The 57,113-nt window shown below is 59.3% G+C and carries 49 protein-coding genes and 1 pseudogene (1 of these 50 cut by a window edge); 6 read left to right on the top strand and 44 right to left on the bottom strand.

The window, feature by feature from the left end:
- Positions 1-304 precede the first annotated feature (304 nt).
- From NQ492_RS05385 to NQ492_RS05355, 7 genes are all read right to left on the bottom strand, one after another.
- Entirely contained in the window at positions 305-1,777 is a 1,473-nt protein-coding gene (locus NQ492_RS05385) for an OmpA family protein (RefSeq protein ID WP_015546419.1), read from the bottom strand.
- A 53-nt stretch (positions 1,778-1,830) separates the two neighbouring features.
- Entirely contained in the window at positions 1,831-3,285 is a 1,455-nt protein-coding gene (gene mobV / locus NQ492_RS05380; protein ID WP_015546420.1) for a MobV family relaxase, read from the bottom strand.
- Between the two features lie 217 nt (positions 3,286-3,502).
- Positions 3,503-4,327 (bottom strand): hypothetical protein, encoded by an 825-nt coding sequence (locus NQ492_RS05375; protein ID WP_015546421.1) that lies wholly within the window; start codon positions 4,325-4,327, stop codon positions 3,503-3,505.
- 11 nt (positions 4,328-4,338) lie between these two features.
- Positions 4,339-4,905, bottom strand: coding sequence for a hypothetical protein (locus NQ492_RS05370; protein WP_015546422.1), 567 nt, complete (start codon positions 4,903-4,905; stop codon positions 4,339-4,341).
- Positions 4,905-5,300 carry a hypothetical protein gene (locus NQ492_RS05365; RefSeq protein WP_083810179.1) on the bottom strand — a complete coding sequence of 132 codons (396 nt, stop codon included), beginning with the start codon at positions 5,298-5,300 and terminating at the stop codon, positions 4,905-4,907. The genes NQ492_RS05370 and NQ492_RS05365 overlap by 1 nt, the downstream gene beginning before the upstream one ends.
- 11 nt (positions 5,301-5,311) lie before the next feature.
- Positions 5,312-5,764 carry a hypothetical protein gene (locus NQ492_RS05360; RefSeq protein ID WP_083810180.1) on the bottom strand — a complete coding sequence of 151 codons (453 nt, stop codon included), beginning with the start codon at positions 5,762-5,764 and terminating at the stop codon, positions 5,312-5,314.
- A gap of 12 nt (positions 5,765-5,776) precedes the next feature.
- Positions 5,777-6,826: a hypothetical protein gene (locus NQ492_RS05355; protein WP_044054079.1), complete on the bottom strand. Its 1,050-nt coding sequence runs from the start codon at positions 6,824-6,826 to the stop codon at positions 5,777-5,779.
- Between the two features lie 236 nt (positions 6,827-7,062).
- Here NQ492_RS05355 and NQ492_RS05350 point away from each other — a divergent pair, with 236 nt between their 5' ends.
- Complete coding sequence (locus NQ492_RS05350; RefSeq protein WP_015546425.1) at positions 7,063-7,692, top strand: recombinase family protein; 630 nt, start codon at positions 7,063-7,065, stop codon at positions 7,690-7,692.
- 289 nt (positions 7,693-7,981) lie between these two features.
- The gene (locus NQ492_RS05345; protein WP_015546426.1) at positions 7,982-8,272 is read left to right on the top strand and encodes an HU family DNA-binding protein; all 291 of its coding nucleotides are present in this window, start codon (positions 7,982-7,984) and stop codon (positions 8,270-8,272) included.
- A gap of 126 nt (positions 8,273-8,398) precedes the next feature.
- Here the strand turns inward: NQ492_RS05345 and NQ492_RS05340 are convergent, their stop codons facing one another.
- From NQ492_RS05340 to NQ492_RS05230, 23 genes and pseudogenes are all read right to left on the bottom strand, one after another.
- Positions 8,399-8,650 carry an LPD11 domain-containing protein gene (locus NQ492_RS05340; protein WP_044054714.1) on the bottom strand — a complete coding sequence of 84 codons (252 nt, stop codon included), beginning with the start codon at positions 8,648-8,650 and terminating at the stop codon, positions 8,399-8,401.
- A 435-nt stretch (positions 8,651-9,085) separates the two neighbouring features.
- On the bottom strand, positions 9,086-9,610 hold the full coding sequence (locus NQ492_RS05335; protein WP_015546428.1) for a hypothetical protein: 525 nt from the start codon (positions 9,608-9,610) through the stop codon (positions 9,086-9,088).
- A 364-nt stretch (positions 9,611-9,974) separates the two neighbouring features.
- Positions 9,975-10,355 carry a single-stranded DNA-binding protein gene (locus NQ492_RS05330; protein ID WP_015546429.1) on the bottom strand — a complete coding sequence of 127 codons (381 nt, stop codon included), beginning with the start codon at positions 10,353-10,355 and terminating at the stop codon, positions 9,975-9,977.
- An 809-nt stretch (positions 10,356-11,164) separates the two neighbouring features.
- A complete protein-coding gene (locus NQ492_RS05325; protein WP_015546430.1) occupies positions 11,165-11,422 on the bottom strand; it encodes a hypothetical protein in 258 nt (85 codons plus the stop codon).
- A gap of 2 nt (positions 11,423-11,424) precedes the next feature.
- Entirely contained in the window at positions 11,425-11,754 is a 330-nt protein-coding gene (locus NQ492_RS05320; protein WP_044054715.1) for a hypothetical protein, read from the bottom strand.
- 196 nt (positions 11,755-11,950) lie between these two features.
- Entirely contained in the window at positions 11,951-12,247 is a 297-nt protein-coding gene (locus tag NQ492_RS05315) for a hypothetical protein (protein WP_015546432.1), read from the bottom strand.
- Between the two features lie 678 nt (positions 12,248-12,925).
- Positions 12,926-13,372: a PIN domain-containing protein gene (locus tag NQ492_RS05310; protein ID WP_015546434.1), complete on the bottom strand. Its 447-nt coding sequence runs from the start codon at positions 13,370-13,372 to the stop codon at positions 12,926-12,928.
- A gap of 102 nt (positions 13,373-13,474) precedes the next feature.
- A complete protein-coding gene (gene recD2, locus NQ492_RS05305) occupies positions 13,475-15,646 on the bottom strand; it encodes an SF1B family DNA helicase RecD2 (RefSeq protein ID WP_015546435.1) in 2,172 nt (723 codons plus the stop codon).
- A gap of 88 nt (positions 15,647-15,734) precedes the next feature.
- Positions 15,735-16,019 (bottom strand): annotated as a pseudogene (locus NQ492_RS05300) (DUF4326 domain-containing protein); the annotation flags it as partial.
- A gap of 49 nt (positions 16,020-16,068) precedes the next feature.
- Positions 16,069-16,347 (bottom strand): hypothetical protein, encoded by a 279-nt coding sequence (locus tag NQ492_RS05295; RefSeq protein ID WP_147513220.1) that lies wholly within the window; start codon positions 16,345-16,347, stop codon positions 16,069-16,071.
- Positions 16,348-16,479: 132 nt separating this feature from the next.
- Positions 16,480-16,770, bottom strand: a complete 291-nt coding sequence (locus NQ492_RS05290) for a hypothetical protein (protein WP_259873874.1) — start codon at positions 16,768-16,770, stop codon at positions 16,480-16,482.
- A gap of 17 nt (positions 16,771-16,787) precedes the next feature.
- The gene (locus NQ492_RS05285; protein WP_118407002.1) at positions 16,788-17,000 is read right to left on the bottom strand and encodes a hypothetical protein; all 213 of its coding nucleotides are present in this window, start codon (positions 16,998-17,000) and stop codon (positions 16,788-16,790) included.
- Positions 17,001-17,126: 126 nt separating this feature from the next.
- A complete protein-coding gene (locus NQ492_RS05280; RefSeq protein WP_026318695.1) occupies positions 17,127-17,423 on the bottom strand; it encodes a hypothetical protein in 297 nt (98 codons plus the stop codon).
- A 52-nt stretch (positions 17,424-17,475) separates the two neighbouring features.
- Entirely contained in the window at positions 17,476-17,898 is a 423-nt protein-coding gene (locus tag NQ492_RS05275) for a hypothetical protein (protein ID WP_019151264.1), read from the bottom strand.
- A 17-nt stretch (positions 17,899-17,915) separates the two neighbouring features.
- Positions 17,916-18,131, bottom strand: coding sequence for a hypothetical protein (locus NQ492_RS05270; protein ID WP_009597164.1), 216 nt, complete (start codon positions 18,129-18,131; stop codon positions 17,916-17,918).
- A 12-nt stretch (positions 18,132-18,143) separates the two neighbouring features.
- On the bottom strand, positions 18,144-18,581 hold the full coding sequence (locus NQ492_RS05265) for a hypothetical protein (RefSeq protein ID WP_015546437.1): 438 nt from the start codon (positions 18,579-18,581) through the stop codon (positions 18,144-18,146).
- Between the two features lie 5 nt (positions 18,582-18,586).
- Positions 18,587-18,910, bottom strand: a complete 324-nt coding sequence (locus NQ492_RS05260; protein ID WP_015546438.1) for an LPD28 domain-containing protein — start codon at positions 18,908-18,910, stop codon at positions 18,587-18,589.
- 48 nt (positions 18,911-18,958) lie between these two features.
- On the bottom strand, positions 18,959-19,258 hold the full coding sequence (locus tag NQ492_RS05255; RefSeq protein ID WP_015546439.1) for a hypothetical protein: 300 nt from the start codon (positions 19,256-19,258) through the stop codon (positions 18,959-18,961).
- Between the two features lie 12 nt (positions 19,259-19,270).
- Complete coding sequence (locus tag NQ492_RS05250) at positions 19,271-19,483, bottom strand: hypothetical protein (RefSeq protein ID WP_014774803.1); 213 nt, start codon at positions 19,481-19,483, stop codon at positions 19,271-19,273.
- Positions 19,484-19,489: 6 nt separating this feature from the next.
- Entirely contained in the window at positions 19,490-20,143 is a 654-nt protein-coding gene (locus NQ492_RS05245) for a hypothetical protein (RefSeq protein WP_244075996.1), read from the bottom strand.
- Positions 20,140-20,340, bottom strand: coding sequence for a hypothetical protein (locus NQ492_RS05240; protein WP_014774805.1), 201 nt, complete (start codon positions 20,338-20,340; stop codon positions 20,140-20,142). Before NQ492_RS05240 ends, NQ492_RS05245 begins: the two co-directional genes overlap by 4 nt.
- A 290-nt stretch (positions 20,341-20,630) precedes the next feature.
- Positions 20,631-20,972, bottom strand: a complete 342-nt coding sequence (locus NQ492_RS05235; RefSeq protein WP_259873871.1) for a hypothetical protein — start codon at positions 20,970-20,972, stop codon at positions 20,631-20,633.
- A gap of 11 nt (positions 20,973-20,983) precedes the next feature.
- Positions 20,984-21,283 carry a helix-turn-helix domain-containing protein gene (locus NQ492_RS05230; protein ID WP_082426838.1) on the bottom strand — a complete coding sequence of 100 codons (300 nt, stop codon included), beginning with the start codon at positions 21,281-21,283 and terminating at the stop codon, positions 20,984-20,986.
- 205 nt (positions 21,284-21,488) lie between these two features.
- Between NQ492_RS05230 and NQ492_RS05225 the strand changes: the two genes are divergently transcribed.
- Entirely contained in the window at positions 21,489-22,652 is a 1,164-nt protein-coding gene (locus tag NQ492_RS05225; RefSeq protein WP_141405246.1) for an IS4 family transposase, read from the top strand.
- A gap of 70 nt (positions 22,653-22,722) precedes the next feature.
- On the opposite strand, the gene NQ492_RS05220 is transcribed toward NQ492_RS05225, so the two are convergent.
- Together NQ492_RS05220 and NQ492_RS05215 are read right to left on the bottom strand one after the other, a co-directional pair.
- On the bottom strand, positions 22,723-23,940 hold the full coding sequence (locus tag NQ492_RS05220; RefSeq protein WP_118407007.1) for a site-specific integrase: 1,218 nt from the start codon (positions 23,938-23,940) through the stop codon (positions 22,723-22,725).
- A gap of 306 nt (positions 23,941-24,246) precedes the next feature.
- Complete coding sequence (locus tag NQ492_RS05215; RefSeq protein WP_259873866.1) at positions 24,247-29,517, bottom strand: MG2 domain-containing protein; 5,271 nt, start codon at positions 29,515-29,517, stop codon at positions 24,247-24,249.
- Positions 29,518-29,599: 82 nt separating this feature from the next.
- Here NQ492_RS05215 and pbpC point away from each other — a divergent pair, with 82 nt between their 5' ends.
- Complete coding sequence (gene pbpC, locus NQ492_RS05210) at positions 29,600-31,903, top strand: penicillin-binding protein 1C (RefSeq protein WP_015545717.1); 2,304 nt, start codon at positions 29,600-29,602, stop codon at positions 31,901-31,903.
- Positions 31,904-32,038: 135 nt separating this feature from the next.
- On the opposite strand, the gene NQ492_RS05205 is transcribed toward pbpC, so the two are convergent.
- Genes NQ492_RS05205 through NQ492_RS05195 form a run of 3 tightly spaced genes read right to left on the bottom strand, consistent with a single transcriptional unit; the run spans position 32,039 to position 36,084 of the window.
- Positions 32,039-33,163: an aldose epimerase family protein gene (locus NQ492_RS05205; protein ID WP_022061811.1), complete on the bottom strand. Its 1,125-nt coding sequence runs from the start codon at positions 33,161-33,163 to the stop codon at positions 32,039-32,041.
- Between the two features lie 31 nt (positions 33,164-33,194).
- On the bottom strand, positions 33,195-34,670 hold the full coding sequence (locus NQ492_RS05200) for a sulfatase family protein (RefSeq protein WP_259873863.1): 1,476 nt from the start codon (positions 34,668-34,670) through the stop codon (positions 33,195-33,197).
- A 22-nt stretch (positions 34,671-34,692) separates the two neighbouring features.
- Positions 34,693-36,084, bottom strand: coding sequence for a sulfatase family protein (locus tag NQ492_RS05195; RefSeq protein ID WP_259873862.1), 1,392 nt, complete (start codon positions 36,082-36,084; stop codon positions 34,693-34,695).
- Positions 36,085-36,416: 332 nt separating this feature from the next.
- Between NQ492_RS05195 and NQ492_RS05190 the strand changes: the two genes are divergently transcribed.
- Positions 36,417-37,820 (top strand): arylsulfatase B, encoded by a 1,404-nt coding sequence (locus NQ492_RS05190; protein ID WP_015545718.1) that lies wholly within the window; start codon positions 36,417-36,419, stop codon positions 37,818-37,820.
- A gap of 68 nt (positions 37,821-37,888) precedes the next feature.
- Here NQ492_RS05190 and NQ492_RS05185 read toward each other — a convergent pair whose 3' ends face one another.
- The 9 genes from NQ492_RS05185 to NQ492_RS05145 all read right to left on the bottom strand — a co-directional run bounded on the left by NQ492_RS05185 (position 37,889) and on the right by NQ492_RS05145 (position 56,545).
- Positions 37,889-41,824 (bottom strand): hybrid sensor histidine kinase/response regulator transcription factor, encoded by a 3,936-nt coding sequence (locus NQ492_RS05185; RefSeq protein WP_015545719.1) that lies wholly within the window; start codon positions 41,822-41,824, stop codon positions 37,889-37,891.
- 75 nt (positions 41,825-41,899) lie between these two features.
- On the bottom strand, positions 41,900-43,609 hold the full coding sequence (locus NQ492_RS05180; RefSeq protein ID WP_044053897.1) for a hypothetical protein: 1,710 nt from the start codon (positions 43,607-43,609) through the stop codon (positions 41,900-41,902).
- 5 nt (positions 43,610-43,614) lie between these two features.
- Positions 43,615-45,660, bottom strand: coding sequence for a heparinase II/III domain-containing protein (locus NQ492_RS05175; RefSeq protein ID WP_015545720.1), 2,046 nt, complete (start codon positions 45,658-45,660; stop codon positions 43,615-43,617).
- Positions 45,661-45,670: 10 nt separating this feature from the next.
- Positions 45,671-47,608, bottom strand: coding sequence for a DUF4962 domain-containing protein (locus NQ492_RS05170; RefSeq protein ID WP_015545721.1), 1,938 nt, complete (start codon positions 47,606-47,608; stop codon positions 45,671-45,673).
- A 74-nt stretch (positions 47,609-47,682) separates the two neighbouring features.
- Positions 47,683-49,704: a hypothetical protein gene (locus tag NQ492_RS05165; protein ID WP_015545722.1), complete on the bottom strand. Its 2,022-nt coding sequence runs from the start codon at positions 49,702-49,704 to the stop codon at positions 47,683-47,685.
- A gap of 21 nt (positions 49,705-49,725) precedes the next feature.
- Positions 49,726-50,193: a hypothetical protein gene (locus NQ492_RS05160; RefSeq protein WP_044053898.1), complete on the bottom strand. Its 468-nt coding sequence runs from the start codon at positions 50,191-50,193 to the stop codon at positions 49,726-49,728.
- Between the two features lie 27 nt (positions 50,194-50,220).
- Positions 50,221-52,044, bottom strand: a complete 1,824-nt coding sequence (locus tag NQ492_RS05155; RefSeq protein ID WP_015545723.1) for a RagB/SusD family nutrient uptake outer membrane protein — start codon at positions 52,042-52,044, stop codon at positions 50,221-50,223.
- A 5-nt stretch (positions 52,045-52,049) separates the two neighbouring features.
- Positions 52,050-55,325: a SusC/RagA family TonB-linked outer membrane protein gene (locus tag NQ492_RS05150; protein ID WP_015545724.1), complete on the bottom strand. Its 3,276-nt coding sequence runs from the start codon at positions 55,323-55,325 to the stop codon at positions 52,050-52,052.
- A gap of 14 nt (positions 55,326-55,339) precedes the next feature.
- On the bottom strand, positions 55,340-56,545 hold the full coding sequence (locus tag NQ492_RS05145; protein WP_044053899.1) for a glycoside hydrolase family 88 protein: 1,206 nt from the start codon (positions 56,543-56,545) through the stop codon (positions 55,340-55,342).
- A gap of 230 nt (positions 56,546-56,775) precedes the next feature.
- On the opposite strand from NQ492_RS05145, the gene NQ492_RS05140 reads away from it, so the two are divergent.
- Positions 56,776-57,113: the 5' portion of a polysaccharide lyase family 8 super-sandwich domain-containing protein gene (locus NQ492_RS05140; RefSeq protein WP_015545726.1), read on the top strand. 1,708 nt of this gene lie beyond the right edge of the window; the window shows 338 of its 2,046 coding nt (coding positions 1-338); it begins with the start codon at positions 56,776-56,778; its stop codon lies off the right edge, out of view.

Here is a 57,113-nt window from a genome sequence, read left to right as displayed (position 1 = left end):
ATTCCGGAAGGACCGAGACTCTCGAGAAGAAACGCCTTGAATCCCTGCTCTGAAATAGGTTAAAATTCATTGCTTTATTCTTATACAATTTGATTTCAAGTTGACGGAAGAAGATAGAAAAGTAATCCACAGCCTGAATAGCGGCAAGTTGAAAGTGGTCCACAACACCCCTATACAGGCAAAATTCTTCTGGGATTACGACAAAAATCTCAAACCGGGCAACTGATATCCTGCTTAAAGAATCCGGAATACAACATCTACTAAAAAAGAGAGTATCGACATCGATACTCTCTTTTTTATCCGCTTACGGATGAATCTCCGTTTTTTCCAATTTGTCGAAGAACAGTTCTACCTTCGAGTGCCGGTTGGCTTCCGTAGGAACGTAATCGGAAATGCCGCCTTCACCGGTCTTGGTGATCCTGTCGGACGGTAATCCCCGCTTGTTCAGCTCCGAGGCTATATAGTCTGCTCTCGAAACACTCAGGGCGTCGTTGATACCGACTGTTCCGGTCGCACTGTCGGCCGCTCCCGTAACCTTCACCGTCAGACCGTATTTCGTTGCAACTCGTACCAGTTCGTCGAGATTGACCAACTGGGAGGGGTCTGTCAAACGGGCCGTATTGAGGCTGAAAAAGAAATAGACGGGAGCGCCGATACATTCGCCGCCGGCCGGCCGGAAAGCGACGGAATCCGCAGTAAGGGAGTCGCGGCGGGCATTACACCCGTACCGGGAATTCGCACTACCGGCCTCCACACGCACGGAAACCGACCCGCCGCCGGGCCGAACCTCCGTCGTATCGAGGGGCGACGTTCCGTCCCACTGCCGGTTCTTCAGCCGCGCACGCAGCGAGTTCAGCCCGCTGTAATTGTTCACAGGGTAATCTTTGCCGACCTCGCCGTCCTCTTGCAGGATATGCCCGTAAGCGTCGAGCAGGCCCTCGATCTCCAGTATCTTCTTCAGCTCGGCCAGCGTCCGCCGGTCGCAGTCGTGCCGGCCCGCATAGCGTCGGTTCTCCTCCGACAGGAAATCCACATACTCCGCAAGCCGTTCGCTGCGGCGGATATAGGGTGCAGCGTCCACGGCCCGCTTCCAGCCGGTCTTGCCGATATGGAACGTGAATCCGGCGGTCAGCGACAGCATGTGGTCGCCCAAACGATTGGCGCGGCCGTAGCCGTCGAAGTCCTGAAAGGTGGTCGTGCCGGAGAGTTCCGCGACGGCGCTTACCCTTCGGGAGATGCGGTACTGCCCCTGTACGCCGTAGGAGACCGCAAACGGGTTGTGCCCGTTCGTAGCATGATGCAGCAGGCCGATGCCCGCAAAGGGAACGAGCCCCCAGCGCACCTGCTCCTGCCGGGCATACCCGCGGCCGAGAACATTCCACAGCAGATCCGCATGGACATAGTGGTACCTCTGTGTGGACAACCGGGCGTCCTTGAAGCGCGATCCGCTGTAATTGATCCGTGCGCCGACCGAGGGCGTGAACCACTTGCCGACGGCGAGGCTGTACGATGTTTCGATGCGTCCGAACAGGTCCTCGCAGCCGAGCAGCGTACCGAGAAAGGCGGTCGAGCCTCCGGCGATACCGACAAACCAGTTGCCGCTTCCGCGCATCGGAAGAATCACGCCGTCGAGATGGGTGGGCTGCACCGGCTGGAGCAGCTCTGCGGCATCGGTGAAGGATGTGTACCGTACAGTGTCAGCCTGTGCGGGCCGGACACTCGCGCGGGCCTGCAACGAGCAGAGCGCCGCGAAGATAAAGATGATGCGTTTTGTCATTATCCAATCGTTTTACCTGTTATACTTTCATTCGTTGCGGGAGATGATGCCGTTTATCGCTTGGGCTTTTTGCCGATGGCCGGGCGCATCATGCGGCTGGCCATCCTCATGCAGCGGAGTGCCCATGCGCGGTTGTCCTCGTCTTCGTCGCGCCCCCACTTAAGGTCGCTTCCGCCACTTCCGCCGCCGTGCGTTTCGGCAAATGTAGTGGCATCGTCGACCATCCCGAGGAAGAGCATCGTCGCGCAGTGCATGACCTCCGCGCCCTGTTCCGCGATTGCCTGTACGAGCGTGTCGTCGAACAGTTGCCGCTGCGGAGCGTCCAGCCGTGCCGACAGGTTCCGGTATTCGCCGACCAGACCTTCCAGCAGGGCGTCTTTGAGCAGCGTGTCCACTTTGGAGTGGACATCTCGCGAGTACCGGTAGGCTTCCGCCCGGAGCTCCTCCGTGCGTTGCTGGACGGCATCCATGTTCTCTTTGAGGTCGGCGAGTTGCCGGTCGGCTGCCTGTAGTTTACCCTGCTTGTCGGCCAGTTGTCTGTCGATACCTTGCAGCTCCTTTTGCAACGACTCGATCAGCATCTCCAGCTCCGCCGCATCGTCGCTGTTGGCTGCCAGATCGCGTTCGGCTGCCGATAGCTGCGCCTGCTTTTCAGCCTTCGACTTTTCGAGGTTATCGACCATCGTGGTAAGTCCCTTGACCCGGCGCTCTGCCAGCCGGATGTCCGACTGGATGGAGAAAAGCACCTTTCGATGGCGATCGATATTCTCCTCAAAGGTCGTACACTCCTCCGAAAGCATACGGCGGTACTCCTCGGTCGTGAGATGCCGGGCGCCCGTTTCGGAAACGCTCCGTCCCCGCGACATCCCCCACTTCGTATTGACTTCGGTGAAAAAATCTGTATGAAGCTGTTTCATCCGCTGGCTGAACTCGTACTTGTCCTTTCCGGCGAATATCTCCTTGTATGCAAAGCGGCCGTCTTTGATCGGCAGCAGCGTACAGTGTACATGCGGGTTTATTTCATCGAGGTGTACAATGAAGGCGGCGATGTTCTGCTCGCCGTATCTGCCGCTGACAAACGCATAGACATCCTTCGCCCAGCGTTCGATGTCGCGCTTCCGCTCGACGTCGGAATTGTCCGCCCCCTTATCGAAATTTACCTTCTGCGAACCGAACGCCAGTTCGCGCATGCGGTCCCGGGAACCGCCGAAGATGATATTGACCACCGTGCGGTATTTCGGTTCGTCCAGCCCCTCGTTGGGGTCCTTGATCCCGCGCCGGTCCAATATTTCAGCCATCCGTTCAGGAATACTGCGGCTTTTGTCGACGGGACGGACCTTGCCGGACACGATCTCGAAGTTCAGATGTTCCCGGCTGGGGTCGTAATTGCCCTTTTCGAGCGCCTGTTCCCATCCCTTCTCCGTCCAACGGCGCTGATGTTCGTTGCTCTGCGATGTCGTGATGCCTTTCGATACCCGGACATCGAGTACCTGTTTTGCTTTTGCCATACTTTTTCGCGTTGATTCGGACAATCCGCCGTGTCCCAGCTTGCTGCTTGTCCGGACACCGCTCCCGCCGGCGTCAGCCGGTAGGGGTATTGAGCTACCCCACCCTTCGTTTGGTGGCAGGCGGGCAAGCCCGCGTGCCCGCTACAACCGGCAGAATGCCTGGCCGGAACAGGGGCGGATTGTCGGGGTTATACAAACTCCGTTTCCGGCCTTCGGGTCAATCCGCCTCCTCCAGTACGTGTGCCGCAAGCGCCAGAAAGGACTTGCGGAACGATTTGAGGCCCTCTTGCGTTGCGTCCGGCTCTGTGGTCGTCCCGTCCGCTTCGGCATCGAGAATGAGCCCCGCAAGCACCTTGGAGGTCTCGATGAGCGACGACCACTCCCCGCCGAGATCGAGACGGAAGAAATCCATGAACTCCAGACGATCGTCGAACCTCGACCGGCGCAGCACGCGCTGCATGGCAGCCAGGGCGATACACCCCATAGCCGTCGCATGGATTCCGACCGCCAGCGGATCGTCGTCTTTCGACGCCTTATCCGGATCGACGCGGACGCCGGATGCGGTCATCGCGCTACGGACGAGCTGTCCGCACGCCGAGCCGGTCGCGGAGGAGTCCGCATAGCCGACCACCCAATCGGACAGTACCTCCCGCAGTTGCGCGGCAAGGCCGGATACGGACTGTACATCGTCCGCCGGAGCAGGCTGTCCGGACTGCACGGCCATGGTAATGACCACGCTCTTGGGAAGACGGATGCGCGTCAGCAGACCAAACGACTCCAGCGTGTCCAGAAAGGAACGGACGGTAGCGCGGTGCCAGCGCCACTCCACAGCCAGGTCGGAAACGGTAACATGGCACTGGCAGGGCCGGAGTTCATAATCCTGGCGCCTCAAATACGAAGAGACGAATCCTGCCATCGCCTTGTCCAACAGGTCGCAGTAGGCTTCCGTTCTCGTCTTTCGTTCGCCGACTTTTTCCTTGAGGTAGTCGAAAACCTCCATTTGTGCCAGCACCGTGGCCGGCATTCTTTTCTTGTTTTCCATATTCGTCGATATTATTGATGATAATCGTGTGCGGATATGTCGGAGCTGCCGCCGTCCGCATCATGCGGCAACCCTGCGCGATGATCGTAGCGATGGGGCACGGCAGATGTTGCGGGAGGCTCCGCCCGTCCGGGCTCCACCTCCTTGCCGTCGCATTCGGACATGGCCCGAGCGGAGGGATAGAACAGAGCTGCCAAAAGGCAGTAGGCGGCAGTAACGGCCACGGGGTACAGACCGGGCACGAAGCCGATAGCCACGGCCGCGAGCGCGAGCTCGGCAAAGGCCCGCGGCCGGCCGGACAAACCGCGCAGCCACCGGTCCGTCCGCCGGGAGGAGAACAATGCGGCACACGCTCCGGTAGAGAGCAGGACGCCGAAGCCGCTGGGGTGTCCGTTCGTATAGGCATAGTGGTACAGGAGCAGCAGGACGAGCAAGAGCTGCGCGTAGAATTTACGGGCCTTGGCGTCGCGTGCCCGGGCGTCGCCCTCTCCTGCCGGAAAGCGGCGCTTCCTGCTATACAATGCCGCTGTAAGCACAAAAGGCAGTGCGGCAAAGGCGAGGTGTACGGCAATCCACATCATAGGTAGTAGGGTTTTTCACGCACGGGAACGGGCGGTATCACGAGTTCCAGGCGGACAATACCGTAGGTCGCCAAGCGGATAATGGCCTCGGCATCCGCGGGGGAAAGGTACATGGCCGCCTTCTTGATGCGCTGCCGGAACGAAGCGTCCTGCTTGCGGTGGGTGGCCAGCGCCCTGTCCAGTTCGTGTTCGGGGATCTCCCAGGTCGTACCCTCGGCGTACTGACCGTTCGCTTTGAACGCCCGGAGCACCAGCGTGCGGGAAACGACGTAATCGGTACGGTCGCTTCTTGAAATGATATGCTCCTTGTAGAGGTTATCGTCGGCAACCTTTATCCATGTTCGGTACATGTTGATCCAGTAGACCATCTGTCGGTACAACGTGTTTCGCATGGCTCGGTCGTTTACAGGAAATCCATCAGTACTTCCTCCTTGATCTTCTTGTACTTGAACGTGCCGCTGCGGGCATGGAGTTCGAGGTCGAGGCACAGATCGCCGTACATCAGCTCCAGCGAATCGTAAACGGTGGCGACGACGACATGCACCTTGCCGTCCTCTTCCGTCCGGGCGTTCATCTTGAACATCTGTCCGAAGGCGGGATTGGAATAGGCGCACGTACTATAGCCGAACTCGCCGACACGCATGGGGATATGGTGGTAGAGCGTGATGAGCTCCATGTCATCCTCGAACATATCCATGACCTCCTCCAGGTCGTAAGAGTCCCGGAGCGGGAAGGTAAGCAGCACGTAATCGCCGTAGAACTGCGGCTTTTCCATCGTCGTCACGTCGATCAACTGCGGCAGTTGCAGCGGAACGAGCGCCATGAAGTCGTTATAAAAGTGTCGTAGCATATTCATTGCGAATGAGGTTTACAGCGTGTGAATAAATGCCTCCATGAGCATTCCGGGCAATTCGTCTTGTCGGTCGCCCGTCGATTGCAGAATTGAGCCCAACGCCTCGAACGCGGCCGAGGTCTGCGCGGCGATCTCGTCGAGGCGCTCGCGCTCTTGCGGAGAGAGCAGCGCGAGGCAAAGGCCGTCCATGGAAGCATAGGGCTGGAGGAGCATCCAGATGTAGGCACACGCCTGCTGCGGCGTTTTGACCCGCCGGTTCCGGATGTCGTCGATGCAGGTATGGGCGTTCTGTATCAGCCGGCGGCCCGTGCGCATCGCCAGAAAGAGCATGGCATCCCGCCAGGCGATCTCGCCGCGCCCGGCGGCGAGGAAGACCTGCGAGCAGCAGCGTTCGGTATCGCATGCGATGTCGGCCACGTCCGAGCTTCCGAGCTCGTGCAGATGCGTGAGGAAGCCCCGAAAGACGGCATCTTCTCTTGCGATGTAGGCGGTCAGGTCATCGCGGCTGTGGATGCCGTCGCGGATGCTTTCGGCGAGCAGCGCCCGGTAGGTCGAAAGCACCTGTCGCCTGTCGTCACGACAGGCCGGATGGCCGTCCAGAGAGGCGAAAAACGGGCGAACCGTTTCGGCCGCGCGGCGCAGCTCCTCGTCCGCGGCGTAGGGCGAGAGCCGCTCCTTGAGCATGAGCAGCTCCCCGTAAGTGCGTGGCCCCGACAAGGCCAGACGGGAGAACTCGATGCGGAGCGAATCGTGTATCCCCTCGCACACCTTACAGGCATCGGAACCAGGCAGGCCGAGCGTGTCCCGTCGCAGGCGTGCAAAAACGGAATCCTTTACGGTCTGCCACCGTTTAAGGTGTCCCGCCAGTTTTTTGGCCGTCAGGTGGTCCAAGCGCCGTATTTCGGACAGGTACCCGCGGTAGGTGTCGGCAGGATCGTCCGAGCCCACGGACGACGGTTTGCCGTTTCCGCTCCCGCACGAAGAGAACAGGAACAAGACGGTCGAACAGACGGTCAATACGGCTAAAAGCGCCGGACATCTTGAATATGATTTTCTATTTTTCATATCCCAAATTCATATCATTAGCCGCAAATCTATATATTATTTTCAATAAGATAGCAAATAGGAATCATATTTTACATAAAAACAAATATCATATTCAACAATATGATTATCAATGAAAACAAGTGCAATAAAGAGTAATTTTAGAGTATGATTTCAGAGGATTTCAACTCTGAATATGATTTTATCGAATTAAAATCTTATCTTTGTGTCCGTTATCCTAAACAGTGTATAGAGATATGGCAAAGGTGGGTTACATATTCAAGGCTAATTCCTATGACGCGCTCGATGCGGACAAAGAATGGATGCGACAATACGGGTGTGTACAGGTGGTCGAGGAAGAGTGCGCCCACGAGGCGCTCCGGCCGCAGTGGAAACAACTCATGGCAAGCCTCGGCAGAGGCGACGAACTGGTAGTGGCCAAATTCAGCAACGCCGTGCGCGACTTGCGCGGGCTGGCCGCACTCGTCGAGCTGTGCCGGATCAAGGTGGTGCGCCTGGTATCCATCCACGACAAAATCGACACCCTGGGCGAACTGTTTCCCGATACAACGGCAGCCCAGGTACTGGAGATGTTCGGGGCCCTGCCCGAAGAGGTAGCCGTGTTACGCAAGTCGTCCAGCCATATCATGCAACTGCAACAAACCATCAAGCCACCGGTAACGAAGAAGGCCATGTCGAGGGCGGAACGGGAAAAAACCATCGTGGATATGTACAACAACGGCTATTCGATCGACGACATCTGGGAGGTGAGCGGCTTTAACAGCAAAAGCTCAATATGGCGCGTACTCAACAAATACGGCGTATATCTCAACCGCGGCAGAACCAGCGGCCCGCGTGTCAAAAAGCAACAGGACGAGACAAAATAACCGACCGGCGGCACACGGGGGAAAACAGAAGGGAACGCCACCCTGTATTGCTTTTTCGCCGATTTTGCATATCTTTATATGGGGTATAATCTTTAATTCGGAAGCTATGTTAGATATTATTATCGTATTGGCAGGATTCTATCTATTCTGCGGCATCGTGAGGGTTCTGCTCGGAGGATTCGGCAAAAGCGACTATCAGCGCGACCGTTAGACTGCGGAATCGCATGCCGCATCTCATGGAAAAGACAATATCGTTATCGCATAAAACTCACATAAAACAAGAACTGAAATGACAAAAGCCGAGTTAGTTGCCCTGATCACACATCAGACCGGGGTAGAAAAAACGGCAGCGGAGGCCGTTGTGGAAGCATTTATGAGAAACATAAAGGAGACGATGATCGCCGGAGAAGATGTGTTCTTGCGGGGGTTCGGCAGTTTCATCGTCAAAGAGAGGGCCGAAAAAGTGGCTCGCAACATCACGAAGAACACGACGATGGTTATTCCAGCCCATTCCATCCCCGCCTTCAAGCCATCCAAAGTATTTCTGGAGGCAGTAAAAGAGGGGAATAAAAAAGGATAAAACGCTGGTCCTGTCAGGGGTAGCATGGTATCATTCGGCCCCGTCGGACAATGAAAAACGCAACCGCCTGTCAACGGCGGTTGCGTTTTTTGGTAGACAGCCCTTACGCCGCCTCGCTCTTCGGGTTCATCGGTCCACAAGCATCCGGTTGGCATACTCCGCAATCTCCTCACGGGTCAGCCACCGGGGTTTTTCGTCTTCAGGAAAACCGTCGTAAAGTCGGGTCATCCACTCGATTTGCCGCGCTTCATCGCCGGCCCACAAGCGGCCGGTACTCCTGTTACCGAAACCGAGGTAATACTCGCAGTCCGATTGCAGCCGCGCCAGCAACATGTATCTGAATCTCTTGTCCCGGCGCATTACCTCCTCTACCGTCATTCCTTCTGTCTTGTTCATTCCGTTCATGTCTATAAAGATTTAAATTTCTCTTTTTCCCCTCCGGTAGTCCTGTACCGAAGGCCGATTGTTTTTCTGCCTGCGGGATTGACGGCCGGGCCAGGCAAGGAGGATGCGGAAAATACACTCGCCGTTTAGTCCGGGGAGGAAGATTTTCCGCCAGCCAGCCAAAAGCGGTCCTTGACAGGGCCGGCAGCCGGCAATCAATTTCGCAGAATAAACAAGCGGCTTGCGAACCGGGTACAAGGCGAAGCGGATAGAAAAGGGAAAGGCGTATGCGCAATGAATGGGTAGCCGGGCCGTCGGGACAGCGTAAGACAGACTGTTTGGTATAAGAGGATGGCCCCGATTTGAGTGCAAAATACCGCAACACATCCTTCGGACGGTTGCGGTATTTCAAGGTCACGTGTGCCACTTTCAAGCGTGCAACTTGCGGCGCCTGATCTTCCAGCCGTAAATATCGGCGACATACGGATAGAGGGAACGTGTTCTCTTGCGAAAACCGACTTCGTCGATTTCTCCGCTATAGATCTTGTCGGCGATGCGTTCCGCCTCGCTTCTATCTTTGGCGATGCGGTACAAAGCGTAATTCATGCCGTCATGATGTATCATGCGCCCCCGGATATTGTAGCTGTCTCCGTACCACTCCGCGTCGTCGCATTGGGAGTACAGGATGTCGGCAATGTTGCTGCCCAGAATTTGGTACCCTTGCCGCGGTCCTCTCCATGTGCCCACCGAGGCGAACGCGATGATAACGCCTTCGATTTTTTTATCCAGATTCAAGCGTTCATCGGTCAGGGAGCCGGACACCACGTCCGCCCACTCGGCGTCGCTGACCGTGTACGTGTCGTCTTCCTGCACCTCCCGTTGCAATTCCTGGTACTGCTCTCTTGCCTCGTCGTCCAGCATGTCCATGCTCGACCAAATCATCTGTTTTTTCATACTTCCTGAATTTTAATGTTCGTTTGGCTTGCTTTTTCATCCCTCTCTTCGGAGGTTTCCACCTCGTCCGACGGGGATTTAATTTCACGTGCAAAACTCCAAGCCGGAAAGAAGGGAACAAGGCAAGGAGGAAGCGGAAAGTCACAGACGATTGCATTTGGGTTGAACATGCCTGAGCGAGCCTGCGAGTCGATGGCCGTCAACCGCAAATGGAACGCGCCTTGCTGGTTCCCGCCCGGCTTAACTTCGCACAGGGAAATCAATGACGTCGGAGAAAGGGCAGAAATGAGTGATAGCAATACCGACACCGCAATGAGCAAAATAAAAGCGGCCCGAAGGCCGCTTTGTCGGGATAAGGCAGGATTTACTTCTTGCCCTTTTTCGTTGTCTTTGCCGGCTCCGCAGGTTCTTCCTCCTTTTCGACGGCCGGGTAGAACCTGACGGCGACCATCACGATGCGGTTGTGCAGCACGCCGTCCTTGTCGGCCCACTCTTCGGGCTTGAAGTAGCCTTCCACGGTAAGCAGCGTGCCTTTGGTCAGCACGTCGAACGAGTCGGCATTCTCGTTCTTACGCCACGCTTCCATGTTGACGAACGCCGACACGCGCTTGGTATCCTCGCCGTTCTTCTCCTGACGGGCTACCGACAGCGGGAAACGGGCTACGCTTGCGTTGGTGAACTGGCGGATTTCAGCGTCTTTTGCCACGAATCCGGTTACTGCGAAACTGTTCTCGATCTTTTTCATTGCGATTGTTTTTTAGAAGTTAATAAATCAGTTTTACGGTGCTTAAAAAGTAGGTGCAGCAGAGGGATGCACCAAGGATAGCGCATAAATACGCTTTATTTTGGGGCGCAGGCCCAAACCGCAGGCTCGATAAAGGAAGATTTGTGCCGCTACGCCATTGGTCAAGATCTGACAGGTCGTGCCCGTCGGCACCCTAACTTTGCAGCGAAAAACGATGGGGCGACTTCGACAGAAAACGGTCGCGGAAAAGGCGGGGAAAACAGGGAGCAGCGGCATTCGCGGATCTGAAAAGACCCGACCGCCCATCGGCAAGAGTGCAGCACGTTCCGGCGTGAACCCGGGAAGAACATCGAGGCGGGGTAAGCGAAGCGACCGCGGGTGGCATGGAAGCGGCAAAAGATGGTATGCCACCGGACTGACCTTGGCACTGCGTCCGCGGAAGGGCCGTCGAACGAAGGCCGGGTAAAAGGCGTGCGTGAAGCATCGGTGTCGGCCGCATCAGGTCCATCTGGGCAGAATAGCGAGGGAAAGGAGGGAAAAAAGGAGGCAAAGGAAAAACGGCGGGAGCCTACCCCTCCGGCAAAACGGGAAAGGCGCTCCCGAGCAAATGGACGGGTTCTAAAAAAGGGAACGGCGCAGCCGGAAGGAATTACAAACGGCGGTTCCGACAGAAGCGGCTGCGTGTCGCAGGCGTTATGCCTGAAGCGTGTAGCGATTCGGGATAAAAAAGTGGATCGTGCCAGCGTTTGCCGCTCGGACAAAGAAAAGCGGGCTGAAACGGGACCCATTTCAGTCCGCTTTTCTGGCAATCAGAACCGGGCAATCAGAATCCGGTGTTCGAAGATTTTGCTTTTATCGCTCGCCCGCCGCTGGCAGACCCAGAGGTGGTGCGCCCCGTAACCGTAGACGAAATACTCGTCGAGCAGCGTTTGGTTCTTCAGGTGTTCCATGCCCGCCCGAAGATCGTCTTCATGCGTGGAGAAGAGAATCGTGTTCACAATCCGAAAATAAAGCTCTATCGCTTCGTCGCAATAAGGGCAAAAACTGTGTTCTATCGTTACTTCCATAATTACGGCACTTCAACAATAACTTCAATTCTTCCGTACAGCATCGAACGCAAGGCTGTCTTGTCGATGGCGTAATACTCCGTTATGTGCCCGTACTGCTTGACAAAATACCGTTTCAGCACGTCCGAAAAATCGAAAAGGTAGCCGCCCAAGGCAATCCCCCGCCTGAAACGACAACACTCCCACACGTTTCGGGTAAGCCAGTTCTTCTCTTCACGGGTCAATTTGTCGCCGTTATTGAGGCGCTCTCGCAACCTGTAGACCTTGCTGTCTTTCAGGCCATCCAATTCGGGCACGTCCCATTGGACGAATTTCATCGCTATCTGTGTCATTGCTTCAATATAGATAATCACTTCATCACGGAACTCGACAATCTCTTTCCCGCTGGTCAGGCGGACGACTACGGTGTTACCATAATCGCCTACGATTGTACCTTCCGTATAACCTTTGTAAGGATTCATCAGCGAACAAGGCGAGCCGATAATATCGCTCTTTTCTTCGTATTCGTACATAGCCTGTGCATTGAGATTAAAACTTAATATTCCATGTGCCCTGCGAGAATGTCCGGAAACTCACGTACTCGTCTTTGAGTGCGTATGTCAGAATGCGGATGTAAATCTCGTCTTTGGCATCCAGCGATTCCACCAGCTTGTCTATTTCTTTTTCCGGGTAAACCCAAAGGGATGAGAATTGTGCATCGAGCATGTCTTCCGAACGCTCGATGAAGCAATCGGCAAAATTGTCGTCCAAAAAAGCCTCTACTTTGTCGAGGTCTCGTTCGTTCTCCGTACTTGCGAAGAAGAGATTCGTTGCGTAGTCTGCCATAATCTTAAATTTTGAGTTTCTTTTTTCCCTTATGTAGCATCAGCTACTTTCGGGCTTGATTGAAAATTATGTCGCCTCAAAAGGTGTTATGGCTGTTTTTGCAGGGTTTCACGATCAAATACTACCTCTGCGAAGCGGAGCGTGGAGATTTTATCGTGAACCGTCAGGCTCCGACCTTGCAGAAAAAAAGACATGACAGATACCTTTGCGACACAATTCTCATCAGACAGACCGAAAGTTGATGTGCAAGATGGAAATGTAGAAAGATACAACGGTAGGATCTAAAGCGGGGAGTTCGTTAAACAGGAACGACGTACAAAAGGCAGGTTGCTGGCCAAAAGAAAAAGAGATAAGCGTTCTTGTTGCCGATGTCCGTCATTTCGACGTTGTGAAAAAGGTTTAGTTTAGAACTTGAATAGATATACAACAAACCATACTAAACTCCTATAATCGACCTTTTGCGTGGATTACATAAATTTTTCATATCTTTGGGAAACGGAACCTCCGATATGGAATAAAAAGCGATTCTATATTTGCTCTTTTTTTCTTTTGGCCAGCAAAATTCCGTCCCCAGTTCGTCCCCCAGCATATTTTTAAGCGTTGTAATAAACTAAACATCAATAATATACCACAACATAACATTTTTTGCACCGGAACATTTAAACTCAATATACGGATTCAGGCATCCGGCTCTTTGAGTACCTTCAGGAACTCCTCTGTAGTGAGGGCTTGGCCGCCCTGTGCTGCAATTCTTTTTTTGAACCTATCGTCATTTGTGATCACGGTCAAAGCGTTCTTAATGGCTGTTTCCCCGATAAGGGCATCCTGGATATGAACCGGATTGCCTCCTTCCAACTTCCGAATCAAATCGCTGCCGTCGCTGATCCTCGCTTCACCAATTCTGGAAACCCCGATACAAAACGATTCCGTCGGAAGCGTATGAACCCCTATCGATGCCATGCACTGAAGTAGTTGAGTCCGTCTTTGCTCATTCCGGCATGCTGCCAGTTCATCTTTCTGTATGTGTGTAATATATATTTTCACACGCTTACGAATAAGAACCGAAACGTCGAGACGACCTGCGATGATATCGTCGAAAACATTCGAATCAAAGATTACTCTCATAGGTATTGCTGTTTAAGTATAAAAATCAGGGACGAAATATCACCGGGGTTAACATTCCGGGATGCATCCTGTCGCGGAAAGAGCGGCTCAAAGACATAAGAATCAGATGCCGGGGTTGTCGGCAGGAAGTGCCGCAGAGGGATTCAGACGTTCTTTAAGGCGCGTATTGCGCTTCAGCACGGATACGTTGCGGACGGCATAGGCCAGAGCTTTCGCAGCACCGAGCAGGACGCAGATCTTTTTGGCCCGGGTGATACCCGTATAGATCAGGTTGCGCTGGAGCATCACGAAGTGGGTCATCAGTACTGGCATGACGACGATCGGATATTCCGACCCTTGGGCCTTGTGGATCGTCGTGGCGTAGGCCAGCGTCAGTTCGTCGAGCTCCGTGACATCGTACTCGACCCATTTGCCGTCGAAATCGACTTTCAACGTCCTCTCCTCCGTATCCACCTCCCGGATATAACCCAGATCGCCGTTGAAGACATCCTTGTCGTAGTTGTTGCGCTGCTGCATCACACGATCGCCCTGACGATAGGTATAGCCGCCGCGATTGAGGCTCGGGCCCGAAGGATTCAGTGCCTGCTGCAACAGCAGGTTCAGGTTCGCAGCGCCCACGACGCCCCGCTGCATCGGCGTAAGTACTTGAATACGGTCCGGACTTTCCCGGTAGGCGCGGGGCAGGCGCTCCTTCACCAGCCGGACGATGGTTTCGGCGGCCCGTTCGGGGTCGTCCTCCCGCATGAAGAAAAAGTCGGTGTCGCGGCCGTTGCTCGTATCGGGGAAGCGTCCCTGGTTGATGGTGTGGGCGTTCATCACGATACGGCTCTTCTGCGCCTGCCGGAAGATGCGCACGAGCCGCACGACGGGGATACGCTGCGAGTCGATGATGTCGCGCAGGACGTTTCCCGCCCCGACGCTCGGCAGCTGGTCGATGTCGCCGACGAACACCAGCCGCATCCCCACGGGAACGGCTTTCAGCAGGTTGTTCATCAAAAGGATGTCGATCATAGAACACTCGTCCACGATCAGCGCGTCGCCTTCCAGCGGGTTCTCGTCGTTGCGCTTGTAGCCGTCCTGCGGGTTGTACTCCAACAGCCGGTGGATGGTCTTGGCCTCCATGCCCGTCGCCTCGCTCATACGCTTGGCAGCACGTCCCGTCGGTGCCGCCAGCAGCACGCGCAGGCCGGCTTTTTTCAAGGCCGCGATAATTCCCTGCGTCGTAGTCGTCTTACCCGTACCGGGGCCGCCGGTCAACACCATGACTTTGGACGTGACGGCCTGCCGGATAGCCGCAAGCTGAACCTCGTCGTATTCGATGCCGGTTTCCGCGGTGAGGGACGACGGATCGAAAAGCCCGTCGAACAACGAACGGCCCGTACTCTCTGCCAAATCTCTCAGGCGACGCGACGTACCGCACTCGGCATGGTAGAACGGAGGAAGGTAAATGGCATCCTTGTCGAGAATAAGGTCTTCGGCCTGAAGCATCCCTGCAAGGGTGTCACGGATAGCCGTTTCGCCCGCTTCAAGAAGCTGCCCCGCAGTCTTTACCAGCTGTTCCTCCCCGGCGTAGACATGTCCTTCGTCCGAAAGTTGTCCCAGCGTATAGAGGATGCCGCTCCGGCACCGTCGCGGGTCCTCTTTCTCATAGCCCATCTTTGCGGCGATGCCGTCGGCGGTCTTGAAGCCGATGCCCCAGATATCGTCGGCAAGGCGGTAGGGATTCTCCCGCACCTTGTCAATACTCTCCTTGCCGTATTCCCGGTAGATTTTGGCCGCATAGGCCGTGCTCACGCCGTAGCCCTGCAGAAAAAGCATGACATTTTTGATGTCTTTCTGCTTCTCCCAACTCTCGCGGATCTTCGCTACACGCTTACGTCCGATGTTCGGAACTTCGTAAAGCCGTTCGATCTCCGTCTCGATGATGTCGATGGTCTCCGTTCCGAATCGCTGGACGATAGCCCGGGCGAACCGGGGGCCGATGCCCTTGACCAATCCGCTGCCGAGGTATTTTTCGATCCCGTACACCGTGGCGGGCATCGTCTCCTCCCATGTCGCGGCGACGAACTGGCTGCCGTAGCGTTTGTCCACCTTCCATTCGCCGCGGCACAGAAGGACGCTGCCCACGGGAACCTCCAGCAGGTTACCCACGAGCGTGACAAGGTCGTTATAGCCCTTCACCTTGACCTTCAGCACCGAGTATCCGTTCTCGGGATTCTGATAGGTGATACGTTCCACGACACAGCGCAGAAGAGTTGCCGGGTGTTCGTTCATAAAACGGACGATACTGAATACCCAGTAAAATTACGGAAAAAATCCCGGAATAGCAATGCCGCCGGGCATACGACCTTTATTCATCGTCCAAGGTATTGAGATATTCTTTGATAATATCCCTATGACATGGATAAGGCTTACAGAAGCATCCCATGCGTTTGCCTTTCAAAGCATGGATACGCTGACGAAACTCAGGATCGGTACGCAGGCGTCCGTAAAAATAACTGCGGTAGCGGTCCAAAGTAGCACCGCGGCTCATGCCTGGCAGCAGCCGAAAAGGATTCCTGAAATAACCGTCTTCACCACGGCCGGCACGGCCGATGTAAACATCGCATGCTGCATAACGAATGTTTACCACTTCAGTTCGTTTCATGACATAAAATTTTAACATTGACGCGGGGTTCTCCCCGCGTCGGAATGCACTACGCCCGTTCCACTACGACGATCTCCGCACGGCAGGCAGTGCGTGCGAACGGCTCCTGCATGGGTGTCCGGTGGTGGATGATAAAGTGCCGCATCGTCTCCTGTACGGCTTTGGGACGCTGCTTGTCGATAAAGCCGTACGGCAGAAGCAGCACGGCACGATCGCCCGAGCGTTGCGTGCGGGAGAGCCATTGCAGGAAGTAGACACACTCCACAATCTCGAACGGCGGATTGGCAATGACGTTCTCGCAGCGGAAGTCGATCTCATGAAATTGCATCCGCAGCGCAGCAGTTTCGGGATAGAGGCGTTCGTATAGATCAACCAGCTCCGCATCGGCATCGAAGCCGAGGAGCGCCGACGGATGCACGCCCTCGAGGAGCAGGGCGCGCGTAAGTTGCCCCGTGCCGCATCAGGCGTCCACGATACGGCTGTCATTGTCGAAATATCGCACGGCCAGTGCCGCCATCTGGCAGGCCGTGCGGTCGGGTGTCAGGTATTGCGAAGCATAGACGCCCTTGCGGCGCTGCCGCTCGCACATTGCATCATACGGCCAGTTATCGCCGCCGTAGAGGAATGGCAGGTCATTGTGCTGCTGCCAATAATCGAGAATCTCCGGCAGCGTATCCGGCCAATAGAAATTGCGCCGCAGATAGTAATTCTGAAGCGCATAGCGTTTTGTGATTCTTTCAAAGATTTTCATTGGATCAGGTTTTAGGGTTACTCTTTTTTCTGCCGCGGCACCGCAATCCAGTCGGGATTCAGCGTCATACGCCAATCGGGATCGCCATTGCGGTAAGCGAGGAGCTGGGCGGCGTAATCGTGAGCTTCACGGGAATTTTGGGCCCGATAGTGAAACATCCATTTCTGACCGCACCGGGGACATTCCCAGACGACCATCGTACCGGCAGAGGTCTCGGCAAGGCCCAGCATGCAAGGTACTACGTATAGTGCGGCGGTTCGAAATCACATTCATAACAGGTATAAATACCGCGGTTATAGCGTCCCTGCGGTGGAACGCGCAGGGACAAAGGAATATCGATCATATAAGTATATGGTTTAGGTGTTCGTATCTTCAGGCGAAGCCGCGACTCCGTCCTCTTGGCAATAGTCGAATTTCATCAGCTTTGCGACACGGGCGTACTCCTTATCGTAATACGTATCGTATTCCTTTTGATATTCCTCCTTGTAATGGGTTCCACCGTCGGGATCGTCGGGGTCATCGGCTTCGACGAATGTTTCGAAAGGTGCACCGTGTGCGTTCAGCAGCCGTCCGACGGCCAGATCGCAGGCAATATCCATAATCGACGCGTTGATCGCGTCCTTATGGTTACGGTAATATTCGTGTAAATTCATGGTTTCGTTCATTAAAATGTTCTTGGTTTGAGTTATTGTATTTCTGCGGACATCAGGTCGGGGTCCGCAATGCAGATCGGGTTTGTTCCGGGTATTCATTGGGCAGACTCTTTCCGGATTCGGATTTGCTCCTCTGCGAATTGTCTGTTCCACCACGCCTCGCAGGCATCGACAAGCATTTGATACTTCTCTTCGGAAGGTTGTCCGTGATGCAGTTTCCGTCTGCGGCCGAGTAAATCATAACCGTAGGATCGCCATTATTGTTTTCTATATCCAGTGGATATTCCGTTCCGGGAATCTGATAAGCAGCATCTTCCTGATAGGTCGGATCATTTGACAGTTCATCGAGTTGACCGTCAGCACATAGATCCTTGATCTTCTGGACTGCCGTTTCGAGATTCTCGGCTTCAAAACTGAAATACCGGCAATCTATGACAGTAATTTTTTGATTCCGATAAAATTCATAGCGTTTCATTGCGCGATTATTTGAGGTTAATACTTCGACACTTCCAGTCCTTTTTTCGTCATGCTCATCGAGAAGCCCGCCTCATGGAGCTGTTTCAGTACCGAAGCGTTGCTCTCATGGATAAGAAGCGGATAGACTTGGGAGTAGTTGTCGGCGATCGGTGTGTTGAACGACACAGTGATTCTGTTGTTTCGGGTGATGATTTCCAGCGCACTCCGGAAATCGGATTCCTGCATGTTCATTTGAAGGTGTCTTTAATGATTATCGGATATGGGACGTAGTTCGCATGGATAGACTTCAGTTTCCGAGTCTGAGCAGCAGATCAGGATAAGATCCTTGTCGGAGGGTGTCTCCTTATCGTCATTACCCGAACAGACGACACAACAACCGGACATTTCATAGTCGGGATCGCTCCGGAAGACACGCTGCCCGGGGTGAAAGACCTGCACGCGCGGCAGCTTCTCCCCGTCAAGGGTCTCCGGAAGAGCGATTACTTCCCGGATTGCAAGCCGGGGATGTTTGTCGAAATGCCAGTCTACCTCGGATTCTTCGCCGAGAGTCGTTTGAATCGCACTCAGAACCGTTCCGCATTGTTCGGAAACAAGACGTGCGGCCTCCTTGCCGGAAGCCGCACGCAGGGTAAAACAGCCGTTGAAGGTATAGCTGACCTTCAGTTTGAATTTTCGTCGCATAGTGTTTAAGAGTTATCGTTGTTGTTTTCAGACCATTCGTCGACTGTCGTCGCGTCATAGATGCCGTACCGGCGTATTTCAGCGTACGCCTGTCCTTCCCGGAGCAGGGGCTGCCGGGAGACGAACGTTCCGGTGAAGTTTGCCAAAGCCAGCGGAACGAGCCACTGGAAATCGCTGCCCCGACCGCCCATGACCTCGCACGAATGAAAATCGGCGGGAAGGGTTTCGGAATCGAGGCGACACATAGTGAAAAGAGCAGAGATGCCGTTGATCTCGGCCTCGCGGAAATCCCGGATATCCGCGAAAGGAATGGATGATTCGTATGCCATGATATGGAAATGACGCCGCCCGCTCGTTGCGGAGCAGGCGGCAGGTGATTAAAGAAAGATTCGGTACCACGCCCCGAGCAGATAGACATTACCTTCCACATAGAGCGAGTATAAGTCCGTAGAGACAATCCGCAGGAACAGAGTCCTGTCGCCGCGCAGTTTCCCGATCTGGCGCCGGAGCGCTTCGGCGGGAAAGGGTTTGCGCGAGATGAACCGTCCGCGGATCTCTGCCTCCGAGGGGAGGTATTCGTACAAGCGGTAATTGAGCGCCAGCCAGCGAAGGATTTTACGGCGGGTTTTCGCATCGTCCGTCCGCAGTGTGAAACGGTTGAAACAAAGATTGTTCATCGTAAATCGGAGTTAGTTCAGTGACAAGGCCTGACAGAAATAGTCCGTATAATCGAAGTCCAGTCCCAGCCCAGAACAGGCCGTTTCAAGATCGCCGTAGCACAGAGCCCCGGCATCCCGCAGTTCCCGCAGGTTGCGAAGTTCCGCGGCCAAATATTCCTCGGCGCGACGTTCGCCGCAGCGGCACGCAGTGCAGATATTTTCGATAATAATGTTTCGTTCCATAGTCGTTTAAGGTTTAGGTGTGAATTTATTGTCGGAGAGTGCAAGGAAATCGTCGAGCGTGCGGCACCGATAGTCCAAAGAGATCTTTTCGCTGTAATCCGTCTGCCGGATATCGAAAGTATAGGTCAGGCCGTTACGAATGATCTGGCCGTGACTTTTGTCATGAACCCAAACCACATCGGACAGAGCCTCCAACCGGTTGCGGTACCCGATTATTTTGCGTTCGTTCTCCGCATCGATCCGTTCGAGATTCCGGAAACCCTGCGTGAGGTATTCCACCCAGTCGTCGATCTTCTTTTTGGTGAAGACCCCGATACGGTTCGGAGCGGTTTGTTTGTCGAAAGCCTTGCCGAAGGAGTAGTTGTCCGCATATCGGAAGAACGACCAATCGAATCGGAGGTCGTAATAGGGTTTTGGATAGAAATATTGGCGGACGAGAAACAGGATGCCGTTTCTTCGGAAACCGGTGCAAGCTTCCTCGAAATAGTTTTTCAGGCTGTCCACGGCATGTGTAACACGGTAGAACAAGGCTGCCTCCGGAACGAACTCCTGCACTGTTTCCAATACGGCCGATGCGCTTCGAATAGCCCGCTCTACGTTATCCTCGGCATTGGCGAGCAGCAGCTCGTCGAAGGTCGACTGATCGATCCACTTTCTCATCGCTGAGCAACCTGCCTGCGGCAGGATTCCGTTTCCCGCAGGTAATCGTTCAACGCAGGCACAAGGATCGTACACTCGGCATCGGGCTTTCCGAGAAAACATTTCACCTTTACCGATGCCTCCACGCCGTCCCGGGCGTAGGTCTTGAAGCGGTAGTCGTAACCCGCCACCGCAATCTCGAATTTTTGATGTTTCATCTTCGAAATGGATTTTGATTTGACATACGGCCGGCAGATCCCCGCTATGAAAGTGAGAAGCCGGCTTCGGGGCGGGATTATCAGCGACGGCACGGACAAGGCAAATTTTTGAGGGGCGATACGACCCGAAGGGTGGAGATCGTGCCGCAAAAATTTGACGCCGGAACGTGTCCGGCGCTATCTTGCCCCGAGGCCGGCGTTCACAAAGGGATTTTTAATTATTATTCGTGCTGTCTCAAAACAAAAAGAGACTGCTGCGGATGCAGTCAGTCCCTTTCAGCACGAACGGATCAGCGCACCTCGAACTGCGGTATCCAGGAGAGGGTCTTCCGCAGCTTCCGGCGGTAGAAAAGTTCAGTAAGCGCAAGCAACTCGTAGGCATCGTACAGCATCTGTCCGTTGACGGCACGGGCGCGGATCATCCGCTTTTTACGGCATTGTTCGAGTTGGTGGCAATCCATACCCAGCACCTCGCAGACCTTGCGGGCCGAGAGGAACATCGGGCGGTCACTGTGGCTCAACAGGTGTTCGAAGAGCAGCGTGGATTGTGTCAGCATGAAATGCGTGCGGAGCAGTTTCTCGAAATACATGGACTCCACCAGATAATAAGATCTTTCTGTTGTTTCAGACATAGTATTATGTGTTAAAGATTATGGATAGCTTTTCTCAAAGACTTTTTCTGCTTATGTTCCATTTCAACACGCTCTATGAAGCGGTTGATTTCAGCCGTCGAAAACATTAGACGACGACCGAAATGGAAACCGACAAGCTGACCCGAAGTGCGATAACGGCGCAGTTGACGATCGCTCATCTTCAAAAGGTCGCATACTTCGTCGACTTCCAGAATAGGCATCCCGCAAAGCATATTACGGTGGCGTTTCATAAAGGAGACATCCTCGCGGATCTCTCGGACGATTTCCAAAATCTCATCGAGTCGTTCCATAATCGGGTTGCAGTAGGTTTTCGCCGCAAAGATGCAATGACCGAATGATGAGTTTATACAAGTATGTAAATACATAATATCACTACTGTCCCGTAAAAGCGGGCAAGTCGGTCTTTGAAATAGTTGAAACATAGTCTATTAGAAGTAATTTTTCATGTGCGACGATTTGAATTTGTAATTTTGCAGCCCATAAAGGGACTGCTCTATGAACAAAGACAAATATGTATTCGCTCAATTGGTTGCATTTCTCGACAACAACAAGTTCCGTCACCTGGTTGACAAGTATGATGGGAACAGGTATGTCAAGAACTTCACCTGCTGGAATCAGCTCATGGCACTCATGTTCGGACAACTCTGTAACCGTGAGAGCCTGCGTGATGTTGTCGTTGCATTGGAGACTCACCAATCCAAATGTTATCACCTTGGAATGGGGCGTAATCCAATAGCGAAAACGACATTTGCCACAGCGAATCAGAATCGTGACTACAGGATCTTTGAAGACTTTGCCTTCTTCATGATGGAACAGGCTCGCAAGAAACGAGCAACCGACATCTTCAAGCTGAAGGGGAATGTTTATGCATTTGATTCAACAACGATTCCGCTCTGCTTGTCAGTATTCTGGTGGGCAAAGTTCCGCAAGAAGAAAGGAGGCGTTAAGGCGCATGTCCTTTATGATCTGGAGTCCCAAGTTTCTGCTTTCTTCCATATTACGACTGCATCGGTACACGATTCAAAGGCAATGAAGGAGATTCCCTATGAATCAGGTTCTTACTACGTATTTGACCGTGGTTACAATGCATTCAAGGAACTCTACAAGATTTGTCTTAATGAATCATACTTCGTGGTTCGGGCGAAGAAGAACTTACAGTACAAGTGTACGAAATGGAAACGTAGATTGCCTAAGAATGTGCTTTCTGATTCCGTTATTGAACTCACGGATGTGAACACACAGAAGAAGTTTCCTGAGAGGCTGCGACTTGTGAGATTTCACGATGACGAGCAAGACAGAGACTTCGCATTTTTGACGAATGCATTCCATCTTACCGCTCTCGAAATTGCTAATCTCTACAAGAACCGATGGCAGATTGAGTTGTTCTTCAAGTGGCTCAAGCAGCACCTCAAGATTAAGAAATTCTGGGGCACTACAGAGAACGCTGTCAGAATACAAATTTGCTCTGCAATCATAACTTATTGCCTTGTCGCCATCGTCCAACACGACATGCGACTAAAGCGGTCAACTTATGAGGTCCTGCAGATTTTGAGCATCTCACTAACGGATAAGACTCCACTGAGAGATCTCTTCGAAAAGACTAATTTCAACGATGTCAAAGAACTCGATTATCCCCTCTTGGAGGGACTATTTGATTAATATTAACTTCGTCCCAATTTTAACGGGACACTAATGACATAATATATTTATATACTTTATCGCAAAGTGTCTACACGGAGAATTTCGTTGCCAGTTTCTCCCGGAGCATGGTAACCTCACGGTCGATCATCGGCGGGGTGACTTTCGCATAGATTTGAGTGGTGGTGATATTTTTATGTCCCAGCATCTTCGAAAGCGTCTCCAGACTCACACCGTTCGACAGGCAGATCGTCGTGGCGTACGTGTGCCGGGCAAGGTGGAATGAGAGTTGTTTGTCAATGCCGCACTCCCGGGCGATGTTTTTCAGGCTGTCGTCGATCGAATCGAGTGTAGACATGGCAAAAACACGTCCGTCGCCGGTCAGACCCCGATACTTGTTCAGGATGAACAACGCATAAGGCAGCAACTTGACAACGTATTTGGTTTCGGTCTTCTGGCGGTTGCCGCTGATCCACCACTCGCCCTGCGCATCCTGCTCGATCCGGTCATAGGTCAGCGAGGCCATATCCGCATAGCAGATGCCCGTAAAGCAGGAGAACAGGAACATATCGCGGTTATAGTCCTGACGCTTATACCGCAGCTCGGTAGTCATCATACGCCGGAGTTCATCTTCCGTTAAAAAACTACGTTCCGGATTCGGAGCCGTATATTGATAGAGGGAAAAGGGGTTGCGAGGCATCCAGCCGTTGTTGAACGCGATTTTGACAACGTATTTCAGGCATTTGAGATAACCGCTGACGGTCGTAGGCTTGAGCCCCAGATCGGATTTAAGGTAGACGTGGTATTGCTCGATGAACGACTGTTCCAACTCCGCCAACGGCATATCGCTCACGTTATACTCCTTACGCATGAAAGTCCGCAGATGGTCGATGGATTTATAGTAGCGGTTCCATGTACCGTGGCAGCGGTCGATGCCGACACGTTTCTTGAGGTCGCCGGTGAATTTCTCGAACGCTTCGAGAAGCAGCCGGTATTTCTCTCCGAAGCCGAGATAGGCATTCTTGACCTTTTCGGCCGTAACGTATGACTCCCGGTCGCAGATATCCTGATAGTGCTTGCCGATCTGGGTGCGGATGTTGTCCAGATGACGGTTGATGCGATCCGCTTCGAGACTGCGGCCTTTGGCGCGGCCGCCGCTGACCTCCCAAAGCATCTCCGGAACGGAGAGCTTCGCGCTGAACTGGGCGATGCTACCGTTGACCGTGATGCGACCCATGACAGGGACGACTTTCTGATCTTTGTCTTTGTTCCTTTTAAGGTAGAACAGAACCTTGAACGTGCTGCGCATAAACTCTGCTTTTTAGGGTTGCAAAAATAATTTCAGCAGAGTCGTATGTCAAGATGAATAACGATGCAAGAAACTGAAAATCACGTTTCTATGAATAATAGAGCGAAAGAAACGAGGTAACGATTTGGAAACCGAAACCTCGTTTAACATTACCTTATTCTACTTTTTTTCTAAAACAAAGGTACTGAAGAAAAGTGTATAATTATTTGATTATCTTTTGCTTTACACTTTTTTATACCTCTGTTTTTTATCCCCGGAACTTCGGAACCATTACGGGGATGTTCCGTTATTTCAGGGCCGTGTCGTTCAGTTTCCGGCCGGCGTCTGCCCGACGACCTCGACCCATTCGCCCTTCCGGAGCGCCCGCACCGAGTTGTCGTACATCGCCTCGCAGCAGACCGAGGGGAGGTAGTAGCGGCCCTTGTAGGTCGCCGTGAGTTTGATCGGGATCTCCTTGCTTTCGCCGCTCCGGAGGTCGAAGTAGCTCAAAACCCGGTCGTCGCGGATGTCCTGGTAGGTGACCGTCGAAAGGTCCCGTTCGGAGGTGATCTCCCAGCCTGCCGGGACGATGTGCGTCAGGGCCAGGTCGGCGTAACGCTCGTAGCCGCTGGTGTTCGTGACCGTCACCACGGCGTAGAAGTCCGTCGACACGGCGACCGACCGCGGGTCGAGCGGCGCGCCGTTCATGTCCCGGTAGCGGACGTCGATCTTCAGGCTGCTTGCGGCTTCCGCCTCCTCGCCCTTGCCGGGCGTGTAGCTCTGGCTCACGACCAGATGGAGGCTGCCCGTGCCGGTGTTCCTCACTTCGGTTGGGGCGGTGAGCGGCATGGAGGCGATCGACTTGGCGCTTCGGATCGGTTCCCGGCCGATCCGGGCGTCGATCCCCGTCTGTCCCGTGGAGGCGAAATTCGCCAGCGTGTTGAGCATCCAGGCCGTCGACTGCGTACTTAACCACTTGTCCTTCTTCAGGATGTCGGACATTTTGAGGGCCGTGCGGAACGCCGCTTCGCGCTGTCCGAGCAGCGTCTGCGTCATCAGCACGATCGCCATCTGCCGTTCGGGACTGTTATAGGTTCCGTCGTAGGGGTCGGCCTTCGGAGCCGCCGTGCCGGCGGTCTGTGCGGTCAGCTCTTCGGCCACCTTCCGGTTGCCGTCGAGGGCGTAGGCTGCGGCCAGCAGCCATCGCGCGTCGCTGCCGGCCTGCGCCGACCTCTCCCGCAGGCGGTTCATGGCGCCCCGGTCGGGCGTGCCGGCCAGTGCGAGGACGTATTGTGCGTAAGCCAGCGTCAGCGGATTGTCGAAGGTGTTGCCGCGCAGGTATTTGAGTGCGCGTTCGAGCGTCGTCCGGTCGACGGCGTAGCCGTATTTCGCGGCTTCGGCCATGAAATGGACCGCATAGGCCGTGCCCCACTCCGAAGGCGAAGTTCCGCCGCTCCAGTAGGCGAATGCGCCGTTGGAGAGCTGATAGCCGCCCAGCCGCGACAGGACGCTCTTGATATTGCGGTCGATGTCCTGCAACATCTCTTCGTCGCACTCGGCTATGGAGTGTAGGTAGAGTTGCGGGAAGGCTCCCGAGGTGATCTGCTCGATGCAGCCGTGGGGGTAGCGCACGAGGTATTCGAGGCGGCGCGAAAGGTCGATCGGAGGAATCGACGAAAGCTCCAGACGGGCCGTTCCGGAGGCTTTCAGGGGCTTGACGGAGACCGTTTCGCCCGGCTGGAGGATGTGCTCTTCCGAGGTCGTGACGTAGGGATTCGGCTCCCGCACGTCGATCTCGATCTCCGAGGCGGAGTTGTCGCCGGAAGAGGCCGCCGTGACGCGGACCTTCCCGATTCCGGTCTGCCGGCCCGCCTTGAGCCGGAAGGTGACGACCTGTTCGCCCTCGTCGCCGAGGACGACGCTCCGGCTCTGCGGCCCGACCACGGAGAACGCTTCGTTCACGCTCACCCGGACGTCGGTTTTGCCGACCCCTTTTTCGAGGGCGAAGACCGTGACCGGAAGTTCGATCTCCTCCTCCGTGGAGACCACGCGGGGCAGGGTCGCCTGCACCAGAAGCGGTTTTTTCACGGCGACCTCCTTCGCCGCGGAGCCGAAGGCGCGGCCGTTGGACGCTACGACCATCACGCGCACCGACCCGAAGTAGGGCGGCAGCGCGATCTTGTGGGTGTTGGTCTTCCCGGCGCCCAGCTTCTCGGCGCCGAGGAACCGCACGACGGGTTTGAACCGCTGCGCCCGGAGCGCTCCGGTGTTCGGCTGCTCGGCGTCGCCGCCGATGGCGAACAGCTGCTCGATGCGGCCGCCGTAGGCGCCGATGACATGGTCGAACAGGTCCCACGTGCGGACGCCCAGCGCTTCGGTGGCGTTGAAATAGAGGTAGGGGTCGGGCGTCCTGAAACGCGTCAGCCCCAGCAGCCCCTCGTCGACCAGCGCCAGCACGTAGCTCATCCGCCTGCCGTTCCGCTCGCGGACCCGGATCGTGATTTCCGACTCGGGTTTCACCGATTCGGGCATCTCGACGACGGGCGCCAGGCGCGTGCCGGCGTCCTCGACCGGAAGCCGCAGAACGCCGAACAGCCTAATCGGCGCGTCGTTGAGCGTGTTGCCGTGGGGTTGGACGAGGGTCACCGAGACGTAGACGTTCGGGGCCATGCCCTCCCTGACGGGAATCTCGAAGGAGGTCTGCCGGTCGGTGCACGCTATCCAGCGGCTTTCGCGGACGAAGCTGCCGCTCTCGACGCTCACCAAGGCCCGGGCGCCCGGGGACGAAGGAATGGTGATCTTGGCCTTGTCGCCCGGCACGTATTTGTCCTTGTCGCGGGCGATGGCCAGGCGTGTCGCGGCGTCGGTCACCGAGGAGATGCCGCCCCGGTGATCGGACGACGACACGCAGACGACGCACGTCGCCGAATGCGCCTGCCGCGCGCCCGTCACGCGGATGAGGTAATAGCCGTAATCGCCCGCACTCCAGCGCATCGTGACCTGTCCCGTGCCGTTCGAGAGGGTGGCCCGCAGGGTTTTGTACTGGGCGTTGAGCGCGCTTTTGGCGTAGCGGGCCTGGGAAGCCGCCGACGAGGCGTCCCACCACCAGTAGGAACTCATCCTGTAAACCGTCACGGTCGCCTCCTCCGTGCCCGTCGCGGGGCGGCCCCGGGCGTCGAGCAGGACGAGCCGCAGCGCATGGTCGCGTTTGCTGTCGAGGTACTCCTCGCCCCAGTCGCTTTGTTGGGCGGTTACGCCGATTCCGAAATAGGCGTTGTAGGGCGAGACGGCCGCGATCTGCTGGTCGACGCTGAAATCGCCGCTCTTTTCGAAGACCTTGACGGTGAATTTGCCGTTCAGCATCCCCGGACTCAACCCTTCCAGCGAGGAGAGCCGGTCGGTGGTCAGTTGCAGCGCGCCGTCGGTGCCGGTCGTGCCGGAGACGATCTCCCGCTCCTCGGGGGCGAACTGCTTCGTGGCGTCGTCGAACGAATAGTCGGGGTAACCCTTGAAGCGCGTCGGAATCTGCGACAGCTGCGCCTGGAGCGTGACTTTCGATCCTGCGGCCGGTGCGCCGTGCAGCCACCGGGCCGTCAGCCGGCCGGTGAACTCCTTCGCGTCGACGGTCTGTCCGTCGCCGAGGCGCATCTCGATCTTCATCCGGTTGGGCTTGACGGCGTCCACGCGGATGTTTTTCTCGAACGTCGCGCCGCCGAAGGTCGCCTTCGCGCGCCAGATTCCCGTGGGGGAGGCGGGCGTCGTCCGTAATTTGAACGTATGGATTCCGTCCGTGGAACCGCTGCTGACCGCCGACTGCACCAACTGCCCGTTGGGGTTGTAGAACTCCAGCGACGCCGGGTGGTTCTCCGGCAGCGGGTTGTCCGAGGCGACGATCAGCGTGAGGTAAATTTCGTCGCCCGGGCGCCAGACGCCCCGTTCGCCGAACAGATAGCCCTTTATCCCCTTCGTGTCGGTCGTGCCGCCCACGTCGAAATTGCTCAACGAAAGCGCCGCGCCCCGCTCCACCCGGACGAAGGCCGCGTCGCCGTTAGCCTCGGCCAGCACCGTGTAGGGTTCGTCCCCGCATTTCAGCACGGCGCGTCCTTCGGAGTCGGTGACGGCTTCGGCCAGCTGCTGGTTCTGGCGGTCGTAGGCCCGGACCTTGCAGCTGCCTTTCGGGCGCGCCGAGACCAGGTCGGTGGTGTAGACGATCAGCTCCCCGTCGCCGCTGCTCTTGCAGATGATGCCGATGTCGGACTGGATGACGACCTTCGACCGCTCGGCGTAGGTCCGGTAGTCGCCGAAATAGTAGTCGTAATCGTTGCTCTCGACCGGAATCAGCGGGTCGACGCCCTTGATTTCGAGCAGGTACATCGACTTCCGGCTGTCGGTGATCAGGCGGCTGAGGTCGAGCGAGTAGCTGTTGGTGCGGTCGAGCCGCGTCGAGGCCTTGTCTCCGAGGTCGATGGTCGTGTCTCGGACGATGCGGGAGACGTACTCCATGTCGGAGAAATAGGTGTCGCCGTAGTAGTTCCGCTGGAAGAATTGCAGCAGGTTGTTGGCGAAGATCTTCCGCACGCGCACCCGCGCCCGGGCGAAGTTCACCGATTCGAACAGCAGGCTCATGCGGTTGGACGAGGGCAGGATGGAGCCTTTGCCCGTGAAGCGGATCGCAGGGGCCTGCGAGGGCAGCGCCGCGGTGAAGGTGTAGCTTTCGTCGAGCCGGCGCCCCGCCTTGTTCTGCACCTCGCGGCTGATTTCAACCTCGTAGTTCCCCGTGAGTTGCGTTTCGGGGTAGATGTAGAGGCGGTTCCGGTCGACCGAGGTCCGGAATTTCGGGTCGAAGCGGATCAGGTTCCTGAAATCCTGGTTGGGCTTGAGCGGCTCGGAGAAGGTGACGACCACGGCCAGCGGCTCGGTCTGCACGGTGTGGTCCAGTACGATGTATTCGCCCTTGCGGGGGACCTCCATCTCGACGTTCCGCTTCGGGTCGAGGTCGAAGTCGAGGGTCAGCTTGTAGCTTTCGTCGCTGCGGGTCGGGATGTTTTCGACCCGGTATTTGTGGACCGTGCCGTCCTCCGAATGGGTCCAGGTCACTTCGGGTTTCAGAAGTCCCTTGATCTTGAGCCGCTGCTCCACGTAGTCGTCGGCGGCGTAATCCGACGAGACCATTTCGCCGACCAGCACGTAGTATTTCAGGTCGTCGCTCTGCTGCAACCAGCAGGGGTTGTAGGAGAAACGCAGTTTCGGCGTCGAGAATTCGAACTCGGCGACGCCTTTGGCCTTTCCGCCGGTGAGTTTCGATGCGTCGAGCGCCACCTTGTAGCGGGTGTCGCTCTTCAGGGGAGATTTCGGGACGATGCGCAGCGTCCGCACGCCCAGCCGGGAAACTTCGACGTCGGCCGACGGGGTGAACGATACGGCGTCCTCCAGGTCGTCTTCGGCCAGTTCGACGCCCTCGCGCAGGGTCACCTGAACCGGCATCCGGACGCCCGACAGTCCGTTGGTCGACGACTCGACGATGTCGCTCGCCGGGCGGCTGCATGCGGCGGACAGCAGGACGATGAGGGCAAACAATGCGGCGCGGAATGGTTTCATGGTGCGTTTTTTTAGGTAACTTTGCGTTGGATACGGCGGGGTGCGCATATCTTCCACCAAAGATATATAAAATATGTCAAAAATGATGTCGAAAAAAAGAATCTGCCTCCTCGCGGTCGGGCTTACCCTGCTGCTCGCCGCGGGTTTTTTCCTCGCCCTGCCGCGGACGCTCTTCGACGAGCCGTTCTCCGCGACGGTGTGGAGCCGCGACGGGCGGCTTCTTTCGGCGAAGGTCGCCCCCGACGGGCAGTGGCGGTTCTTTCCGACGGACAGCGTGCCCGGGAAGTTCCGCACCGCAATCACGACCTACGAGGACAAGCGTTTCGACCGTCATTTCGGAGTCGATCCGCTGGCGCTGGCGCGCGCCGTGGGGCAGAACCTCGCGGCGGGGCGGATCGAGAGCGGCGCCAGCACGCTCACGATGCAGACCATCCGTTTGAGCCGCGGCGGGAAGCCCCGGACCTTTGGCGAAAAGTTCGTCGAAGCGGTGCTGGCGCTGCGGCTCGAAATGCGGTGCAGTAAGGAGGAGATTCTGGCCCTGTATGCCGCCCATGCGCCCTTCGGCGGCAATGTCGTGGGGCTGGAGAGCGCTTCGTGGTACTATTTCGGCCGCAGCGCGCGGGACCTTTCGTGGGCCGAAAGCGCCCTGCTCGCCGTGCTGCCCAACGCGCCTTCGCTGATCCACATGAAGCGCAATCGCGAACGGCTGCGCGAGAAGCGCGACAGGCTGCTCGACCGCATCCGGAGCGGCGGGCACATCGACTCCCTGACGTGCGCCCTGGCCAAGCTGGAACCGCTGCCCGAAGCTCCCGAACCGATGCCGATGGAGGCGATGCACCTGCTGGGCAAGATGCGCACGGGGGCGCTGCGCTCGACGCTCGACGCCGACCTTCAGGGGCGGGTGAACGCCTTGGCGCGGCGTTACAACGCGCAGTATCGGGGCAACCGGATCAACAACCTGGCCGTCGTGGTGATGGACGTGCGGAGCGGGGAGGCGCTGGCCTATGCCGGCAACGTCTACGACCCCGGGGACCGGAGTGCGGGAACCGGCGTCGACGTCATCCCCGCGCGGCGCAGCAGCGGCAGCGTGCTCAAACCGATCCTCTACGCCGGGATGCTCGACGACGGCACGGCGCTTCCGACGATGCTTTTCCCCGACGTGCCGACCTATTACAGGGATTTCACGCCGCAGAACTACAACCGCACGTTCGACGGCGCGGTTCCCGCCGACCGGGTGGTCGAGCGTTCGCTCAACGTCCCGTCGGTGCGGATGCTCGACAAATACGGCCGGGAGAATTTTCTGTCGCTGGTGCGGGGGCTGGGTTTCCGCACGATCGACCGCAGCGCCGACCATTACGGGCTGTCGCTGATTCTGGGCGGCGCGGAGATCACGCTGTGGGACCTCACGGCCGCCTATATGCTGATGGCGGCCAAACTCGGCGGGCAGGAGACGATCCGCCGGCCGCACTACGACGCGTCGTCGGCCGAGACCGTTGCGGCCGGCGACATTCCCCTCTCGCGGGGTGCGCTGTGGCTGATGTTCGAGGCGATCAGCCGCGTCACGCGCCCCGAGGAGGAGGGCGAGTGGCAGTATTTCGCCTCGTCGAAGAAGATCGGCTGGAAGACCGGGACGAGCTACGGCAACCGCGACGCATGGGCCGTCGGGGCGACGCCCGACTACGCCGTGGGCGTCTGGGTCGGGAACTGTTCGGGCGAAGGGCGGCCGCTGATGACGGGCGTGGGGTACGCTGCGCCCGTCCTGTTCGAGGTGTTCGGCCTGCTGCCCGGGAGCGAGTGGTTCGCAGAGCCTTACGGCGACCTGGAACCCGCCGTGGTCTGCCGTCAGAGCGGATTTCTGGCCTCGCAGGTGTGCCCCGACCGCGATACGCTGATGATTCCGCGGACTGCCGCCCCGGGCGAGGTCTGCCCCTATCACCGGATCGTCAATTTGAGTCCCGACCTGAAATACCGCGTGACGACCGACTGCTGCGATCCGGCCCGCATCGTCCGCAGGCCGATGTTCATTCTGCCGCCCGCGCAGGAGTGGTACTACCGGAGACAGCATCCGGACTACCTCCCGCTGCCGCCGCTGCACCCCGGCCTGTCGGGCCGCGGGGCGGGAAACGACCCCATCGAGATCATCTATCCGCAGCCGGGGCGCGTGCTGGTGGCCCCGAAGTCGCTCGAAGGCCGGCAGCAGAGCCTCGTCTTCACGGCCGTGCACCGCGACCGCAACGCCGTGCTGTTCTGGCATCTCGACGACCGGTATCTCGGCGCGACCTCGCTGGAGCACAAACTCTCGGTCCGGCCCGCTCCCGGGCGTCACCGCCTGACGGTGATCGACGAGCACGGGGCCTCCCGAAGCGTCGCGTTCAGCTGCCGGTAGGGCGGATTTCCGGCGCAGGGCCTCTTCGCCTGACGGATGCCCGCAGACAATCCGGCGTTTCGGGTCCGACGGAAAACGCCGCAGCAAGGGATGATCCCCTGCTGCGGCGTTCGTGTGTTTCCACCGGGGCGGGCGTTATTTCACCCCGAAGCGGTAGATGCAGACCTGTGTGTATTCTTCGCCCGGACGCAGTACGGTCGAGGGGAAGTTGTCGTGGTTGGGGCTGTCGGGATACTTCTGCGTTTCGAGCGCCAGCGATTCGCGGTAGCGCAGCGGTTTGCCGTATTTGCCGTTCGCTTTGCCGTCGAAGAAGTTGCCGCTGTAGAACTGCATGGCGGGCTGGTCGGTCAGCACCTCGATCGTGCGGCCCGAAGCGGGTTCCCAGACCGTGGCCGCCGGCTCGATGCCGTCCGCGGTCTTGCGGTCGAGGACCCAGTTGTGGTCGTAGCCCGCGCCGTTGCGCAGCTGCTCGTTGTCGGCGCCGATGCGCTCGCCGATGGCGTGCGGCTGGCGGAAGTCGAAGGGCGTGCCCGTGACGTCGGCGATCTCTCCGGTGGGGATCAGCACCGAGTCGACCGGCGTGGTGTGGCTGGCGTTGATGGTCATGACGTGGTCGAGGATCGTGCCGTTACCCTCGCCCTTGAGGTTGAAGAAGGGGTGGTGCGAGAGATTCACCACGGTCGGCTTGTCGGTCGTGGCGCTGTAGTCGATCCGGAATTCGTTTTCGGGCGTGAGCGAGTAGGTCATCTCGATTTGCAGGTTGCCCGGAAAACCCTCCTGCCCGTCGGCGTGGAGGTACTTCATCACCAGCTGGTCTTCCGAGGCCGAAACCACGTCCCAGACCACGCGGTCCAGGCCGTCGATTCCGCCGTGGAGCGTCTGGCCGTTGTTGTTGATCGGCAGGTTGTACTCCGTGCCGTCGAGCGTGAAGCTGCCCTTGGCGATGCGGTTGGCGTAGGGTCCCACGACCGCGCCGAGGAAGCGTTCGCCGTCATTGTTGATGTAACGGTCGATCGTCTCGTAGCCGAGCACGATGTCTTCGTAGTCGCCCGCGCGGTCGGGAGTCCAGAGCGACACGACGCGGGCGCCGTAGTTGGTGACCTGCATGGTCACGTCGCCCGCGCGGAGCGTGTAGATTCCGACGGGTTTGCCGTCCGCCTCCGTCTGGAAGGCTTCGTTGCTGAAGAGGGTGATTTTCGGCTCCTGGCTTCCGCAGGCGGCCAGCAGCAGGGCGCATAATGCGATGAAATTTCTTTTCATGGGTCGGTTTTTTGGGTTCTTGTCTGCAAAGTTAATTATTCCGTGCGTTTTGTGGCCGGGCTTTGCCGGTTTTTTTCTTTTTGGCCCGGGGCGTGTCGGCCGCCTCCTTGTGGAACATGTGCTCCTTGGCCTCCATCTCCGTCTGCTGGCCCTTGTCGCCCTGGCGTTCCATCCATTGCAGCAGTTTGGTGCGCAGCGCTGCCTTTTCGGCGGCGTACCGGGGATCGTCGGCCAGGTTGCGGGTCTGGAACGGATCGTTGACGATGTCGTAAAGCTCTTCGCCGGGGCGGTGCTGGTAGCGGTCCACCTGTCCGCGGGCGAATTCGTCGGTCGCGGCTTTCTCCTTCCACGAAGCCCACCAGTCGCGTTTCGGGTGCGTGGACATGCACTTGAACGTCGCCTCGGGCGTGAGGTTTAGGATGTAGGCGAAGCGGTCGCTGCGCACCGAGCGGATGCCGTAGTGTTCCGGTCCGGCGTGGATGCCGCGGCTGGTCTGGATGGCGTAGACCTCCTGTTTGAAACTCTTGGCCTTTCCCCGGATGACGGGCAGGAAACTGCGTCCGTCGAGTCCTTCGGGAGTCTTTCCGCCGGCGATGTCCGTCAACGTCGGGGTCACGTCGACGTATTCGCACATGGCGTCGGTCGTCGTGCCGGGTTTCACCACGCCCGGCCAGCGTACGATGAAGCCCGTTTGCAGGCCTTCGTCGTAACAGGTCCACTTGCCGAACGGGAACGAATAACCCTGTTCGCTGGTGAAGATGAAGACGGTGTTTTCGTCAAGCCCGTATTTGCGGAGCAGGGAGTCCACCGCGCCCACCTGGCTGTCCAGCACGTTGATCTCCGCGAGGTAGTTGCGGAACTGGCGGCGCGTTTCGGGCGTGTTGACGAGGTTGCAGGGCAGCGTGAGGTCGTCGGGATTCCAGAGGCTGCGGTCGCCGAGCGTCCACGGGTCGTGAGGCTCGGTCGAACCGACGTAAAGGAAGAACGGTTCGCCCGTCTGCGCCACGTCGGCCAGGAACGGTTCGATCTTTTCGGGGTGCACGCTCCGCAGCGACTCCTCCGAAAGGAACTCGAACGGGAAGGCTTTGATCGGCGCGATGTGCCGCTTGCCCTGCAGGGCGACGCGGTAACCGGCTTCCTTGAGGTATTCGGGCAGCGTCTGCACCCCCTCGTCGAGCCGCGTGTGGTTGGGATAGGCTCCCGAACGGACGGGGTAAAGCCCCGTGAGCAGGCAGTGGCGCGTCGGGGAACTCATGGCCGTCGCCTGGAAGAAGCGCTCGAAACGCAGGCCCTGTGCGGCCAGCCGGTCGATGTTGGGCGTGATGGCGTCAGGGCTTCCGTAACAGCCCAGGTCGTAATGGCGGCAGTCGTCGGCGATGACGAGCACGATGTTGGGGCGCTTCGGGTTTTGCCGGGCGGGTTTGGCGGCCTGGGCCGCGCCGCCGGAGAGCAGGGCCAGCGAAGCCCCGAGTCCGATCTTACCGGCGGGTATTGTCTTGTTTCTCATGGTCGTTCTGTCCGGAGGCGAGTTATTGTTTCCCGGTGCCGATGCGGGGACGGCGCTCCCACCAGGCCAGCACGGTCTTCGAAAGGTCGCGGACCAGCGCGGGATTCTTCTCCGCGAGGTTCTTCGTTTCGTTGATGTCGGCGGCGATGTCGTAGAGCTGGGCGTTGGAACCGTCGGGGTTGAGGAGCAGTTTCCAGTTACCGCGACGGATCGCCAGCGAGGGGCTGCGGTGGTAGCGGTCGCGGGGGAACATGAACGCTTCGTTGCGGCCGAAGTCCCACATCAGGTCGCCTTTGCGGACCGAGGGCTTTCCGAGCAGGGCGCGGCTCATGTCCTCGCCGCTCGAACGGTAGCCTTTCGGCAGCCGTGCTCTGGCGATCTTGCAGAGCGAGGGCAGCAGGTCGACAGCGCAGACGACCGTCGTGTCGTCGACCTTGCCGGCCTCGATCACTCCGGGCCAGCGGATGATGAACGGCATGCGGATGCCGCCTTCGTAGAGGCTGTTCTTCACGCCGCGCATGCCGTTCGTGCGCAGCTGGCGGAAGCTCGGGGCCGGACCGTTGTCCGAGGTGAAGATGACGATGGTGTTGTCGCTCAGTCCCAGCTGGTCGAGCTGCGTGAGGAATCGGCCGATCTGACGGTCGTACTCGGCGAGCACCTCCGAGAAGTTGGGCTGCGAGTTCCAGTCCTTCTGCTTGTGCTGCGACTCCTCGTCGGGGACCCACGGCGTGTGCATGTCGTCGGGCCAGAGGTTCACGAAGCAGGGCTTGTCCTTGTGGCGCACTAGAAAATCGAGCGTCTTGTCGACGAAGTAGCCCGTGCGGTTCCAGCGTTTCACGTCGTCCTTGTCGCTCCAGATCCAGTTCGTGGCGGTCAGTTCGGGAGCCGGGTCGGGGCTTTCCCATGTCGAACAGTACTCGTCGAAGCCGAACGAGGGGATCGACGGCGCGTCCTTCACGTCGCGCCCGCCGCCCATGTGCCACTTGCCGAAGTGCCCGGTGGCGTATCCGGCGTCGCGGAGGATGCGGGCCATCGAGGGCGCGGCGGCGGTGAGGTAGTCAGCCTGTTCGCAGGCGGCGTTGCCCTTGCGGCTCTGGAGGTAGGTGTTGATGCCCCACTCCATCGGGAACATGCCCGTGGTGAGGCCCACGCGTGAGGGCGAGCTGACCGGAGCCGAGGTGTAGTAGCTGTTCAGGACCAGTCCCTGCGAAGCCAGACGGTCGATGGCGGGCGTTTCGATCCAGCCCGTGCTGGTGCACGAGAGGTCGCCGATGCCCATGTCGTCGGTGTAGATGATCACGATGTTCGGACGGCCCTGCGGCGTTTGCGCCTTGGTTTTTGCGGGGGTCTGCGCTGTGGCCGAAGCGACGGTTCCGGCGCCCAGCAGTCCGGTGAGGATGGTGCGGTTATTCATGTCTTGAAGTTTTGTGAGTTTGCGGGTGGTTCTTGCCGGCCCGGGGAGCGGCCGCGCGCCGAGGTACGGCCGTGTCCGGATTCCGGTCCTGTTCCGATCGCAAGGTAACCATTATATAGGAGCCGGAGGCTAAAAAATTAGCCAAAACAGGCCACGGAATGTTCAAAATGCTGCCGGAGACCGGAATCCGGGGCTTTGCGGCGGGTCTTCCGGCCGCGGTCGGACCCCGGCCCGGGGCGGTTTGCAGAAATCGCGACATTTTTTGAACAAAAAACGACTTCGTTTCCCCGGGGAAATGAATACCTTGCGGACAACTAAATCCAAAACTCGAAATGAATCGGAATCTACTCTGCGGAAGCCTGCTCGGAACAGGCGCCTGCCTTGCCGCCGCACTTCCGGCCGTGGCCGCCGGGACCGGCGAACGCCCTAACATCCTGTTCATCGTGGCCGACGACCTGGGCTGGGGCGACGTGGGCTATCACGGAAGCGTCATCCCCACGCCCAACATTGATGCGCTGGCCGCCAGGGGCATCGAGATGAACCGTTTCTACACCGCTCCGGTCAGTTCGCCGACCCGTGCGGGGCTGATGACCGGGCGTTATCCCAGCCGTTTCGGCATCCGGAAAACCGTCATTCCGCCCTGGCGCGATTACGGACTCGATCCCGAAGAACAGACTTTGGCCGACATGCTCGCCGCCAACGGGTACGCTCACCGCGCGATCGTCGGCAAGTGGCATCTGGGCCACGGGCGCCGGGCGTATTATCCGCTCAACCGCGGATTCACCCATTTTTACGGCTGCCTGAACGGCGCGCTCGATTACTTCACCCACGAACGCGAGGGTGAACTGGATTGGCACAACGATTGGGAGTCGTGCCGCGACGAGGGCTATTCGACCGACCTGATCGCTGACGAGGCCGTGCGCTGCATCGGGGGGTACGCCTCCGAGGGGCCGTTCTTCCTCTACGTGGCGTTCAATGCGCCCCATACGCCTTTCCAGGCTCCCGAAGACGAGATCGCCGAGCATATTTCTCCGGAGAAGTTCGCCGCGCTGACTCCCCGCGAGAAGGATGCCTACACCTACCGCGCCATGGTGACCCGCATGGACAAGGGCGTGGGCCGCATCCTCGAAAAACTGGAGCGGAGCGGCCTCGTGGAAAATACGCTGGTGCTCTTTATGAGCGACAACGGCGGCATTCCGAACCTGCCCGGCGGGTCGAGCTGCGCGCCGCTGCGCGGCCACAAGGGGCGGGAATGGGACGGTGGCTTACGCGTTCCGGCCGTCCTCTGCAGGAAAGGGCGGTTCGCGGAAGGCGTCCGCTCGGAACAGCTTGCGGCGTTCGTCGACATGGCCCCCACGATCGCCGCGCTGGTCGGTGCCGGGGAGCCTCCGCGTCCCTACGACGGTGTGAACCTGCTTCCGGCGCTTACGGGTGAAACCGCCTCGTTCCCGCGCGATCTCTACCTCGGCTGCGGCGCGGCGGTCAGCGGCGACTGCAAGCTGATTCTCAAAGGGGGCAGCCGCGCGATGCAGCTCAAGAGCGATTATCTGGTCTATTATCCCGAAGATGCCTATGAGGCGCAGAACCGGATCGAAGAGCATGCTGCCGAAGCCGAGCGCCTGCGCCGATACATCATCCGCTACGACACGATCCGTCCCGCGCATCCCGAACTGCCCTACGGGCAGGGCAAGGAGGGCTTCAAGGCCCCTGCGGAGTGGCGCGTGACCAAACCCTGAAAACCGGGCTCTCCGCAGATAGCGGCAGGAGCGGGAGCATTTTTTGGAAGAACAGCGCTCCCGCACTCTTATCCGGATGATTTCCCGTCCTGATTCTGCCGGATGAAATCCTTCGGGCGCATGCCGAACTGCTTCGTGAAACATTTGGCGAACCACGACATGCTGCTGAATCCGGTCAGGTAGCAGACCTCGCTGATCCGGTATTCGCCGCTGCGGAGCAGCTGCGCGGCCGTTTTCAGCCGTACCAACTGGATGTATTCGTTGGGCGAGACGCCCGTCAGCCCTTTCAGCTTCCGTTGCAGGCTGGAACGGCTCAAGGCCATTTTCTCGGTGAGCAGGTCCACGGAGAGCGTCTCGCAGGTGAGGTTCTCGCGGACGATGCCCGTCAGCTTGTCCAGCCACTGCCGGTCGTTGCGGCCCATATCGTCTTTCTCGTACTGGAATCCGGGCCGCGACGCGAAGTGGCGGAAGGCCCGTTTCCGGTTTTCGAGCAGGCTCTCCACCGTCGCCTTGACGTAACCCAGCGAGAAGGGTTTTTCGATATAGACGTCAGCCCCGTATTCCAGTCCCTTGATCTTCGAGTCCACGGAGTCGACCACCGAGAGCAGGATGAACGGGATGTGGCACAGCATTTCGTCGTTACGGACCTTCATCAACAGGTCGAAACCGTCCATTTCGGGCATCAGGGCGTCGCTGATGATCAGGTCGCAGGCCTGTTTTTCGAGGATGGCGAGGGCTTCGGCGCCGTTTTTCGCCGAAAGGACGCCGTAGGTGTCCTCGAAATTCTTGACCAGAAACTCTCGCAGGTCGGGAGTGTCCTCCACGACCATGATGTGGAAGGGCTTCGCCTCCGGCTGCCGGTCTTCCGGGCTATCGGCCGGTTCTTCGGCTGGTTCGGGGGCGCGTACCCCCCCCCTCGCAGATGCTCCGGAATCCGGGATCTCCACCGTAAGTTCGCAGCCCGCGACGGTGTGCCGGTCGACGTACACCCGGCCGTTGTGCTTTTCGACGAGGAGTTTCACCAGACTCAACCCGATTCCGAAGCCCTTGCCCGAATCGGGATTCTTCTGGTAGAAGAGGTCGAACACCTTCTCCCGGATGCGGGGCGGGATGCCGTCCCCGTCGTCCCGGACCGATAGCCGGAGCGTCCGTCCCCGGTCGTCGTCCAGGATGCGGAGGACGACCACGACCGTCGAGCGGGCGTATTTCAGGGCGTTGGCGAGCAGGTTGCTCAAGATTTTGGTGAAGGCCTCGCCGTCGGCATAGAACAGGACGTGCGCGTCGGGACAGTCCGTGCGGATGGCGATCTTTTCGGTCGAGTTGCGGAACCGTGCGACGGTCTCCTCGACCAGCAGGCTGATGTCGGTTTCGCGGCGGCTCAACCGGAATCCCTCGTTGTCCACCTTCCGGAAATCGAGCAGCTGGCGGATGAGTTCGAGCAGCCGGTCGACGTTCCGTTTCATCATGTCGAGGTTGGAAGTTACGTCGCTGTTCCATTTGCCGGTTTCGATGATCCGTTCGAGCGGGGACTTGATCAGCGTGACCGGCGTCTTGATCTCGTGGGCCACCTGGGTGAAGAACGCCATCTTGGTCTGGATCAGCTCCTTTTCCTTCTTTTCGCCCTGCCGCCGGAGGATGACCCGGACTGCGGCGACGATCAGCAGCGCGACCAGCAGGAAATAGACGCCCTTGGCGACGGGGCTGAGGAAGGGGTGGGGCTGTACGCTGATCTCCAGGCTGCGGGTCGCATCGCTCCAGTAGCCGTCGTTGTTGCAGCCCCGCACCCGGAAGACGTAGCGGCCCGCGGGCAGTTTCATAAACGACACGGAGTGCTGGTCGGTGTAGACCCAGTCGCTGTTGAACCCTTCCAGTTTCCACGCATAGCGGTTCTGCCCCGGGGCCACGTAGCTCAGGCACTCGAAATTGATGTCGAAGGAGATCGTTTTGCTGGAAATGCGCAGGTTCCCGTCGGGGAGGGTCTGCCGCTCCGAACCGACCGAGAAACTGTCGGCCCGGTGCATGCGGACCGACGAGATGACGATCTCCGGCCGGACCTTGTTGACCGAGATGTTGAACGGCGAGAAGTAGTTGAAGCCGTTTATTCCCCCGAAGAAGAACGTTCCGTCCCCGGCTTTGTGCGACGACCGGAAATTGAACTGGTTGCTCTGGAGTCCGTCCTCGATCGTGTAGCGTGCGCAGGTGTGCAGCTGGGGGTTGTATTTGAGGATGCCTTGGTTGGAGGAGAGCCACAGGTTGCCCGCGCTGTCGTCCAGCACGCCGTAGTAGATGCCGTTCGGCAGGTTGTCGTCGGCGCCGAAATTCTCGAACCCGTCCATCGGGGGATCGTAGCGGCAGATCCCGGCGCTTTCGCCGCAGAACCAGACCTGCCCTCCGGTGTCGACGTAGACCCGGATGTACCTGTCGTCGGCGGGCGAACGCGGGTCGAGTTCGTCGTGGCGGTAGTTTTTCCAGGTCCCGTCGCCGGGCGAATAGCGGTATATCCCGCTCACCTTGCTGGCGACCCAGATGTTGCCCCCGGTGTCCTCGGCGATGTCGTAGATGAATCTCCCTTCGGTGATCTTCACCCGGGAGAACCGTCCCCGACGTTTGTCGAAGGTGCACATGCCGGACATCGTCCCGACGTAGAGGGTGCCGTCGCTTGCCCGGAAGATGGCGTAGACGTAGTCGTTGCACAGGGAGGCGGAATCCCCGGGGACGTTCCGGTAGTTGACGACCTTTCCGGTCCGGAGGTTCATCAGGTCAAGCCCCTGCGAGAAGGTTCCGATCAGCAGGTCGTCCCCGTCCATGCAGAGGGCATGCAGGTTGTTGTGGCTGCGGGCGGTGTGGTTGGTGAATTTCCGGTTGCGGACGTCGAAATGGTTCAGGCCTCCGTTTTCGGTCGCGATCCAGAGGTTCCCCCGGCCGTCGTCGCAGAACTGGCTCACGGCGTTGCCGTCGAGCGACTCCGGACGGCCGTCGTCGTAGTACCACAGGATTTCGTCCTGCCGGGGCGAAAGGTAGTTCACGCCGCAGAAATAGGTTCCGATCCAGATGCCGCCCTCGCGGTCCCGGAAACACCGGTAGATGCTTTCTTCGGCGAGGTTGTCTCCGGAGACCGACCAGCGGCCGTTCTTGCGGCTGAAGAAGAAAAGGCCGCTGTCCGAACCGATCATGTAGCGGTTCATGTCCCGCCGGAAAATCGTGTGGATGCGCGCGACGGAGAGTTGCTTTCCCTCGGCGTCGAAGGCGGGGAATTGCGTGAACCGGCCCGTGTAGATGTCGAATTCGCCGAGGTAGCCGTTCTGCATGCCGATCAGCAGTTTGCCGTCTTCGGCCTCGACGATGGCCGTGATCTCGTTGTCGCCCAGCAGGGAACTCTCCGGCTTGGGCTTCGCATTCCGGCCGAAGCGGTCCGTCTTGCGGTGGTAGCGGTACAGTCCGGCGGTCGTCCCGACCCAGATTTCGCCGCCGTTGTCCTCGAAGATGGTCCGGATCCCGCGGCACGTGCCGCCGTCGCTCTCCTCCAGTTCGTAACGGAAGAGGCGGCCGATGCGTTCGTCCCAGCGGAACAGCCCGTCGTCGGTTCCGATCCACAGGTCGCCCAGCGGGTCGTACAGCAGGCTGATGCAGTTCCGGATGCCCTTTCCCTCGCTGTTCCGGGCGTCGAACCGCGTGAGGCGCTCGTCCCGCGGGTCGAAAAGCATGAGGGCTTCGGTGCACCCCAGCCAGATGCGGATTCCGTCCGAATGGGGGCAGATGACGTCGATGTTGAGGTGCTCGCCGGAGAACGACGAGCCGAAAACGTCGAAGCGGTAGCCGTTGAAGCGGTTGAACCCGTCCTTCGTGGCGAACCACATGTAGCCCCGGCTGTCCTGACAGATGTCCTTCACGCTGTTGTCGGACAGCCCGTTTCTTGTATCGTACCGCCGGTAGGGATTGATCGCCGACCCGGGAAGGGCTGTCGCCAGGAGCAGGACCAGAGCCGCTATGTAGTTTTTCGTCATCGGAAAAGCGTCGGATTGATGGGACAAGATACCGAAAAATATCCGGTTTCGGGAATTCCGGGTCCGTTTCCCGCGTCAGCGTGCGTGCGAGACGTCTGCGGGAAAACCGGCGGTCTCCCCGGTGAGTTCCGCCATCCGGAGCAGCGTGAGAATGGAGGCGTAGGTGCAGTTGACCCAGAAACCCCGTATCCGGTTCTTGGCGCCTTCGCGCACGTCGAGCGACGTGGGGATCAGCCCGTCCAGCGCATTCTGGACCACGGTGAGGTTGTCCGCCAGCGCTTTGGCCTTGGCGAAAGCCAGCCGGTCGCCCGTCGCCTCGCAGAGGTCCAGCAGGGCGTTCGCCACCACGCACGTGCTGTTGTCGACCGGAACCCGGTAGCCGTACTGTTCGTAGACGCAGGGCGTGCAGAGCGTCCGGACGCCGTCGTCGTCGGGCAGCACGTCCCAGCATACGAACTGGTCCTCGCTGAAACGGATCAGGTCGACGGCGTCGGCCAGCTCCGCGGCCGTGCGGCCGGGCTTTTTGAGCAGCCACGAGGCGTAGGGCGCCGAGGCGCAGTTGGTGAGGTTCTGGTAGGGCTGCTGCCCGAGAACGGTCATGTCCTCGAACTGTCCGGTCAGGTCGAAACTTTCGAGTGCGTTGCGGCGCATCCACTCCGCCGCCCGGGCGAGGCAGCCGCGGTAGCGGGTGACGCCGTACTGGTTTTCAAGCCGTCCGAAATACTCCATGACCGGCGTGAGCATCGCCTTGCAGCCGTTGACCGGCTCCCCGGTCTCGAAATCGACCTTGATCGGGAACGAGCCGTCGGCGTGTTGCAGCCTGGAGTAGGTCTCCGCGATGGCCAGCGCCCGGTCGTAGCAGATCCGGTCGCCCGTCGCGTCGTAGAGGTCGAGAAAGGCGTTTCCGGCGGCGCAGGCCTCCATGGTCATCGTCTTGCCCCGGTTTTCGGCCCGCGACGAGGAGATCAGGTCGGAGTAGTAGGTCGGCGGGAAGAAGGCCAGCGGGTCGCCTTCGGGACGGCTTCGGTCCATCAGGAACCGGGCCGCGTTCCGGGCGATGGCGAGCGCCTCCTCCCGGTGCGCGGGCAGCAGTTTCGCGACCAGCACCTCCAGCTGGATCGTGGCCCCCACGATTTTGCATGCGTAGGTGTTGTGGCGGTAGGTCATGTCCGGCTCCGCGGCGGTGAGCCAGCGCCGGATCGCCGGGAGTTCGTGGATGTACAGGGCGGCCATGCGCGCCGCCTCGGCGTAAGGCCTCACGTTGCCGTTGTAGGGCGGCCGGAAGGGGAAGTCCCGCAGGAATTCCCGCTCCCCGGCCTTTCCCAGGACCCGTCCCGAGGCGTCCAGCCCCTCCGCCGTGACCCGCACCCGGCCTGCCGGAATGTCGTTCCACACCGGGGCGAGGCTCTGCTGCGGGGAGTCCGCCTCGAAACTCCACGAACGTCCCGTCGGAACGCCCGGCCCGAGGACCCGCCGGGGTTCGGGGTCTTCGGTCGGGGCGTCCTTGCGGTAACGGGGCGACTCGACCATCGAGGTTCCGAGGTGCGAGACGGTGAAACGGTATTTCACGGCGCTTTCCACCGGTTCGAACCCGAAGGCCGGGGCGTAGATGAACTTCGTCGCGAAGGCGTTCCAGAAGGGATTTCGCCCTTCGTATCCGGGCCGGATCGGGTCGAGGTACTCCCGCATGGCGGCCCGGTGCAGCCGTTCGGCCTCGGTGCCGCCGCAGGCGCAGGCCAGCAGGCCCGTCACGGCGGCGATCAGGAGGAGGGTCCGGTGTCGCATCGCCGTCACTTTTTGCCGAGTTCGGTGATCCGGAATTCATAGCTGCCCTTCGCCGGAGCGTCGGGCGGCGAGGCGAGGTTGATCCGCCGCAGGCTCGGACCCCACACGCCGGAGAACCTCCGGTCGGTGAGTTCCATCACGTCGACCGAGGCTTTCAGCGACGCCGGGAAGGTCATCTTCACGACCAGCCCCTCGTCGCAGAGAATCAGCAGTTCCCCATCGGGCAGCGTCCGCCCTTGGTGCGTTCCGCCCGGCAGGACGACCGATCCCTTGACCAGGAAATGCTCCACGTCCGGCTGCGTCCGCGCGTCGAGCGCGAACGAGTCGGTGATCGTCACCGAGGGTGCGCCCTTCGGGGCGAGACGGTAGGTCCTGACCCACTTCCGGCATCCCGACTCCGGCGGATAGGCGTCGGCCAGATCGAGCGAGAACATCCCCTTGGAGAGGTCGCACGACGTGTTTTTCGACCGGTACTGCGCGCCGGCGGGCTGGGCGGCGCCGTTGATCATCGGCAGGTTGTGCCAGTCGCACTGCATCGACCAGATCTTGTAGCGGTCGTGGTTGAACGTCTGCTTGGTGTAGGTCCCCACGCCGGCGTCCACGAGCACCGGGATGTCCCGGACATAGACGACGCAGCTCCCTACGTCGTTGTGGTTGTGGCTCTCGTTGTTGTAGCCGCCCTTCGCTCCGAGAAACCATCCCGAAGGATTGCGCATGAAGCACATTTCGGTCTCGGGATACCACGTGGCCGGGGGTACGCCGCGCCGCAGGTTGCGGCGCACCTCCGCCGGAGCGGTTTCGGCCGCAAGGCGGTTCAGCGAATCCGCGGCCTCGCGGATCAGCGGGTTGAACCGCACCGTTTCGAGCGCCCGGTAGGCGTCGTTGCCCGTGATGACGGGGTTTCGGAATTTTCCGCTCGCGGGGTCGGCCAGGCAGTAGAGCGCGAAATCGGTCATCTCCCTGCTGCCCACCGCATGGCCGTAATTCCAGATCAGTTCGCTGGGGTTGTTCAGCCTGGCTCCGGCGTCGGCGAAGTTGACGACGTAGCCGTTGCCGATGTAGGAGCGGGAGACGAACTCGCCCATTTTCCGGATGCGTTCGTTGCCGAACAGCGAGAATGCGCCGTCCGAGGCGTCGTACAGGATCTGGAGGTAGTCGTAGACCTTCCCGGCCGCCGCGCCCCAGTAGGCGGGGCCTTCCTCGCAGGCCCCGTCCTTCTGGATGTAGTTGAGGAACAGGTCCATGGATTGGACCGACTGGGCCACGGCCCGGTCGAGCCGCTCCTGGTCCTTCTCCATCAGCAGGAAGCACAGGATCACGTCCGAATTGCACCACGGGGTCCAGTTGTTGAGCATTGATCCCCTGGACGCCAGTCCCAGCCACCAGTTGGCGCGCCGTTGTCCGGGATCGAGGTACGGGTCGAGGATGTTTCGCCGGACGGCGTTCTCCGTGGCGACCGAGATGGAGGGGTCGAGTTTGTCGAATTCCCGGTGGAAGAAGTGATAGGCGATGGAGACGATGGAGCCGTAACGCCCCGATGCGAGGTCGATGAGCTGTTCGCGGGCGTCGGGAAGCGACCGCTTGCTCCGCTGCCGCCCCTGGTGCGCCGAGAGCACCCACGAAGGCTGCTGCGCGGCCAGCCAGACGCCGTTGGCGAGCTGGTCGATGAACCGTCCCTTCCCTTCGGCCAGTTCGGCCAGGATCAGGGCGATCATCGCGCCGCGGTTGGCCCCTTCGGGCCTCTCCATGGCCTGCCGGTCGCCCGTCCGCTCGAAGGCGAGGTAGGCGCTGGCGGGGATGTGCTGCCATTGGTAGTCGAGCAGCTGCTCGCCCCGCCGGATGACTTTCCCGGCGTCGGGACCGAAGAGCGCGGCCCAGCCCGCACGGTCTTCGTAGGCGGGGAACGGGAACCATGCTTTCCCCGCTGCGAAGGATTCGGCGACGCCCGGTTTCGAATATTCGGCCTGCAATAGGTTCAGACCGTCGTTGCCGGCGGCGGCCCGGATCAGGGCCGCGACCGACAGGAGGATCGACAGAAGGGTTGTTTTCATCGTTTTCGGTTTATTCGTTCGGGGAGAGGGTCACGGTGAAGGTGTCCGTCTGGCCGGAGGTCACCTTGGCCTCGAAGCCGGCTTCGTAGTAGCCCGCGTTGCTCGCGTCGTACGATTCGCCGACGGTGGACCAGGTCTTGAGGGTGACCTTGGCGTTGTTCTGGCTGGTCACCTTGAGGTAGAGTTTTTTCGACGCGCCCTGCAATACGATCCGGTTGCCCTCGACGGTCGGTATGGCTCGCGTGACCATCGTCCACCGTACGTCGGCCGCCTTGTTGTATTTGGCCTTGACGATGTCCTTCACCACGAGGTCCGTGTCGTTTTCGAGCGTTACGGTCCGCGTGGCGCTTTCGCATTCGGACGAAAGGATGTCCGTCATGTCGATCGTGGCGCCCTTCGAGGCGGAGGTGTTGATGACGCTCGAGATCTCGGCCCGGCCTCCGGCGCGGTGGAGAGCGTCGTTGACGGTGATGGTGCTGTGGTTGTAGTTGTTGTAGCGGAAGACGGCCCAGCGGAAGGCTCCCTGGTCGTAGCTTCCGAAACCTCCGGTGTAGCCCGGCAGATTGATGTTTTCGACCGTGCCGTAGCTCTGGAGGCCCAGATCGGCGGACCAGCGCGTGCCCCAGGCGTCGTAGACGAACGACCCGACGTCCATGTGGCCGTGGCTGTAATTCGCCCGCCCGGCCTTGATGCCGAGGAACTTGTCGGTGTCGGTGAAGGTCCAGTCGCCGTGGACCAGCACCACGGGGTTGATGCCCTTGCCGCTCCACACCTTCTCCTCCGGGGGCGCAATGCTGTTCAGGTCGAACTTGCTCGCATAGACGATCGCCATGGGGAAGTACTTGGGCGAGTCGTAGGAGGTGTAGCGGCCGTCGTTGAGTTTCATCAGCTCGCCGTACAGCAGCGACTGGTCGTTGAACTTGTGGGCGAGATACCACAGCGGCGGGAAGGCGATGCTCGAAGGCGCGCAGTCGCAGTAGTTGAACGCCATTTTGTTCATACCCTCCATGAAGAGAATCCATTTGCCGGTCTTTTTGAAACCGTCGACGGCCGAAAGGCCGTTGTCGGTCCCCGTGCACGACTCCATCGCCGCGAGCATGATGCACTCGAAGGCCGTTCCGTAACCCCAGTAGCCGTAGCCTTCGGGGTAGTTGCCGTCGGGGTTGTACATCTCGGGCATGACCGAGGCGTTGCTTTCGATCGCCTTGTCGATGATGCTCCGCGCGTCGTCCTGACAGGTCTCGTAGACGGCCAGCGCCGCCACCACCAGTCCGCCGTTGCAGACCTGGTTCCAGTTGGTCGCCGAGGTGTAGAAGTTGAGGTTCCACTTGCCGTTGAGCGCGCAGTAGAACGCGTAGTCCCGAATGGCCTTCTCGGCGCTCTTCTTCGTCGCGTCGCTCAACCGGCCGTAGAGCCAGTCGTAGCCGATGCCCACGCCGTGGGCCATCTCGGCTCCGTCGAGGAAGTGGGTCGCGGAGTTCCAGTCCTTGAAGGCGCAGACCGTCTGCATGTCCTTCTCCGCCTTTTCGAGGTATTTGTCCTCCCCGGTCAGACGGTAGGCGTAGGAGCAGGAGATGATCCGGTTGGCCGCCTCGGTCGAGACCGACAGCAGCCGCTTGCCGGTGACTTCGTAAACCAGATCCTTGGCCGTGAGCGCCTTGTCGGCGTAGGCCATGATGCACTCGTGGAGTTTCTTCAGGTTGGCGTCGGACCCGGCGGCCAGTTTCGCCTTGATGGCCGTCACGTCGTCCTCGGACATGATGATCCGCGGGTGGTTGGCCGCCGAGAGTTTCGAATAGTCGCCCGGACCGGACGGCTGCTCTCCGCCGCCGCCGTTTCCGCCGTTCCCGGACCCGCTTCCGGGTTTGTAGATCATTCTGTCGTCGGCGCATCCGGAGAGGACGCATGCCGCCGCGACGAACCAAAGCAGTTTTTTCAATATCTTCATGGCTGTAAAGTTTTTTGTTCGCAAACCGGGGAGTGTCCGGCCCGACGGCCGGGCGCTCCTCCGGATTCCGGTTGTCAACGGTTTTCGGTGTCCTGCATGCAGCGTACCGACATGCCGGCCGCACGGCCGCCGCCGTCGTTCCACGTGCCCTGCGACGTGCGGTAGTAGAGCTGGTAGACGTTGTGGTCCGAGGCTTCGTATCCGTGGTAGGACGAATTGGACCAGACGCCCAGAATGTCGTTCTGGTTGTTGTTCGGGTTTCCGCCCGACGAGGCCCATTTCAGGCCGCTGAAGTGCCAGTAAGCCTTGTTCGTGCCGTCGTATTTGTAGATCATCGACTGTACCGAGTTGTTCTTTTCGAATGCGTCGTCCTTGCCGGCGAGCACCTCCTTGTAGACTGCCGGGGAGGCCACCATCCAGCCTTTGGGGCAGGGATCGAAGATCGACTTGGTGCCGTTCGCGGGCGATCCGGCCTCCGCCGTGCCGTTCGGGTTGCCCCAGAAGTCGTCCTTGCGGTCGGTGCGCTTGCCGGTCCAGTCGCCGAGCCACCAGTCGCCGTTGTGCTTCGAGGCGCCGTCGGTCTTGAAGAAGACGCCCGGATTGCTCGCCGAAATCTTGAGGTCCGTCGCGTTGGTCGAGGCGACCGTGTAGGTGATGCTGCCCCAAGAGAAGCTGAACGGGCGGCCCCACTGGAAGTAGGCTCCCACGCCGTGCCAGTTGTTGTAGTTCGGGGCGTAGCTGTCGCCGATGTAGCGGTCCATGACCACTCCGCTCTTGTAGGGGTGTCCTGTGACGCCTCCCGGCAGATACCAGACGGTGAAGGCCCAGATGAATTTCTTTTCGGCGTTCAGGAGGCCCACCTTGCCGAACCATCCCAGATAGCTGCCCTTCGTGGTCTTGAGCGTCAGTTTGCAGTCGCTTCCGATCTCCACCTCCTCGGCATAGTCGGCCGGGGAGTCGGGGTTGTTCCGCTTGCCGTTGATCGCCAGCGTGTAGTTGGTTCCCGAGAGGTTGTTGGCGAAGATGATTTTGGCGTATTTCGGCTCTTCGCAGCCGTTGAAGAAGCCGCGCGCCCTGACATCGACCGTGATCTCCTCGCCGTCGGCGCTCGTGACGAAGGTGTTGGCCTCGCCGTAGGCCCAGCCCTCGGCGAGATAGCGCGTCTCTTCGGGCTGATACCAGGCGAACCGGTTGTCCGCTAGGGAGACGTTCGCCACGGTGATCGTGTTGACGGCGTTCGCCTTCAGCTCCTTCACGTCGACCTTGACGGGGATGGTCACGTTTTTCGTGCCGTCGGTCATGGCCACGGAGACGTAAACCTCCTTGCCGGTCAGGTTCACGGGCAGCGTCACGAGCCAAAGTTCCTGCGCCGAGGAGAGCGCCTGCGGCTCCTCCACGACGACGGTGGCGTAGTTGCGCGGGGTCTCGGTCCGGGTTTCGCCCGTGGCGACGTTGACCGAAATGTCGCCGGAGACAGCCTCGCCGTCACACCACAGCGACGCGCCGTTGAGTTTGTAGCCGGCGTATTCCGTGCTCGAAATCACGAGCCGGACGTACGCCACGGCGTGCCGCAGCGAGAACGACGCCGAGGGGGACTTGCCCGGGGCCGCGGCGGCGGGGTCGATCGTGGTCTTGTCGTAGGCCAGGGTGTATTTTCCCGTGTGGGAGGAGTCGCCCGGGCGCGCCTGACGCTGTTCCATGGGAACAGACGCATGAAGAGCGCCGTCGCCGTAGGTCGTGTAGGAACTGTACGGATAGTAGACGATCAGGTCCATGCTGCTCTCCACGGCGGTTTCGGTCTCGAGGACGAAAATGCCGCTGTTCTTGCCGGCGTCGCTGGCGTTCAGCGTCGCGCTGGCGTTTTGGAAAAGGGTTTCGACCGGGGAGATGATGCCGATCCGGTCGCCCGACGACCAGAGGACCGGGTAGGAGTTGCCGTCCTTCACGCCGATTTCGGTCCGGGTCTCGGGGAAGGTCCTGCCGACGAACGTGATCACGTTCCCGCCCTTGCCCGGTTCGGCCTCCAGCGACGGGTCTTCCGTGTTGCAGGAGAGGAGAAGCAGGGCCGTTGAGACGCTATAAAGTAGCTTTTTCATATCGTTTGCTCGTTTTGGGTTTTACTGCGGGTTGTCTTCGAGGTTTCCGGCCGAATTGTCGTTGCTGATTCCCTCCGGATCGCCCTCGGCCGTGAAGGTGAGGTAGGCGGAGTGGCAGGCGCGGCCCGTGCGGTCGTAGACGATGACGGCGCAGAAGTAGTCCTGCTCGAAGATCAGGTCGGTGAGCTGTGTCGTGAAGGGCAGTTCGGCCGCCGTGCCGTTCGCCTCGACGTACTTGATCAGCGGGATTTCCCGCGTGTAGTCGAGCGTGAGCGTGGAGACGCGGACGCCCGTCACGATCTTGGCCCCGTAGAAGTTGCCTTTTTCCAGCGCCGCGGTGACGGTCGCCTTGTTGTCGGCGATGTCTCCGACCTCGATCTTCACGGCGGGCATGTTGGGGTCGTCTTCGGGTTCCGACGAGGAGTCCCCGCAGGAGAGGGCGAAAAAGCCGGTGAGGAGCGCGGCCGAGAGTATGAGAATCTTTTTCATTTCGATAAACGGATTGAGGTTAAACAATCAATAGACCCAGCCCGGGCGGGTGGTGAGCGAAGCGTTCCGCTGCAACTCGCCCTGCGGTACGGACCACGGCCAGAGGCAGTCGTCCCAGTACCAGGCGTATTCGACCGTGTTGTCGCCCCACCACGACTGGCCGCCGTGGACGTCCTGTCCCTGGAACTTGGTCTCCTTATAGGTTCCCCAGCGCACTTCGTCGAAGAAGTTCACCGCCTCGACCGGAAATTCCACGCGGCGCTCGTAGCGTACGGCCTCGCGCATGGCGTCGAGACCGCCGATCGTGATGCCCGGCATGTGGGCGCGGGCGCGCACCTGGTCGATGAGGTTCTTCGCCGGGGTGAACTCGTTCAGCTCGATCAGCGCCTCGGCCCATTGCAGGATGACGTCGGTGTAGCGGATGAGCGGGAAGTCCGTGTAGCAGCGCTGCCGGTCGATCAGTTCGCCCTTGAGGAAACGCACGTACTTGCGGTAGCAGTAGTAGGCCGAGGTGCGCTTGTCGAGCCAGAAGTCGCCGCCGCTGGTTCCTTGCAGGTAGAGCGGCCAGCGGAGCTGCTTGCCGATCATGTTCTCGTCGCCGTTGAGTCCTGCCGTGAAGCAGTCCACCGGTTCGTAGGGGGTGACGATCGTCTGCTTGAGCCGCGGGTCGCGCTTGTCGTAGGCGGCCTTGATCCGGGCCTCGTTGCCGTTGTCGAGGTAGTAGCGGTCGAAGATGTCCTGTCCGCAGATGCCGATCGCCTGGGTCTTCTGCGACGCCAGCTTCGCGTTGCTTTTCAGCCCGTCGCGGCAGAAGAACACGGCCCGCTGTCTGGGCGTCAGCTGGTCCCAGTTCTCAAGCCCGGTCACCTGGCTCCATTTGAACTCCGTGCCGTCGTCGTTCTGGTAGTAGTCGACGAAATCCGACGCCGGTTTCACCTCGTCCCAGCCGCCGTAGGTGTCGCGGGCGCCCACGGCCTGCTGGATGTTGTCGCAGTAGCCGGACTCCTCGTCGTACTGGATGGCGAAGATCATCTCGTTGTCGCGCTCGTTGTCGGGGCTGAAGAAGTCGATGTACTCTCCCCGCCAGAGGTCGTAGCCGCACTGGCCGACCTGCTCGAAATCGTTGGCGGCGTTCTGCCACTCCTTGAGCCACATGTAGGCCATGCCGCGCAGGGCGTAGGCGGCGCCTTTCGACGGGCGGCCGAAGTTGCTCTCCCCGAGGGTGTTTTCGGGGAACGACGCGTTGTCGATGCAGTATTTCAGGTCGGGCAGTACCACTTCGCGCCACACGTATTCGGCGCTCTCCTGCGTCCGCGTGCACTGCTCGTTGGAGATAGGCTCGAGGTAGACCGGGACGCCCTGCCAGAATTTGTTCAAGCGGGAGTAGGCCCAGGCCCGGAGGAACCGGGCCTCGCAGAGGTAACGCTCGTAGGTCGGGGCGTCCAGTCCGGCCTTGTGCAGGTTCGTGACGGCGTCGTTGGCGGCGTGCACGATCGTGTAGCAGAACCTCCATTCGTGCGCCAGCTGCCAGTCGTTGGCGCGCTTCGCCTGATTGTAGAGCAGGTAGATCGGGTAGTTGTTGGCGTAGTAGTCGGTGCAGAATCCCAGGGCTTCGATGCCGTACTTGTTGAGTCCGTCGAGGTTCTCCGAGCGGACCTGCGTGCCGTTGCTCTGTTTGCGGTTGTAGAACGTCTCGTAGAGTCCGTTCATGCCCTTCAGGGCGAGTTCGGGCGTGGTCCACATGTTCTCGCTGGCGATCTGGTTTTCAGGGGCCGTGTTGAGCAGGTCCACGCATGAAGCGGTCGTCAGGGCCGCTGCGGTGGCAAGGATCGTATAATATAGCTTTTTCATAGTCGTTAGAATGTTATCTGTGCTCCGAATGTGACCGAACGCATGAGGGGATAGCCGATGGCGGAGCCTTTCTCCGGGTCGAGGCCCGGGTAGTCGGTGATGGTGAGCAGGTTCTCTCCCGATACGAAGAACCGCAGCTGCTGGACGTAGAATTTCTTCGTGATCCGGGAGGGGAGCGTGTAGCCGATCTGGACGTTCTTCAGCTTCAGGTAGTCGCCCTTGTATTCGTAGAACTCGCTGGCCTGACGGTTGTCGCCGGGAGTGCCGAAGGTCAGCCGCGGATAGGCTCCCTTGAGATTGGTTCTCGCGTCTGCGGGATTCTCCGGATCGAAGAAGTAGTGGTTGTCGGCCACCCGTTCGCTGATGCCGTGTCCGTTCGTGGTCTGGGTCCCGTTGTAGTAGAGGGCGTTCCAGATGATGTAGTAGTCGAACGCGCCCGACCATGTCATGTTGAAATCGAGCCCTTTCCAGGCGAATCCGAGGTTGACCCCGAGGTTGTACGAGGGCGTGCTCGTGCGGCCGTTGAAGTCCATGTCGTTGTCATCGCCGTAGTTGCCGTCGCCGTTCCGGTCGACGTAGATCAGGTCGCCGTACCAGAGCTGGTCCTTGCTGAGGGCCGTCACGCCGTTGAACGTGTAGCCCGTTTCGAGCATGGCCTGCACCCATTCGAAATCCTGCTGCGTGCGGATCATGCCGTCCTTCGGTCCGGCGTTGACGTCGACGGCGCCGCCCCTGTAACCGCGTCCGTTGCCCTTGTAGAGCCTCCGGAGGTAGTGCTCGCCCAGAGCGTGCCCCTCGCACAGCTTGCCGCTGCCGTAGCCGGCCGTGACGTCGGAGAGGTTGTTGGTGTAGACCCCGTCGGTCCACGTTTTGACCAGATCGCCCTTGAACCTGGTGACCCGGTTTTTGTTGTACGAGAAATTCACCCCGGCATAGTAGCTGAAATCCTTGCCGATGCGGCTTTTCCAGTTCAGCGCCAGCTCGACGCCCTTGTTCACCACGCTGCCCAGGTTCGAGGGCACGCCCGACACCTCGCCCATCGTCATGTAGATCGTCGGGGTGTAGAGGATGTCCGTGGTGTTCTTGCGGTAGTAGTCGATCTCCGCCGTGAGCCGGTTGTCGAAGAAGCCCATGTCGAGGCCGATGTCGGTCGTGGCGGTGGTTTCCCACTTGAGGTCGGCGTTGCTCAGCGAGGAGATGTAAAGCCCTTTCGAGCCGGACCCGTCCACCACGACGTTCTGCGTGGCGTAGACCGCCTGCCAGGCATAGTTGCCGATGCCCTGGTTGTTGCCGGCCTTGCCCCACGATGCGCGCAGCTTGAGGTTCGAGAGCCAGTCTTCGGTCCCCTCCATGAAACGTTCCTCGTGGATTTTCCATCCGGCCGAGAACGAGGGGAAGATGCCGTAGCGGTTGTTGCTGCCGAAGCGCGAGGAGCCGTCGGCGCGGAGATTCGCCTCGAACAGGTAGCGGTTTTTGTAGGCGTAGTTGACACGTCCGAAGTAGGAGCGCAGGCCCCAGCCGTTTTTGGCCGTGCTCGACGATCCCGAAAGCGTTTCGTAGGTTCCCAGGTCGTTCAGCGTCCAGTCCGTGGCTCCCTGCTTGCTCACGCCCCAGCCCCAGGTCCGGTATTCCATGGCCGAATAGCCGAACAGCACGCCGAAGTCGTGGTCGCCGATGGCGGCCGTGTAGCGGGCGAGGATCTCCGAGGAGAGGTAGTAGTTCCGCGAGGTGGTGTTCGAAACCCCGGCGTTCGAGAGGTCGGAACTGGAATAGCGCGTGTCGGTGGTGTAGTCCCAGTAGCCGTTTTCGCGGCCGTAGGAGTGCCGTTCGCCGAAGGTCGGGGAGTAGTTCACCGTGGCCTCGACGCTCACGCCCTTGTACGGGCGGATCGTGGCGTAGACCGAGCCGTTGACGCGGGTGGAGTTGTTGTAGCCGCCCGAGCCGTACATCATTCCGAAGATGTTGTTGGCGTTCGAAGACTCCTCGGCGGCCAGGGCGGGACGGCCCCAGGCGTTGACGGAACCGGGATAGACGCCCGGGGTGGTCTGGTACAGGGCGTTGAAGGCTCCCGAGATGTTGGCCAGCCCGTATTCCTGGCGTTGTCCGAACAGCCGGACGCCTGCCGTGAACCACTTCGTGACGTCCGCTTCGAGGTTGGTGCGGAAGTTCACCTTCTGGGTCGAGGAGTCGATGCCGAACCGCCCCATGACACCCTGATTGTCGAGGTAGCCCAGCGAGAGCAGGTAGCGGATCTTCTCCGACCCGCCCGAGATCGAGAGGTTGTGCTCCTGGGAGTAGCCGTTCTCGAAAATCTCGTCAAACCAGTCGGTGTTGGGGTAGAGCGCGAAGTTCGGGACGCCGTTTTCACCGACCCCGTAGGGATCGGCCGACTTCTCCCGCCAGAGGTCGATGTTCGACTGGGAGAAGATGCGCGAGGTCCCGATGTTGTCGCACGACTCGTTGATAAGCTCCATGTGCCGGGCGTAATCCGAAACGAAGTGCAGGTCGTTGTAGGGCATTTGCAGGATGCCCTTGTAGGAGTAGCTGATCTGGGCTTTCCCGGACGAGCCGTTTTTCGTGGTGATGAGGATGACGCCGTTGGCGGCGCGCGTTCCGTAGATCGAGGCCGAGGCGGCGTCCTTGAGCACCGAGATCGACGCGATGTCGTTCGGGTTCACGTTGTCCATGCTCCACTCCACGCCGTCCACGAGCACCAGCGGGCCGTTGGCGCCGGAGGTGAACGAGCCGTCGCCGCGGATGCGGATCGTCGCGTTGTCCGAACCCGGCTGGCCGGAACTTTGCGTGACGTTCATACCGGCCGCCAGGCCCGCCAGCGCCGCCGAGGTGCTGATGATCGAGCGGCTCTCACTGGTCTTCGAGAAGTCGATCGACGCGACGGAACCTGTCAGGTTGACCTTCTTCTGGACGCCGTAGCCTACCACCACGACATCTTCGAGCAGTTGGTTGTCGGTCTCCAGCGAGACGTCGACGACGGTGCGGCCCGCTGTGTTTTCCGAACGGGGCCGGTAGCCCATGCAGGAGAATCGGAGAACTGCGTCGGGACTTTGTACGGCCAGCGTGTACCTGCCTTCGGAATTGGTCGTCGTGGCTTCGCGCTGCGACGCCATGACGACCGCGCCGATGATCGGCGCCCCCTCACTGTCGGTCACCTTTCCCGTAATGGTGCGGGTGCTGCTGCCTCCGGACGACTGGGCGATCGCAGGGATCGCAAAGGCAACGAGAAACACCGAACAAAGCAGTTTGGTCAGTTTTTGTTTCATAATTACACACGGTGTTAGTTGTTATTAGGTTTTGTTTGGGTTGTACGGCTGTATTTCAGCAGGGCTTCCAGGAAATAGTAGTCCGCGTAGGTCAGCGGCACGTCGATTTCGTGGTTGTCCGGACGGGACCCCACGCTGTGCATGAGCAGGAAGTTCCCGTTCTCTCCGGGACGGGCGAGGTAGGCGTCGGAGGCGAGGGTGCGCAGTTGCTTTTCGGCCATTTTCAGGTATCTGCCCTTTTCCTCCGGCTTGTTGGTCAGCGAACTCAAGTCGACGAACGCCGAGGCCATGATCGCCGCGGCCGAAGCGTCGCGCAGGTCGTCGGGAATGCGGTCGGAGTCGAAGTCCCAGTAGGGAATGCCGTCGTCGGGAAGCCGCTCCAACAGCATGCCGGCGATGTTCTCGGCCTGGTTGAGGTAACATTCGTAGCCGCTCAGGCGGAACATCATCGTGTAGCCGTAGAGCGCCCAGGCCTGTCCCCGCGCCCAGGCGGATTCGTCGCTGAAGCCCTGCACGGTCTCCTTCCGGCGGACGCGGCCGTCGGCGGGGTCGTAGTCCACCAGGTGATAGCTCGTGAAGTCGGGCCGGAAATGGTTGCAGAGGGTCGTGTTGGCGTGCGTCACCGCGACGCTCTTCAGGGTGTCGTCCCCGAAGAGCAGGCCCGCGTTGTAGAGGTGTTCGAGGTTCATCATGTTGTCGATGATCACCGGGTATTTCCAGTCGCGGCCCTTGCGCACGAAGTCCCAGCTGCGGATGACGCCCGTCACGGGCGAGAACCTTCCGGCGAGGACCCGCGCCGAGGTGTGGATGGGTTCGAGGTATTTCTGCTCGCCGGTGATCCGGTAGGCGTTGCCGAAACTGCAGTTCATCTGGAATCCCAGGTCGTGGTCCGTGCCTTTCTGTTTGAGGGGATAGAGTTTGAAGGTGTTTTTTTCGGCCAGTTCGCGGAATGTCTTGTCGCCGGTATACTCATATATATACCAGAGCGAGCCTGGATAGAATCCGCTGCACCACCAGCGGATGTTGGAAGGGATGAATTTTCCGTCGGAGGCCACCGATCTCGGAAGCGTCTCGTCGGTCAGCCGGCCTTCGAGCTGTTCGTACTGGGCCGCGGCTACGGCGAAGACGCGATCGGTCAGTTCCGGCATTGTCTCCCGGGGAGTGCATCCCGCGAGAAGGAGGGTCGACAGCAATGCTGTGCGATAGGTTTGGGTTCTCATGTCAGACAGTAGTTTTTTCGGGTGGTTTTTCCGTCATTCAAAATTAGATTTTGTATTCTTCCGCGAAGGATTCGATCCGGTCAAAGGGGAACAGAATCCGGTCAAAGTAGCTTCTCCGGGGCGTCGTCGGGGGATATTTGGTTTAAAAAGACTTATATTTGTCATGCCGCTTTCCGCGTCGGGTCCCTCTCTTCGGAACGGCGGTGTTTCACAAGTTTCTGGTAACTGTTATGAATGGTTTACGTACGGCCTTTCTGGCCGCCCTGCTTTTTTTGACGACGGCCCGCGCCTGCCCGGCCGGTCCGCTCGACCGTGTGAGGCAAGCCTTTGTCGATGTGTCGGTGATGTCCTATGTCCCGGACGGGGAGGCGACCGAACGTTTCGTCCGTTATTCCGATTACGGGAGGGCGAACGACGTGCTGCTGCTCCAGCTCTACACGTCGGTCCACCTTCCGGACGGCGAGGTGCGGCGCCTGCTCGGGCTTTTCGATGCGGGCGGATTCTGGTCCGACATCGACTACGACGACCGGACGAGGGGGCGGTGGCAGCCGTCGCTGCACCTGACGCG

The sequence above is a fragment of the Alistipes shahii WAL 8301 genome (assembly GCF_025145845.1).
Lineage (GTDB): Bacteria > Bacteroidota > Bacteroidia > Bacteroidales > Rikenellaceae > Alistipes > Alistipes shahii.
Note: the sequence above shows the minus strand (reverse complement) of the source record. Positions and strands in the feature narration are given on the sequence as shown.

What these genes read in the sequence shown, in the direction of transcription:
- NQ492_RS05360 (WP_083810180.1), bottom strand. Translation starts at nt 5,764, where the DNA reads ATGAATATGCTACGACACTTTTATAACGACTTCATGGCGCTCGTTCCG.
- NQ492_RS05200 (WP_259873863.1), bottom strand. Translation starts at nt 34,670, where the DNA reads ATGAGAAACAAGACAATACCCGCCGGTAAGATCGGACTCGGGGCTTCG.
- NQ492_RS05225 (WP_141405246.1), top strand. Translation starts at nt 21,489, where the DNA reads ATGAACAAAGACAAATATGTATTCGCTCAATTGGTTGCATTTCTCGAC.
- NQ492_RS05205 (WP_022061811.1), bottom strand. Translation starts at nt 33,163, where the DNA reads ATGAAAAGAAATTTCATCGCATTATGCGCCCTGCTGCTGGCCGCCTGC.
- NQ492_RS05355 (WP_044054079.1), bottom strand. Translation starts at nt 6,826, where the DNA reads ATGAAAAATAGAAAATCATATTCAAGATGTCCGGCGCTTTTAGCCGTA.
- NQ492_RS05330 (WP_015546429.1), bottom strand. Translation starts at nt 10,355, where the DNA reads ATGAAAAAGATCGAGAACAGTTTCGCAGTAACCGGATTCGTGGCAAAA.
- NQ492_RS05275 (WP_019151264.1), bottom strand. Translation starts at nt 17,898, where the DNA reads ATGAAACGCTATGAATTTTATCGGAATCAAAAAATTACTGTCATAGAT.
- NQ492_RS05235 (WP_259873871.1), bottom strand. Translation starts at nt 20,972, where the DNA reads ATGTCTGAAACAACAGAAAGATCTTATTATCTGGTGGAGTCCATGTAT.
- NQ492_RS05320 (WP_044054715.1), bottom strand. Translation starts at nt 11,754, where the DNA reads ATGACACAGATAGCGATGAAATTCGTCCAATGGGACGTGCCCGAATTG.
- NQ492_RS05180 (WP_044053897.1), bottom strand. Translation starts at nt 43,609, where the DNA reads ATGCGACACCGGACCCTCCTCCTGATCGCCGCCGTGACGGGCCTGCTG.
- NQ492_RS05145 (WP_044053899.1), bottom strand. Translation starts at nt 56,545, where the DNA reads ATGAGAACCCAAACCTATCGCACAGCATTGCTGTCGACCCTCCTTCTC.
- NQ492_RS05265 (WP_015546437.1), bottom strand. Translation starts at nt 18,581, where the DNA reads ATGCGACGAAAATTCAAACTGAAGGTCAGCTATACCTTCAACGGCTGT.
- NQ492_RS05370 (WP_015546422.1), bottom strand. Translation starts at nt 4,905, where the DNA reads ATGTGGATTGCCGTACACCTCGCCTTTGCCGCACTGCCTTTTGTGCTT.
- NQ492_RS05160 (WP_044053898.1), bottom strand. Translation starts at nt 50,193, where the DNA reads ATGAAAAAGATTCTCATACTCTCGGCCGCGCTCCTCACCGGCTTTTTC.
- mobV (WP_015546420.1), bottom strand. Translation starts at nt 3,285, where the DNA reads ATGGCAAAAGCAAAACAGGTACTCGATGTCCGGGTATCGAAAGGCATC.
- NQ492_RS05155 (WP_015545723.1), bottom strand. Translation starts at nt 52,044, where the DNA reads ATGAAAAAGCTATATTATACGATCCTTGCCACCGCAGCGGCCCTGACG.
- NQ492_RS05375 (WP_015546421.1), bottom strand. Translation starts at nt 4,327, where the DNA reads ATGGAAAACAAGAAAAGAATGCCGGCCACGGTGCTGGCACAAATGGAG.
- NQ492_RS05150 (WP_015545724.1), bottom strand. Translation starts at nt 55,325, where the DNA reads ATGAAACAAAAACTGACCAAACTGCTTTGTTCGGTGTTTCTCGTTGCC.
- NQ492_RS05195 (WP_259873862.1), bottom strand. Translation starts at nt 36,084, where the DNA reads ATGAATAACCGCACCATCCTCACCGGACTGCTGGGCGCCGGAACCGTC.
- NQ492_RS05165 (WP_015545722.1), bottom strand. Translation starts at nt 49,704, where the DNA reads ATGAAAAAGCTACTTTATAGCGTCTCAACGGCCCTGCTTCTCCTCTCC.
- NQ492_RS05260 (WP_015546438.1), bottom strand. Translation starts at nt 18,910, where the DNA reads ATGGCATACGAATCATCCATTCCTTTCGCGGATATCCGGGATTTCCGC.
- NQ492_RS05340 (WP_044054714.1), bottom strand. Translation starts at nt 8,650, where the DNA reads ATGACGGTAGAGGAGGTAATGCGCCGGGACAAGAGATTCAGATACATG.
- NQ492_RS05295 (WP_147513220.1), bottom strand. Translation starts at nt 16,347, where the DNA reads ATGCAATTTCATGAGATCGACTTCCGCTGCGAGAACGTCATTGCCAAT.
- NQ492_RS05250 (WP_014774803.1), bottom strand. Translation starts at nt 19,483, where the DNA reads ATGGAACGAAACATTATTATCGAAAATATCTGCACTGCGTGCCGCTGC.
- NQ492_RS05325 (WP_015546430.1), bottom strand. Translation starts at nt 11,422, where the DNA reads ATGGAAGTAACGATAGAACACAGTTTTTGCCCTTATTGCGACGAAGCG.
- NQ492_RS05365 (WP_083810179.1), bottom strand. Translation starts at nt 5,300, where the DNA reads ATGCGAAACACGTTGTACCGACAGATGGTCTACTGGATCAACATGTAC.
- NQ492_RS05240 (WP_014774805.1), bottom strand. Translation starts at nt 20,340, where the DNA reads ATGAAACATCAAAAATTCGAGATTGCGGTGGCGGGTTACGACTACCGC.
- NQ492_RS05385 (WP_015546419.1), bottom strand. Translation starts at nt 1,777, where the DNA reads ATGACAAAACGCATCATCTTTATCTTCGCGGCGCTCTGCTCGTTGCAG.
- NQ492_RS05350 (WP_015546425.1), top strand. Translation starts at nt 7,063, where the DNA reads ATGGCAAAGGTGGGTTACATATTCAAGGCTAATTCCTATGACGCGCTC.
- NQ492_RS05285 (WP_118407002.1), bottom strand. Translation starts at nt 17,000, where the DNA reads ATGCTGGGCCTTGCCGAGACCTCTGCCGGTACGATGGTCGTCTGGGAA.
- NQ492_RS05220 (WP_118407007.1), bottom strand. Translation starts at nt 23,940, where the DNA reads ATGCGCAGCACGTTCAAGGTTCTGTTCTACCTTAAAAGGAACAAAGAC.
- NQ492_RS05310 (WP_015546434.1), bottom strand. Translation starts at nt 13,372, where the DNA reads ATGAGAGTAATCTTTGATTCGAATGTTTTCGACGATATCATCGCAGGT.
- NQ492_RS05315 (WP_015546432.1), bottom strand. Translation starts at nt 12,247, where the DNA reads ATGGCAGACTACGCAACGAATCTCTTCTTCGCAAGTACGGAGAACGAA.
- NQ492_RS05335 (WP_015546428.1), bottom strand. Translation starts at nt 9,610, where the DNA reads ATGAAAAAACAGATGATTTGGTCGAGCATGGACATGCTGGACGACGAG.
- NQ492_RS05175 (WP_015545720.1), bottom strand. Translation starts at nt 45,660, where the DNA reads ATGAAAACAACCCTTCTGTCGATCCTCCTGTCGGTCGCGGCCCTGATC.
- pbpC (WP_015545717.1), top strand. Translation starts at nt 29,600, where the DNA reads ATGATGTCGAAAAAAAGAATCTGCCTCCTCGCGGTCGGGCTTACCCTG.
- NQ492_RS05170 (WP_015545721.1), bottom strand. Translation starts at nt 47,608, where the DNA reads ATGAAGATATTGAAAAAACTGCTTTGGTTCGTCGCGGCGGCATGCGTC.
- NQ492_RS05255 (WP_015546439.1), bottom strand. Translation starts at nt 19,258, where the DNA reads ATGAACAATCTTTGTTTCAACCGTTTCACACTGCGGACGGACGATGCG.
- NQ492_RS05270 (WP_009597164.1), bottom strand. Translation starts at nt 18,131, where the DNA reads ATGAACATGCAGGAATCCGATTTCCGGAGTGCGCTGGAAATCATCACC.
- NQ492_RS05185 (WP_015545719.1), bottom strand. Translation starts at nt 41,824, where the DNA reads ATGACGAAAAACTACATAGCGGCTCTGGTCCTGCTCCTGGCGACAGCC.
- NQ492_RS05345 (WP_015546426.1), top strand. Translation starts at nt 7,982, where the DNA reads ATGACAAAAGCCGAGTTAGTTGCCCTGATCACACATCAGACCGGGGTA.
- NQ492_RS05190 (WP_015545718.1), top strand. Translation starts at nt 36,417, where the DNA reads ATGAATCGGAATCTACTCTGCGGAAGCCTGCTCGGAACAGGCGCCTGC.
- NQ492_RS05280 (WP_026318695.1), bottom strand. Translation starts at nt 17,423, where the DNA reads ATGAATTTACACGAATATTACCGTAACCATAAGGACGCGATCAACGCG.
- NQ492_RS05215 (WP_259873866.1), bottom strand. Translation starts at nt 29,517, where the DNA reads ATGAAACCATTCCGCGCCGCATTGTTTGCCCTCATCGTCCTGCTGTCC.
- NQ492_RS05245 (WP_244075996.1), bottom strand. Translation starts at nt 20,143, where the DNA reads ATGAGAAAGTGGATCGATCAGTCGACCTTCGACGAGCTGCTGCTCGCC.
- recD2 (WP_015546435.1), bottom strand. Translation starts at nt 15,646, where the DNA reads ATGAACGAACACCCGGCAACTCTTCTGCGCTGTGTCGTGGAACGTATC.
- NQ492_RS05290 (WP_259873874.1), bottom strand. Translation starts at nt 16,770, where the DNA reads ATGAAAATCTTTGAAAGAATCACAAAACGCTATGCGCTTCAGAATTAC.
- NQ492_RS05230 (WP_082426838.1), bottom strand. Translation starts at nt 21,283, where the DNA reads ATGGAACGACTCGATGAGATTTTGGAAATCGTCCGAGAGATCCGCGAG.